Consider the following 40,494-nt stretch of genomic DNA (forward strand, 5'->3'; position numbering starts at 1 on the left):
ATGAGGCGAGCCGCGCAAGTGACGTGTCGCCGATGCCGCGTCGAGGGCGGTTCGCGATGCGGTTCAGCGACACGACGTCGAACGGGTTGTCGAGCACCTGCAGGTAGGAGATCGCGTCCTTGATCTCGGCGCGCTCGTAGAACTTCGTGCCGCCGATGACCTGGTAGCCGATCTCGCGGCGCACCAGGTTGTCCTCGAGCACCCGCGACTGGGCGTTGGTCCGGTAGAAGACCGCGATCTCCGCGCGCGACACCCCCTCGTCGACGAGCCGCTCGATCTCCCCCACCACGAACCGGGCCTCGGCGTGCTCGTCCTGGAGCTCGCGCACCTTGACCGGATCGCCCTCACCGAGGTCGGTCCACAGGCTCTTGCCCATCCGCCCGCGGTTGTGCGAGATGACGGCGTTGGCGACGCTGAGGATGGTCTGGGTGGAGCGGTAGTTCTGCTCGAGGCGGACGACGAACGCATCGGAGAAGTCGTCGCGAAAATCGAGGATGTTTCGAATATCCGCCTGTCTGAAGCCAAAAATTGCCTGATCGTCGTCGCCGACGACCGCCAGGTTCCGATGCTCGCCCGCGATGAGCGCCAGCAGGCGGTACTGCGCGTGGTTGGTGTCCTGGTACTCGTCGACGAGGACGTGGCGGAAGCGGCGCCGGTAGTGCTCGGCGACGTCGGGGAAGCGGGTCAGCAGGTCGACCGTGCGGCCGATGAGGTCGTCGAAGTCCAGCGAGTTCGACGACTGGAGCCGCTGCTGGTAGCCCGCGAACACCTCGGCGCAGCGTCGCTCGTAGTCGGTGCCTGCGGCCTCGGCCGCCGTGATCGGGTCGGTCAGCTCGTTCTTCCACGACGAGATCTGGCCGAGCACGCCGCGCGGCGGGTAGCGCTTCGGGTCGAGGTCGAGCTGCTTGGTGATCGTGGTGACCAGGCGCCGGGAATCGTCCGCGTCGTAGATCGAGAAGGTGCTCGACAGGTCCAGGTGCTTGTACTCGCGGCGCAGGATCCGCACGCACATGGAGTGGAAGGTCGACACCCACATCGCGTTCGCCCGGCGCCCGACGAGCGCCGCGACCCGTTCGCGCATCTCGGCGGCGGCCTTGTTGGTGAACGTGATGGCGAGGATCTGCCCGGGGTGGGCACCCTGCGCGAGCTGCCAGGCGATGCGGTGGGTGAGCACCCGGGTCTTGCCCGACCCCGCGCCCGCCACGATGAGCAGCGGCGAGCCGGAGTGCACCACGGCCTCGCGCTGCTGCGGGTTCATCCCCTCGAGCAGCGCTTCGGCCTGCTCGCGGCGCCGGTCGGGCCGGGGGCGGGCCTCGTCCGGCGGGGCGCTCTCCGGACGGCCGCCCTCGGCGCCGTCCGCACCGGTGCGGCGCAGCGCGGTGGTGCCCGCGGCGCCGGCGAGCCGTGCTGCCAGCCCGGCCGCCGCGCTGGGCCGTCCGGAGCTGGGCCGGGACCCCCGGGCCGGCCCGGTGTCAGTGCTACTCATCGCCTGGTCACGCTACCCGCCACCCCCGACGGTCCGGGGCGTGTCCGGGCGGAGTCGCCGGGGCCGCGCCCCCGGAGGACCGCCGTCCGGGTCGTGGCGTGGGGAGCCGCGCGGGGCTAGGCTCCCGCCCGTGCACGCGCCGCGGCGATTTTCCTCCGGGTACCGGACCTCGGTGCCCGTGGTCGACCGCGACTGACTCGCTGCCCACCACCCGCCCCGGAGTCCGAGGACCCCGGGGCGTTCTCGTGCCGGGGTCCGGACGGCTCCGACCCCCTCGGAGGACCACCGCCGTGACCGACACCCCGACCTCGACCGACCCGCCGGCCGACACCACCGTCCCGGAGACCCCCTCCGGGACCGCCGGCGTCCCGAGCGACCTCACACCCGCCACCGCGGACGAGATCCCGGACCTGCGGGTCGAGATCGACGCCATCGACGCCGAGATCCTGCGGTTGGTCAAGCGCCGCACCGAGATCTCCCAGCGGGTCGGGCTCGCCCGGATGAACGCCGGCGGACCGCGGATCGTCTACAACCGCGAGATGCAGGTCCTCGCCCGGTTCCGCGACCTCGGGGCCGAGGGGCGCGAGCTCGCGATGCTCCTGCTGCGCCTCGGCCGGGGGAAGCTCGGGAGTCGCTGACCGGCGAGCCGAACGGTCAACAGACGCCCACCACGCACCGGAGCTGGCATTCTGGACGCATGGAGACGGTCATCGGGCTCATCGCGGCCATCGTCGCGATCCTGGGCCTGCTGGGTGCGGTCGGTTACGGCGGCTACCTGCTGATGCTGCAGTCGGTGGCGACGAAGCGCCCCGGCGCCTCGCACCTCGCGGTGGACGCGCGCAAGCGCCTGCCCGCGGCGGGCGGGCTCACCCTCGGCGCGCTCGTCGCTCTGCTCCTGACGAGCGGGGGCATCACGCCCGACATCATCGGCCTGCTCCTCGGTGGCGGCATCGGATTGTTCTCCGTCAACCAGCTGCAGGCGGCCCGGCGCCGCCTCGCGAACCCGGGATCCTCGGTCTGATCGTCCCGCGTTCCCCCGTCCGGGCCAGCTCGGGCCGGACAGGTGGCCGATTCCGCGACGGATCGTGAGGACGCACAGTCACCGCACTACTCCTGTCCGTCGCCGGACGGTCGACGACAAGCGGTGAACGACCGTCACCTATCCGTGTCCGGCTCGTTGAGACGTGTGACACCCAGTCGTGTCGCTCTGCGTCCGCACGGCGACGGAAAGCGGTCGATCGGCCCATGCGGCCACTCGGCGGCTGGGCCACCCGCGCGCGTCCCAGTAGACAGTTACCTCACGAAGCGAGTCGTTCGGCGGGGGCTGACAGTTCGGGAGTGACGCCGGTGAGCATCTCCGCGTCGATGGGCGGGCCCGGGGAACGCCGGACCCGGGGCATGAGCGGGTGGGCGGGCCTGTACGGCACCGCCGGGTCCGACGACCCCGTCCTGCCGCCGCTTCCCGAGTGCCCTCACCAGCGCGGCCGCACCGGCCGGCACGCCACGGGGATCGCCGTCTCCGAGCTGGTCCTCCGCGACGACACCGGGTCGTTCTCCGCGGCGGGTGCCATCGTCACCTCCGGCGGCCGCATCCGTAGGCACGCCGCTCCGCTGGCCCTGGGCCGCGGCGCCGCCGCCACCCGCGTGACGACGGCGGCGGTGCTCGTCGGCGGGACCGCGCTGGGTGTGGTCGGCGCCGTCGTCGGCCCGGGGAGCCCCGGGGTCGACGACTCCCCCGGCGTCGGTCCGGGCGAGACCCCCGCGGGCGTCGCCCCGGTACCCGGCGTCCTCGGGGGCCTCGGCGCCGCCCGGGCGGCCAACCCGGTCACCGCCGTCGCCTTCAGCACCGTGGCCGCCGAGCTCGGCCTGCCCACCGGCGGATCGCTCGGCGGCCTGCTCGCAGGCACCACGCCCCGCGTGGGCACCACGTCGCTCCCCGGCACCCCCGCCGCCACCGCGCCCGTCCCCGGTTCCGGGGCCGGAGCGGGAGGCGCCACGACGACGCCCGGAGCCGGCGCCGGGGGCGGCACCCCTGTGGTGTCGGGCCCCGTGCTGCCGGGCACGGGCGGGGCCGGTGGCGGCGGGACGGGGAGCGGGTCCGGCGCGGGCGGCACCGGCGCCGGCTCACCCCTGGTCCCGCTCGCCCCGATCGCGGGCGGGCTCGTCACCGACACCGGGGAGACCGTGGGCCGCGTGCTGCCCGGTCCGGTGGGCGGCGTCGTCACCGGGGCGACCGGAGCGGTCGGCGGCGTCGTCTCGGGCGCGGCGCAGCAGGTCATCGCTCCGGTGGGCGCGACGATCGGCGGCACGGTGGACGGCCTGGGCCACGTCACCGGCGGGCTCCCGCTGGTCGGCGGCACCACCGTCGGCCTCACGGACACGCTCTCGGACGCCGTCACGATCGTCACCGGAGGCGGTGCGGCACCGTCCGGACCCGGCGTGGTCGGGACGACGGGCACGCTGCTGAACGACACCGGCTCGACCGTGGGCACCCTCGCCCCGCCCGTCGCGAAGCCGGTCCAGACCGTCACGAGCACCGCCGCGGAGTTCCTCGCCCGCACCTCGAAGGCGGTCACCACGCCGGTGACCGGTGCGGTGAGCACCGTCGGCACGGCGACGGCGGGCGTCCCCGCCGTCGGCCCGACGCTCGAGAAGACGACCGGAACCGTCAGCGGGCTCGTGGGCACCGTGGTGAACGGCGCGGGGTCGACGGGCTCCTCCTCGGGCTCCTCCCCGTCGACGTCCGGCACCGCGTCATCCGGCAACGCGTCATCCAGCACCCCGTCGACGGCGGCGTCGACGGTCGACACCACGGTGAAGAAGACGACGGGGACCGTCGGCGGCCTCGTCGACACCCTCGTCACGAGCACGGGCGGGAGCGGGTCCTCCTCCTCGAGCTCCTCGAGCTCCTCGAGCTCCTCGAGCTCGTCGTCGAAGTCCGACTCCGAATCCTCCGACAGCGGATCGGGCGACTCGACGAAGGCCTCGTCGGACGACTCGAGCTCGAGCTCCTCGTCGTCGTCGTCGTCGGACGACTCCAGCAGCTCCGGCTCGTCCAGCGACTCCGACTCCGGGTCCTCGAGCAGCTCCGACTCCTCGGGCGGTTCCGGCTCCTCGAGCGACTCCGGCTCGTCGACGGGGTCGAGTGACCTCGTCGGCGCCGTGAGCGACACGGCCTCCGGCTTGCTCGGCGGCGCAAACTGAGACCCGCCGCCGCGCCCACCGGGACACAGTTCACCCGAGCGTGGGATCCCTCCGGTCGTGACCTCTACCCTGATCCCTCGACAGGGCCCTCGGGGTCCGAAGGCTCGGGCGGAGGGAGGCCGGTGACACCTCGTCGCGTCGTCGCCGGGCGGTATCGCCTCGAGGAGCGGATCGGGTCGGGCGCGATGGGGGTCGTCTGGCGCGGGACCGACGAGCGGCTCGGCCGCGTCGTCGCCGTCAAGCAGGTCTTCCTGAACCAGGGTCTCGACGAGAGTGAGGCGGACGAGGTCCGCCAGCGCACCCTGCGCGAGGGGCGCATCGCCGCCCGGTTGCAGCACCCCCACGCGATCTCCGTCTTCGACGCCTCCATCGAGGGCGACGAGCCGTGGCTCGTCATGGAGTACCTCCCCTCGCGCAGCCTCGCGGCGATGCTCGGCGAGCAGGGCCCGCTCGATCCGCGGCTCGTGGCCCGGATCGGCCGCCAGGTCGCCGACGCCCTGGACGCCGCCCACCAGGCAGGCATCGTCCACCGCGACGTGAAGCCCGGGAACGTCCTCATCGGGGCCGACGGCACCGTCAAGATCACCGACTTCGGCATCTCGCGCGCCACCGGGGACCTGACGCTCACCCGCACCGGCATGCTCGCGGGCACTCCGGCCTACCTCGCCCCCGAGGTCGCACGCGGCGACGACTCCACGTTCGCCTCCGACGTGTTCTCCCTGGGCGCGACGCTCTACGCGGCCGTCGAGGGCGTCCCGCCCTTCGGGTCCGAGGACAACGCCCTCGCCCTGCTCCACTCGGTCGCGGCCGGTGCGGTGAACCCGCCGGTGCAGGCGGGCCCGTTGACCGCGCTGCTCATGCGGCTGCTGCGCGCCGACCCGAGCGAGCGCCCGACCCCCTCGGAGGCCCGCCGCGAGCTGGGCCGCATCGCGCACTCCGCGGGCTCCGCCTCCACGGCGGGCTGGGCCCGGGCGGACCTCGACGAGGCCGACGCGCGCATCCCCGATTCCCGGCGCTCGGCCGAGTCGGACCCCGTCACCCCCGGCGGCCGGGGCAGGCCCGGTCCGCCGCCGGCGACGTGGCGCGGCAGCCCCTTCGACGTCGAGCCCGTCCCCGGCCCCGTCGAGGCCCCCGGGCCGGGTACCCCGCCGTCGCGGGGACCGGTCCAGCAGCCCGAGCGCGGCTCGGGGCCCCGTCCGGTGCGCGCCGAACCACCGCCCGCCGCCGCGACGAGGACGCGGCGGCGGCCGACCACGCTCGTCGTCGTCGCCGTCCTCGCCCTGGCGCTGCTGGCCGGCATCCTCGCCGCCGTCGTGCTCGCCGGGCCGCCGAGCACGGAGGAGTCCTCCTCGTCCCCCGGCGCGTCCCTCGGCTCCGCCCCCACCAGCGCGCCGGTGGACGAGCGCGTGGCGATGGTGGCCGCGGTGCGCGACTACTACGGCGTCGTCGCGGGGAACGCCGCCGCAGGCTGGGCCCGGCTCGGACCGAACCAACAGCGCTCGTCGGGCGGCTACACCGCCTACCAGGGGTTCTGGTCGACGATCGACTCGGTCCAGGTCACCCAGGCCACGGCGGTCGACGACACCACGGTGCGCGCGACGCTGCTCTTCAACCCGCGCGGTCGCTCCGCGATCCGCGAGACCCACCAGCTCGGCATGACGCGCGGCGCCAACGGGGCGTGGCTCATCGACTCCGACCGGCCGCTCTCCTCGGGGTCCTGAGCCCTACACCAGCCTGCGGTCGGTGGCCCACCGCGAGAGCTCGTGGCGGTTCGAGGACTGCGTCTTGCGCAGCACGCTCGACACGTGCGTCTCGACCGTCTTGATCGAGATCACGAGCTCGGCGGCGATCTCCTTGTAGGCGTAGCCGCGGGCGAGCAGGCGCAGCACGTCGCGCTCCCGGCGGGTGAGCCGGTCGACCTCGGGGTCCACCGGGGGCGCGGCCCCGGGGCGCTCGGCGAACGCGTCCAGGACGAAGCCCGCGAGCCGCGGGCTGAACACCGGGTCGCCGGCCCGCACCCGGCGGACCGCGTCCGCGAGGTCGCGACCGGAGATCGTCTTGGTGACGTAGCCGCGGGCCCCGGCGCGGATGACGGAGATGACGTCCTCGGCGGCGTCGGACACCGACAGCGCGAGGAACACGACGTCGGGATGGTCGACGCGGGTGCGGGCGAGCACCGCGGCCCCGCCGCCCTCGGGCATGTGGACGTCGAGCAGCACGACGTCCGGGCGGTAGTGCCCGATGCCCGCGACCGCCTCGCCGACCGAGCCGGCCTCGCCGACGACGGTGACCCCGGACGCCGCCGGACCCTCCAGCTCGGCGCGCACCCCACGACGGAACAGGGCGTGGTCGTCGACGATGAAGACGCGGGCGGGCCCGTCGTCGTCCGGCGTGCTCATGCCACCTCACTGGTCGTGCGGTCGGTGTTCTCGGGAGCGGGTGCGGCGCGCGGCAGGGTGAGCGCCACTTCGGTGCCGTCCCCGGGCGCGGTGCGCAGGCGCACGGTGCCACCGTGGCGCTCGACGCGGGCCCGGATCGAGTCGGCCAGGCCGTGCCGGTCGGCGGGGACGGCGTCGGGGGCGAATCCGCAGCCCCGGTCGCGGACGAACACCGCCACCTCACCGCCGTCGTCGGGGCCCTCGACCTCGGCGTACACGCTGATCTCGTCCACCCCGGCGTGCTTGGCGGCGTTGACCATCGCCTCCCGTGCGGCGGCGACGAGGGCCGCGGTCCGGGCGTCGTGCGCGGCGTCCCCCACGACGACGGGTGCCACCGTCACCGCGAACGCGTCCTCGACCTCTCCGGCGGCCGCGCGCAGGGCGGCCCCGAAGCAGGTCGCCGTGGCCGGGTCCTCGCCGGTGTCCTCCGGTCCCGCCGGACGCTCGCGCTCGCCGTAGAGCCACTCGCGCAGCTCGCGCTCCTGCCTGCGGGCCAGGCGGCGGACCTCGCGCACGGCGGGCGCGTCGTCGTCCCCGGTCTCGGTGTGCCGCTGGATGAGCGCGAGGGTCTGCAGGACCGAGTCGTGCAGGTGGGCCGCGATCTCGGCGCGTTCCTCGGAGCGGATGCGCTCACGCCGCTCGGCGGTCAGCTCGCGGGCCAGGCGCATCCACCACGGGACGGTGAGCACGACGACCCCGACGAGCGTCGCCGTCGCCGCGAGCAGCCCGAACTGCACCGCCCCCACGTCGAGGCGGCCCAGCAGGAAGACCGTGATACCCCCGGCGACCAGGACCGCACCGAGGACCGCCCGCAGGACCCCGCCACGGCCGGCGACGATCCGGGGCCGACCGCGGCGCCCGCCCCGGGACCCACCCGCCGCGTCCCCGTCGGCCTCGCGCCACACCACGGCCGCGCCGACCAGCGCGATCCCGAGCGGGCCCAGCACCCAGCCGGAGATCTGGTCACCGACCGCGGAGAGCACCAGGGCCAGCGCGAGCCCGAGCGCGACGAGCCCGTAGCCGCGGATCCGGTCGCGGTCGTCGACCTCGCGCTCGGTGCCCGCCGGCTCCATCGGGCAGCAGGCCCAGAGCCCGCCGTAGGCGAGCACCCCGGCGCCGCCGAGGGCGCAGAGCAGCGTGAACACCACGCGCACCCGCAGCACCGGCACTCCGAGGTGGTCCGCCACCCCGCCGGCCACCCCCGCGACGACGGCGCCCCGGCGGTGGCGCAGCACCCGGTGGGCGGGCTCCGGCGCCTCCGTGTCGGTGGCAGCGCCGGACCCCGCCTCGCGCGGCGACTCGGGCGTGGTCACGGAGCCATCGTCACACGACGACGCCCCACCGGGCCTCGGGATCGACCGGACGGCGACCCCGGGAAAACCCGGGGTCCCCCGAGCCGAAGACCGGGGAGCACCCGGACGCCCGGGCGGCCGCGCTGCGCGACGCTCGACTCCCGACGGCGTCACGCGACGCCGAGGACGGACGGCGCCGTCGCAGACACGGACGCCGGTTGACGGAGAGGATGGAGCCCATGAGCGGGCCGGCCGGAACACAGCGCGGGGACCGCGCCAGGGCGGGGACCGACGTGGCGGGGGTCGCGCGCTCGGCGTGGGACACCCGGCCGGCGCGCCGCGGAGAGGACAGCAAGCTCGCCGGGGTCGCCGGAGCGATCGCCCGGCGCTACGACCTGGACCCGACGCTCGTGCGGGTCGCGTTCGCGGTCTGGACGATCGTGGGCGGCGGGCTGCTGCTCTACCTGCTCGGCTGGCTGGTGCTCCCGCCGGACCCGGCCGACCCGCCCCGGCGGGACCGCGCGGCGGGCCGGCGGGCGGCCCGCCGGGCGCACGACGACCCGCACCACGTCGGACGGCCCGCGGGCCCGCCCGTGCTCGTCATCATCCTGACCGTGGTCGTCGCCGCCGGGACCCTGGCCCCGGCGTTCTCCGGCCGGGTCGTCACGCTGGTCGCCCTCGGCCTGGCCGGCCTCGCGCTCTACCTCGTGCACACCGCGCGGGCCGATCTGGGCGTCCCGGGCACGCCGGGGGCGGCGGGTCCGCTCGCCGCGCCGTGGGCCGGGCCCGAGGGCGAGCCGTGGGCCGACGACGAGGTCCCCCTCACCTGGGACCCGCTCGGCGCCGCCCCCCGCGGCTGGAGCCTGCCCGACGAGCCGCCGCGCCGCGCCCCCGCCGGCGACCCGGTGCGCCGTCCCCGGTCGGTCCTGACGCCGGTCACCCTCGCGCTGGCCCTGGTCGCGGCCGGGCTCGCCGGGGTGGCCCTGCTGACCGGGGTGCCCGGCGCGAACCCGCTGTGGATCCCGGCGGCCGCGCTCGCCGTCGTCGGGCTCGGGCTCGTCGTCTCCTCGATCGCGGCGCGCCGACCGCGCCGCGGCCTGGTCATCGCGGCCGTCCCGCTGATCGTCGTGACCGTGCTGGGGTCGCTCGCGGCCGCCCAGCCGGGCTGGGACGCGGCGTGGACCGACCAGGACGGCGCCGTGTCCCGGGGTGCGGGCGACGTCACCGCGGCCCCGACGTTGCCCGCGACGGTCGCGCCGGAGTACCGCACGGGGCTCGGCGACATCGACCTCGACCTGTCCCGCCTCGTCGTTCCCCCGGTCTCCGTCCCGTCCGTCCCGGCGGCGCCGGTCCGCACCACCGTGGAGAGCGGCGCAGGCGACGTGACGGTGCGGGTCCCCGCGACCGCCGACGTCACCGTGAGCTGCTCGACCGGGCTCGGGGACATGAACTGCCTCGGCGCGACGTCGGACGTCACGAACCGCGTCGACCTCGGCCCCGACGGACCGGGCGGGCCCGCCGTCGACCTCACGGTGCGCAGCGGCGCAGGCGACCTGGCGGTGACCCGTGGCTGAGCCGACCGACCGGACCGGCGCAGGCCCCGCCTCCTGGCACACCCCGGACTCGCCCTACACGGTGCACGCGGACGCCGCCCTGGCCACCGCGCCGCCCCCGTCCCAGCGACGGTTCGACCCGCTCGCGCTGCTCGTCGGTCTGGTGTCGCTCGCGGTGGCGGTGCTCGCCGTCGCCGCCCCCGGGGTCCTGGCCTCGGTGGACCCGCGATGGGTCCTCGCGGGCGCGGCCGTCGTCGTGGGCGCCGGGGCGCTCCTGACGACGGTGCGGCGGCACCGCTGAGCGCCGGGCCCACCCGCGACCCGCGCGAGGGGAACCCTCGGTCGGCTAGAACGGCCGAGGGTTCCCCTCGTGCATGCCCAGACCCCGGAGGCCGCCCGTGCAGATCGATCTCCACGTCCACGACGCGGACGTGCTCACCCTCGACGGTCCCGGCACCGGATCCCGCGCCCGCGGGCTGGCCGTCCACCAGGGCCGGGTGCTCGCGGTCCTCCCCGACGGGTCGCTGCCCGCCGGGGTGACGGCGCGGCGCAGCGCGGGCTGCGGCGGCGCGGTCGTCGTGCCCGGCTTCGGGGACGCCCACAACCACATGGCCTGGTTCGGCCAGACCCTCGCCGAGATCGACCTCTCCGATGCGCGGACCCTCGACGAGGTCTACGGCGCGGTGGCCGCCCGGGCGGCCACGCTCCCGGGGGACGCGTTCGTCCTCGGCGCCGGGTACGACGACGTCGTCCTCGGCGGCTCCCCGCACCACGCCTCGCTCGACCGCGCCGCGGGTGGTCGCCCGGTCCGGCTGCAGCACCGGTCGGGGCACGTCTGCGCCGGGTCGAGCGAGGCGTTACGCCGGGCCGGGATCCTCGGCGCGTCCGGCCGGCGCGGGCCGGTGGGGGTCCCGGAGGGCGGGAAGGTGGTGCTCGACGACGACGGCGTCCCGACCGGCGTCGTCGAGGAGGCCGCGCAACCGCTGCTCGCGGACCTGCTCCGCCCGTTCGCCGTGGACGACGTCGCCGAGGCGCTCTCCCGCGCCTCGCAGGTCTACGCCGCGCAGGGCCTCACGCACGTCACCGAGTGCGGCATCGCGGGCGGCTTCATCGGCCGCACGCCCCGTGAACTGGCGGCCTACCAGCTGGCCCGGGAGCGGGGTGGCCTGCTCCAGCGGGTCGTGGTGATGCCGGTCGACGGCGCGCTGCACGACGTCGCGGGCGGGGACGGGGTGGGCCTCGATCTCGGGGTGCGCACCGGGTTCGGCGACGACGACCTCCGGGTCGGCCCCATGAAGATCTTCTTTGACGGTGCGCTGAGCTCCCGGACCGCGGCGATGAACGACCCGTTCCACGACCGCGACCACGCCGGCTACTTCCAGGACGACCCGGCGCACATGCACGGGATGGTCGTCGGCGCCCACCTCGCGGGCTGGACCGTCGCCGCCCACGCGATCGGCGACCGCGCCGTCGCCGCCGCGCTCGACGCGTTCGCCGACGCCCAGGCCCGGCTCCCGCGCCCGGAGGTCCGGCACCGGATCGAGCACGCCGCGGTGGTCTCGGACTCCGAGGTGCTCCGGTTCGCCGCGCTCGGGGTCACCCCCGTGCCGCAGGCCCGCTTCCTGTACGAGATCGGCGACTCGATGATCGCCGCGGTCGGGGACGAGCGCGCGGAGCTGCTCTACCGGCACGCGTCGTTCGTGAACGCCGGGCTGCGGGTGCCTGCCTCGTCGGACCGGCCGTGCGTCGCCGACGGGGCGCCGCTGCGGACGATGCAGTCGATGGTGGAGCGGCTGACGGCGTCGGGACGGGCGCTCGGCCCCGGGGAGCGGGTCGACGCCGTGACCGCGCTGCGCGCCCTGACCGCGGACACCGCGTGGATCGCCGGGGACGAGGACCGCCGGGGCGCGCTGGCTCCGGGGATGCTGGCCGACCTGGTGGTGCTCGGTGACGACGTGACGCGGGTCGACGCGCACCGCATCGGCGACACCGAGGTCGTGGCGACGCTGCGCGGCGGCGAGTGGACGCACGGGTCCGAGCGGATGTCCTAGGACCCTGTGTCAGCGATCGCCGGCACCGGGGCGGGCACCCGCACCCCCGAACGCCGCGCCGCGAGCCGGGAGAACCCGGGGATCGCGGAGAGCACCCGCAGCACCGCGGGCGGGCCGACCACCCCGGAGGCGTTGCGCTGCGCGGCCGCCTGCTCGGTCCGCACCTGGCGCCGCTGCTCGGCCTCGACCCCCGGCCGCCGGACCTCCTCCAGCCGCGCGGCGGCCGCGTCCACCTCGTCGGGCGCGGCGTCGCCCAGCAGCGGGTCCACCACCTGGTTCGCCAGCTCCGCCGCGTCGGCGAGCGCCAGGTTGATCCCGTTCCCCCCGACCGGCGACACCACGTGCGCGGCGTCCCCGATCAGCACCAGCCCCGGTCGCGACCAGGACTCCACCGTCGTGATCCGCACCGGCAGCAGCGTCAGGTCGTTCACCGACCCGAGCGCCGCCCGCAGCCGCGGCGCGAGCCACGGCAGCACCGCCTCCACGGCGTCGACGAGCGCCCCGACGCCCGCCTCGCGCACCGACGGGTACGACCCGGCGGGGATCGACCACCCCACCTGCCACTCGCTCGCCCCCTGGTCGAGCAGCGCGATCGTCCCGCCGGGGCGGGCGAAGAGGTCGAGCCCGGAGTACGCGGGGTCGTCGTCGTGCCGCTCGACCGCGAACCACAGCAGGTCCAGGCTCGCCCCGAGCTCGGTCGCCTCGATCCCCGCCGCCGAGCGGACCTTCGAGGACCGCCCGTCGGCGCCGACGACGAGGTCCGCGTCGAGCCGGTGGGTGGTCGCCTCGACGGTGTACTCGACACCGGTCACGCGCCCCGTCCCGGACTCCACCAGCGACGAGAACCGGGCCCCCTGCATGACCGTCGCCCCGTAGGCCTCGGCACGCGCGGCCAGCCACGGCAGGAACCGGGCCTGCGGGATGAGCGCGTAGAAGGGGAAGCGGCGGCTCGCGCCGCGGTAGTCGACGAGCTCGTAGGTCCGGTCCGGGGTGTGCCAGCGGAACATGTCCGAGCGCCGGTGCGGGACCTCGGCGAGCAGGTCCCGCGCGAGCCCCAGGTCGTCGAGGTACTCCAGCACCCCGGGCGCGAGCGTGTCGCCGCGGAACCGGCGCGCGAAGTCGTGCCGCGCCTCGAGCAGGGTCACCGCCACGCCGCCACGCGCCAGCAGGTAGGTGAGCAGCACCCCGCCCGGTCCGCCACCGACTACGACCGCACGCCCACCCACCCGTGCACGCTAACCCCGCCGCGGGAGGCGCCGCCCGGGAAGCGCTCAGGGCCTCGCCGCGTGCCTGCCGCGCGCGACGGTCCAGGCCGCCACCTCGGGGGGCAGCCCGCGCGGGACGGGCAGGACGTCCGGTGTCGGGGACCCGGAGGCGTCGTCGTCCTCGGGGCGCCCGGAGCGGTGGTCACGCGGCACGAAGGTGATCAGCTCACGGCACCCGACGTCGAGCAGCTCCTCGACGAGGGCCTCGGTCCGGTCCCGCCCGACCAGCAGCCGCACGGTGCTCCACCCGGGCGAGAGCGTGCTGATCTCCGGCGGGCGGGTCGATCCCGCGAGCTCGGTGGTGCGCTCGACCAGGGACGTCGGGCAGTCGTACTGGAGCAGGTCCGTCCCGCTGGCCGTGCCCGCGGCCCGCAGCCGGGCGAGCAGCTGCTGCTTGACCCGCAGCGTCGCCTGGTCGCCGGGGGTGCGTCCGTCGATGACGAGGAGGTGCCCGGTGCGGATCCCGGCGAGGCGCCGCATCGCCGGCAGTGGTCGCGCCATCTCGGCCCGGGGGTCGATGAGGGCGGCCACGGCGTCGGCGATGCCGAGGGCGACCGCGTGCTCGGCCGGATCGAGGGGGATGACGCGCTCGGCGGCGATCGCGGAGGTCGCGAGGTGGCGGCGCACCACGTTCGGGAGCGGGGTGGCGACCCGCGCGCCGTTGAGGTCGCCCTCGGTGTCGATCCTCGGGTCGGAGGTGAACAGCGCCAGCTCGTGGCGTCCGACGTCCAGGTCGAGCGCCACCGGGACCGCCATCGACGCCTCGTCCACGGTGAGCGATCCGGCGAGCGCGAGGTGCAGCTCGCCCTCCGCCGCGTAGATCGGGATGTCCCGCTCGGGCAGGGCGAAGATCTTCACGGGCGGTGCGGCGAGGCCCGGGGCGACGAGCTCACCGGCCGGCGAGGTGCCGTAGCCGGTGGCGTCCAACAGCGCCCGGGCCGCGGCCGCGACCACTCCGCGTTCGGGGACAGCGATCCGCAGCGTCACGGGCCACCTTCGGAGGTCATCAGCGTAGAAGCCGAGTGAGGAAGACTAGTCCGGGGTCCCCCGATCGGGACCTCGGGGTGGCGACGCTGCCTCCCTACAGTTTGCGCAACCGCAGCAGCGCGTCCGCAAGCACCTCGTCCCGCTTGCAGCAGGCGAACCTGACCTGCGTCTCGACCCCCGCCGCGGACGCATGGAAGACCTGGTTCGGCACCGCCGCCACGCCGACCCGCGCCGGCAGCGCGCGGCAGAACGCCAGCGAGTCGGTCTCCCCGAGCGGCGCGATGTCGGCGGTGACGAAGTAGGTCGCCCTGGAGTGGTAGACCTCCATGCCCAGCTCGCGCAGACCGTCGGTGAGCAGGTCCCGCTTGACCTGGAGGTCGCGGCCCAGGGCCACGAACCGGTCGTCGGGCAGCTCCAGGCCCACCGCCACCGCATGCTGCAGCGGCGTCCCGGAGGCGAACGAGAACCACTGCTTGACGTTCAGCACCCGCTCGATCAGCTCCGCGGGCCCGGTCGCCCAGCCGATCTTCCAGCCCGTCACCGAGAACGTCTTGCCCGCCGAGGAGACGGTGACCGTCCGCTCGGCCATGCCGGGCAGCGTCGAGATCGGGATGTGGATCTCGTCGTCGAACAGCAGGTGCTCGTAGACCTCGTCGGTGATCACCTGGAGGTCGTGCTCGCGGGCCACGTCGGCCACGGCCTCCAGCTCGGCCCGCGAGAGCACCGCCCCGGTCGGGTTGTGCGGGGAGTTCAGCAGGATGACCTTCGTCCGGTCGGTCACCGCCGCGCGGAGCAGCTCCGGGTCGAGCCGGTAGTCCGGCGCCGAGATGCGCACCGGCACCAGCGAGGCCCCGACGAGCGCGCAGGTCGCGGCGTAGAGGTCGTAGAACGGCTCGAGCGCGATCACCTCGTCGCCCCGCCCCACGAGCGCCATCAGCGCCGACGAGAGCGCCTCCGAAGCGCCCGCGCAGACCACGACCTGCGACGCCGGGTCGAGCTCGATCCCGTAGAAGCGGCGCTGGTGGGCGCAGATCACCTCGCGCAGCGCGGGGACACCGATCGCCGGCGGGTACTGGTTGAGCCCGCGGTGCATCGCGGCGACGGCGGCGTCGACCACCTCCCGCGGCCCGGGGGTGTCCGGGAAGCCCTGGCCGAGGTTGATGGCGTCGTACTCGACGGCCAGGGCGGACATCTCGCTGAAGATCGTCGTCGCCATGGTGGTCCATCCTCGCCGGTAGGTCGGCAGACCACCACCACGCGTCCCGGGTCCGGCTCGACGGCGAGCACCCGCTCGGTTCAGACGACAGCGGTCTCCCCCCAGATGTCCTCGAGGTAGCGCCCGTTGGCCCGCAGCCCGGCGAACCAGGCCTCGGCGTCGGCCTCGCTCGCGAGCGTCTTGGCCCGGAACACCGAGGTCAGCGCGGCGCGCACCCCGGGCGCCATGGTCGCGGCGTTGCCGCAGACGTAGACGACGGCGTCGTTCCCCAGCAGGTCCCAGACGGCGTCGGCGTCGGCCTCCAGGGCGTGCTGCACGTAGCGGTGCGGATAGCCCGGCACTCGGGAGCACGCGGTGAGCAGCCGGGCCACGCCCTCCTTCTCGTAGCCGGCCAGCTCGTCGGCGTAGAGCAGGTCGTCCTCCGGGTCGCGGCAGCCGAGCACCAGCAGCGACTCCGCGATCGGCACCCCCCGCGCCGCGAGGGCCCCGCGTTCCTGGCAGAACCCGCGGAACGGGGCCATCCCGGTGCCCGCCCCGACCATGATCATGGGCCGGTGCGGGTTCTCCGGGGGCCGGAACGCGATCGAGGGCTCGCGGACGAGCGCGTAGACGGTCCCGCCCTCCGGCACCGCGGCCAGGTGGGTGGAACAGGTGCCCCGGTAGCGGCCCTCGCCGCGGCGGGCGGGCTCGTCGAGCACCCCGACGGTCAACGACGCGTCCGCCGACGCCGCGGGCGCCGAGGAGATCGAGTAGTACCGCGGGCGCAGGGCGGGCAGCAGGTCGAGGAACCCGGCGAAGTCCAGCGTGGCCTCGGGGTGGGACTCGCAGAGCTCCAGGAAGGTGCGTCGCGGCGCGGCGATCCGCTCCCGGTAGCGGGCACGGGCGGCGTCGTCGGTCGTCGCCAGCCCGGCCAGCTCGTCGCGGGCGGCGCCCGGCGGCATCGACGCGGCCAGCGCGGACAGCTGCGGGCGGGTCGCCGCGTCCTGCAGCTCGACGCAACCGGCGAGGATCCCCAGCAGCGGGTAGGGCTCGCCGGTGGGCAGGTGCGTCGGCGCGCCGCCGGTCGCGCGCAGCGTCACGTACTGGCCCGCGTCGAGCCGGAACCGCGCGATCACCCGGTTCAGCAGCGACACCTCGTTGCGCGGGAGCACGCCCAGGTGATCCCCCGCCTGGTAGGTCGTCCCCGCGGGGAGCGCGACCTCCACGTGGCGGACCGACCGCCCGCCGGGCGTCCCGGCCTTCGCGGTGAGCTCCCGGTTCACGACGACGGTGGCGGGCACCGCGCGGAACGACCGCACGACGGGGCTGGCGGAGCGACGGTTCTCCACCGCCTCGACGGTCAGCCGCGGCCCGCCGACGCCGGCGGCGGCGTCCGAGGCCGAGACCCCGCACGCGGTCCCCAGCGCGTCCCACAGGCCGTCGTACCAGGACTGGAACTGGCCGTCGAAGTCGCCGCGGGCGTCCCCCTCACCACGCGGGTGCACGCGGGTCGCCCCCGCCGCCTCGAGCCGCGCGTCGAGCATCGTCGGGATCGCCTGGTAGGTCGACGCCCAGTCCCGGTTGCCGCACCCGAACACGGTGTAGCGGACCCCGGAGGCGTCCGCCTTCGGGCCGCGGGCCCAGCCACAGAAGGCCTCGGCGTTGTCCGGCGGCATCCCGTTGTAGGAGGCGGTCACGACGACGACGGCGCCCTCGGTCGGCAGGTCCGCGCGCGACGGGGACGCCTCGCCCATCCGGACCGCACCGACGCGGTCGTCGAGCGCCGCGACCGTCGTCGCCCAGCCGCGGTCGGTGCCGTCGCGGGCGATCCGGGTGGCGATGTCCTCGGCGGTCCCGAGGTTGGAGCCGAACAGCACGAGCAGCGGGGTGCCGTGGCGGTCCCCGACGTCAGGGGTCGGGACAGCACTCGCCGGAGTGGATGTGCCCGCTCGCTCGTCAGATGACAGCAATGGACCGTTGCTGACGCGGGTGCCGGTCGTCCGCCCGGCGCGCGGGCGCACCTGGATCGTCAGGCCATCCGGTTTGAGGGTGAGGCTCTCCTTGATCTTGAGCTGATAGGCCGCGGAATCGACCAACTCGAAGCGCTGCAGCACCATCGCCAGCACGAGGATCGCCTCCTGCAGGGCGAACTGGCGCCCGATGCAGGCCCGCACCCCGGAGCCGAACGGCTTGTAGGCGTTGGCGGGCCTGCCGTCGCGGGCCTCGGGGGCGAAGTGCTCCGGGTTGAACTCCCAGGCGTCGTCGCCCCAGATCCCCTTGTCGCGATGGAGCATCAGCGACAGCGCGATGATCGGGGTGCCCGCCCGGAACTCGTAGCCGCCGACCGTCGTGTCCTCGAGCGGCTGGCGGGTGAACGCCGGTGCCGTCGGCCAGAGGCGCAGCGTCTCCTCGAGGATCTGCGTGACGTAGCCGAGCTTCCCGATCTGCTGCGCCGTCGGGGCCACCGACAGGTCCGTGCCGAGGACCTCGTCCACCTCGGCCTGCGCCCGCGCGACCACCTCCGGTTCCTTGAGCAGGTACGAGATCGCGAAGGAGAGCAGTCCGCTCGTCGTCTCGTGGCCCGCGATGAGGAACGTGATGCACTGCGAGATGATGTTGTGGTCGGGCAGCGGCTTCCCGGCCTTGTCCTTGCCGACCAGCATGTGCCCCAGCAGGTCCTCGCCGGGGTCGCCGGATGCGCGGCGATCGGTGAGGATCGACTGCACCGTGTCCTGCATGTAGCGCATGTCGGCGAGGAGCTTGCGGTCCGCGCCGCGCCGGAACCGCTGCACCGCCGGGGGGATGCGCATCCGCGCCTGGCTCTCGGTGAGCGCGCCGACCATCGCCTCGACGAACGGGTGCTGGGTGTCGCGGTAGAACGAGTTGAACCGGTAGCCGAACCCGCAGAGCGCGATCGTGTCGAGGGTCAGCCGGGTCATGTCCGCGGTGACGTCGATGGACTCGCCCGGGTTCAGCCGGTCCCACTTGAGCAGCAGCTGATCGGCGATGTCGACCATCATCGGCACGTACGCGCGGATCGCCCGCTGCGAGAACGCCGGCAGCAGGATCTCGTGGGCGCTCTTCCAGAGCGGGTCGTCCGAGTCCGCGGTGAACAGTCCCGCCGACTCCTGGCTCTTGCGCAGCTCGCGCTGGCCCTCGCCGACGTACTTGATGAAGCGCGAGTCGTCGCAGAGGTCGTCGACCATCTCGAGCCCGGAGGCCACGTACCGCGCGCCGTCCGCGGCCTGCAGCTTGAGCATCGTCCCGTACTCGGTCGACAGCTCCATGAGCCGCTGCATCATGCGGCCGCTCGGCATGTCCAGCATGTTGCCGATCACCGGGTACGGCTTCGGGCCGGGGATCGGGCGGGCGCCCTCGGGACGGTCGGGGATCGATGAGGCCACGAGAGGCTCCTTCAGTGCTCGACGGCGGGGGCCGGGACGGCGGGGGTGGTGGGTGCCGGGTCGGGGTCCGGGTCCGGGTCCGGGTGCGGCTCCGGGGCGCGGTGGAGCAGCAGCGCCACCCCGATCAGCAGCACCCAGACCGGGAAGACGAGCAGGGCCCCGGGGTTGTTCGAGACGCTGACCAGCAGGAACGCGGCGAGCAGCCAGCCGACGACGGCCCACGGCGTGCTCAGGACGCCGCCCGCGCGCAGCAATGTCGTCGTCGTGATCGCGAACATCCCGGCACCGCGGACGGCGAAGACGAACACCAACCCGTAACCGACGGCGGTCAGGGCCCGGGCCGTGTCCGGGTCGATCGAGGCCGGGCCGCCGCGGGTGACGGCGAACGCGACAGCCCCGATCGCGGCGGTCCCCGCGAACAGCATCGTCACGAAGATCGTCCCCGCGAGCAGGTTCAGCCCGTGGGCCATGCCCGAGGGCCGCGGGGTGAGCGTGTCGAGCATCGTGCGGATCGCGGTCATGTGCCAGAGGAACGCGATCCCGGCCAGCGGTACGAGGTAGAGCCCGAGGGCGACGAACAGCGTGTCGCCGCCGTGGGCGTAGAACGCGGTGTAGGTCGCGTCGGGGTCGTCGAGGTGCGGGGCCCGGCGCAGCAGGACCAGCGCGACGACGAAGAGGACGACGAACACGAACCCCGACAGGGCCGCGATCCGCGCCGCGGCCTTCACCGCGGGCTCCGCGGGAGCCTGTCCGACGACGGGCGCGGCGGCGCCGGCTGCAGGTCCTCCAGGACCCGCAGCAGTTCGAGCGTCCCCGAGAACGGATGTTCCGGCCCGGCCTCGGTGGCGGCCGTGCCCTCGAGGCGGCCGTCCCCCAACCGGACCAGATCGAGCGTGACCCGCATGGACGAGCCCACCTCCCGCGATCGTCACCGTGTGGTGACAAGAGTGCGACGAAGTACGGGCGCGACGACCCGGTCGGCCCTTCCAGTCGTGTTTCCAGTCGACCAACGGTGACCGGGGTGCTGCGCAGCGTCGACGCCGCGCTTGCGCCGTTGATCAACGGCACGTCACGCAGGAATCAGCGGCTCCGAAGGTGCGCCCAGTGCCCCTCGTCGATCGGGCCCACGCCGCGGACTCATCGAGTGGGCACGACCATCCGGTCCCGCAACTGCGCCCGGGAGGTGACGCCGAGCTTCGCGTAGACGTTGCTGAGGTGGTACGCGACCGTGCGGGGCGAGACGAAGAGCTCCCGCGCGACCTCCCGGTTCGTCAGACCCCGCACGACCAGCGCGACCACGGCGTCCTCGTGCGGTGTCAGCCCCAGCGCGTCTTCCTCCGGCGACGGCGTGAGCCCGGCGGCGTGCAACAGCTCCTCGCACGGCGCGAGGAACGGAGTCGCGCCGAGCGCCCGCAGCCGATCGCGGGCCATCCGCAGCAGGTCCACCCCGGTACGGCGCTCACCCGCGGCCACGAGGTGGCGACCGTGCTCGGTCTCCAGCCGGGACAGCGCGAGGGGGGCGCTCATCCCCCGTGCCGCCGCCTGCCCCGCCTCGAAGGCCGCCCGCGCGCCTGCGGGGTCGTCGTCGGCCTCGGCGAGCAGGCCGCGCAGGCGGTCGGCGTCGACGGAAGCGTGCCCCGGCGGGCGGGCGGCCAGCCGCTCGGTGAGCGCGTCCAGGGACTCCCGTGCCGCCTCGACCCGGCCCAGCCGCAGGAGCGCCTCCACGTGCAGCACCCGGGGAGAGAGCGCGCCCACGGCGTCGGACAGCGCGAGCACGTCGGGGTGGAGCACCGGCGCGAGGGCACGCAACATGCCGGCCGGGTCGTCCTCGACGAGGGCGGTCAGTGCGCCCGCCGACGCGGTCACGATCGTCGAGCCCCACCACGCCGAGCCGCTGTCCGTGATCACCGCGAGGTGGGCCCGCGCCCGCTCGAGATCCCCGCGCAGGGCGTGCATCTGCGCGGCGTACCCACGCACCATCTGTTCGGCGAACCCCCGCCCGGCGTCCCGCGCGGAGGCGACGGCGAGCTCCACGGCCTCGAGCCCGTCGGCCTGCCCCGTCCGGTCCCGGACCATCGCGAGGTAGCCCGCGGCGACCGTCGCCGTCCGCACCGGTTCCCCGGCGCGCGCGAGCCGCAGCGCCTCCCCGAGCGACCGCTGTGCCTCGGCGTCGTCGTCGGCCGCCGCGGCGAGCACCCCGCGGACGACGAGGGTGTCGGCGTAGAGCGGGGTCCGGGCCTCCGGCGGCCCGGCGGCGACGTCGAGGACCGCACGCGCGTCCTCACCACGGCCCTGCGCGACCAGCCCGAGGATCAGCGCGAACCCCGCGGGCTGGCGCACGATGGGGCCGCTGTCCGGGTCGGCGAAACAGGCGCCCGCGAGCTCGACGGCCTGCGCAGGACGGCCCTCGAGCACGGTGAGCAGCGCGAGGTCGGCGGTCGCGATGGCGCGGGGTCCGGGGTCGGGGCTCGTCGCGGCGGCGTCGAGCAGGGGCCGGGCGAGCGCCGGCCGACCGCGCAGCAGCGCCAGCCGGCCGAGGAGGCCGTCCCGGACCGGGCCCGGGCGCGCGACGGTGAGTTCCTCCTCCAGCGCCCCCGCCCGGACCGTCTCGCCCACGGCGAGCAGGACCTCGACGGCCCGGAAGACCAGGCGCTCGCGGTCGTCGGGATCGACGGAGATGCCTGCGGCGGCGCGCAGCAGGTCGGCGACGTCGAGGGGGGAGGTGCCGGCCGGGACGTCCGCGGCGAGGCGTTCGAGGTCCTGCGCCAGCTCGGCGTCGGGCCCGACGGCCGCAGCGATCCGGTGGGTCAGGGCGGCGCGGCCCCGCACGAGCCCGGCGGCCGCCTGGTGCAGGGCGCGCCGCCGGGCCGGGGACTGGTCCCCGTAGACCGCGGCGCGCAGCAGCGGGTGGACGAACCCGATGGTCGTGACCGGGCGGTCCCCGCGCTCGGCGAGCAGGCCCACCCGGACGCCCTCGTCGAGCGCCGCCGCCGGGTCGACCGCGCCCGGTCCCGCGACCTGCGCGAGGGCGGCCGCGTCGGCAGGCGAGCACGCCTCGCCGAGCACCGACGCCGCCACGACGAGGGCCTGACCCTCGGCGCTCGCGCGGGAGAGCCGCACGAGGACGACGGCCGCGAGGGACCGGGGAGCGGGGAGCACGTCGGTCGTCGTGGCGGCGAGGACCCCGGGGTCGAGCTCCTCGAGGAGGGTGCGGGCGTGCAAGGGGTGGCCGCGGGTGTGGGACCAGAGCCGGTCCGCCGCACCCGTCGAACCCAGCGGGCGGCCGATCGCCGCCGCGAGCTCGGAGAGCTCGGCCGGGGCGAGGCCCGCCAGCAGCAGCCGGCGCGCTCCCGGCGACGAGTCGAGCAGCCGCACCCAGCGCGGGTCGACCGCCGGCTCGCCGTCGAGCAGGCCGGGGTCGGGGGTGCGTGCCCCGAGCAGGACGACGACGCGGTCGTGGCGCAGCCGCCGCAGGACGAAGACCAGCGTGCGCACCGAGAGGTCATCGGCCCATTGCACGTCGTCGACGACCACGAGCAGCGGCTGCTCGCCGACCGCGCCCAGGGCGGCGAGCAGATCCGCCCCCACGACCATCGGGTCCGCCCCCGGAGCCCGGCCGGGCCCGGCGAGGGGGTGCTCCGCGAGCAGGTCGGCGGGCAGCGCGGCGGCGAGCTGGTCGACGATCCCGTAGGGCAGGGCGGCCTCGGCCTCGTCGCCGGTCGCGGTGATCAGCGTCGTCCCGATCGCACGACCGATCGCGCTCGCGAGCAGCGCCGACTTGCCCATGCCCGCGGCGCCGGCGATCCAGACGATGCCCGGCTCACCCCGCCGGGCGGCGGCGACGGCCTCGTCGACGGCCTCCAGTTCGGCGCGCCGGCCGACGAACGGTCGCCGCGGCGGTGCTGCCTCGTGTCCGTCCACGGATGAAGCGGACACCGGCGCACGGGGGTGTGTCCAGCACCACCCCGGGCAGTACCCGGACGGCTACACAGACGAGTCAGGCCCCCGCCGTCACTCCCACTCGATCGTGCCCGGCGGCTTGCTGGTCACGTCGAGCACGACGCGGTTGATCTCGGCGCACTCGTTGGTGATGCGGGTGGAGATGCGCTCGAGGGTCTCGTAGGGGACGCGGGTCCAGTCGGCGGTCATCGCGTCCTCGCTCGACACCGGCCGCAGGACCACGGGGTGGCCGTACGTGCGCCCGTCGCCCTGCACCCCGACCGAGCGCACGTCGGCGAGCAGCACCACCGGGCACTGCCAGATCGTGCGGTCGAGGCCTGCGACCGAGAGCTCCTCGCGGGCGATGGCGTCGGCGCGGCGCAGGGTCGCGAGCCGGTCCGCGTCGACCGCACCGATGATGCGGATCGCGAGGCCCGGGCCGGGGAAGGGCTGCCGGGCGACGATCGTCTCCGGCAGGCCGAGCTCGGTCCCGACGGCGCGGACCTCGTCCTTGAACAGCGAGCGCAGCGGCTCGACGAGCGAGAACTGCAGGTCGTCGGGCAGCCCGCCCACGTTGTGGTGGGACTTGATGTTCGCCGCGCCCGAGCCCCCGCCGGACTCGACGACGTCGGGATAGAGCGTGCCCTGGACGAGGAAGTCGACACCCTCGCCCTCGGCCAGATCCCGCGCGGCCCCCTCGAAGGACCGGATGAACTCCCGGCCGATGATCTTGCGCTTCTCCTCGGGGTCGACGACGTCGGCGAGCTCGCGCAGGAACACCTCGGCGGCGTCGACGGTCACCAGATCGACCCCGGTCGCGGCGACGAAGTCCCGCTCCACCTGGCCGCGCTCTCCCTCGCGCAGCAGCCCGTGGTCGACGAAGACGCAGGTCAGTCGGTCACCGATCGCCTGCTGGACGAGCGCCGCGGCCACCGCCGAGTCGACACCGCCGGAGAGCCCGCAGATCGCGCGACCCGCGGGGCCGACCTGCGCGCGGATCGCCTCGACCGTCTCGGCGACGATGTTCGCGGGCGTCCAGTCGGCGGTGATGCCCGCGACGTCGCGCAGGAACCGCTCGAGCACCAACTGGCCGTGCGGCGAGTGCCCGACCTCGGGGTGGTACTGCACCCCCGCGAGCCGCCGGTCGACGCACTCGAAGGCCGCCACCGGCGCCCCCCGCGACGACGCCGTCGTCGTGAACCCCTCGGGCGCGACCGTGACCCCGTCGCCGTGGCTCATCCACACCGGGTGCTCCTCGGGCAGGTCGCCGTGCAGCCGGCCCGGGTCGGTGACGTGCAGGTCGGTCCGGCCGTACTCCCGGTCCCCGGTGTGCGCGACGGTACCGCCGAGCGCCGAGGCCATGAGCTGGAACCCGTAGCAGATGCCGAACACCGGCACGCCGGTCTCGAACAGCGCCGGATCGATGCTCGGGGCCCCGTCGGCGTACACCGACGCGGGGCCGCCGGAGAGCACGATCGCGGCCGGGTCCTTGGCGAGCATGTCCTCGACCGCCATCGTGTGCGGCACGACCTCGGAGTAGACGGCCGCCTCGCGGACGCGACGGGCGATGAGCTGGGCGTACTGGGCGCCGTAGTCGACGACGAGGACGGGGTGCTCACCACTGCTGGTCACGCACTCCATTGTGGCCGATGACTTCCGCGCCCGACGCCGGTCCCACCAGCATGAGCACCGTGACCGCAGGTACCTGGCCGCTGATCCACGCGGAACGCGCCGCCCTCGTCGCCGACCTGTCCGACCTCCCCGACGCCGACTGGGCCCGACCCTCGCTGTGCACCGACTGGACGATCGAGGAGACCGTCGCCCACCTGGTGGCCGGCGCGAGCATCGGCCCGCTGCGGTGGTTGCGCAGCGTCCTCGGTGCTCGCGGGAACTTCGATCGCCACAACGCCCGCCGCCTCGCCGAGCACCGGGGCAGGACGCCCGGGGAGACCCTGGCTCGCTTCCGGTCGGTCGTCGGGAGCACGACCTGCCCGCCCGGGCCGGTCGAGATGTGGCTCGGCGAGATCGTCGTGCACGGCGCGGACGTCCGTCGCCCGCTGGGCCTCGCCCATGCGTCCCCGACGTCGACCCTGACCCCGCTCGCGGCATTCTTCGCGAGGCAGAACTCGACCGTGCGCAGTCGGACGAACGCGGCCGCGCTGCGGCTGGTGGCCGACGACGGGCCGTTCGCCGCCGGATCCGAGGACGACCCGCTCGTCACCGGCCCGACCCTCGCGCTGGTCATGGCGATGGCCGGCCGCGCGGTGTTCTGCGACGACCTCTCCGGGCCGGGGGTGGCGACGCTGCGGTCCCGGTGCGCCGCGGCCGCAGCATGATCACCGGGTACTCATCCGGGTCGGACCAGCTCCGGAGCCCTCTGAGTGCCCGGTGATCACCCGAGCGCGTCCCGCACCGCCGCCCGCGCCGATGCGACGTCCCGTGAGGCGAGCGCGGCCCCCGCCGCACGCTGCGCCGTCGCCAGGTCGACCGAGGCCACCCGTGCCGCCACCGGGGGCAGGGCCGACGCGGCCGCCGACAGCGACGTCACCCCGAGCCCCACCAGGACGACCGCCAGGGCCGGATCCGCGGCCGCCTCCCCGCAGACCCCCACCGGGGTCCCGGTGACCGAGGCCGCCCGGCACAGCTGGTCGAGCAGACGGAGGACGGCGGGCTGCCACGGGTCGTTGAACCCCGCGAGCGGCCCGGACTGACGGTCGGCGGCGAAGACGTACTGGGTGAGGTCGTTGGTGCCCACCGAGACGAAGTCGACCTCGGCGAGCAGTTCCGGCGCGTTGAGCACGGCGGCGGGCACCTCGATCATGACGCCGACCTGCCGGGCGCCCGCGGACCGCGCCCGGGCCACGAACCGGGCGGCCTCGTCGGCCGTCGAGATCATCGGGGCCATCACCCTGAGCTCGACACCGGCGTCGGCGGCGCCCCCGACCACGGCCGCGAGCTGGCGGTCCAGGACGCCCACCCGGTCGGCCGGGGCCCCGACCTCGTCGAACAGCCGCTGCCCGCGCACCCCGAGCGCGGGGTTCACCTCGGGCGCGGTGGCGAGGAAGGGCACCGGCTTGTCGGCGCCCGCGTCGAGGGTCCGCACCGTGATCGGCTTCCCGCGCAGCGGCGCCATCGTGGCGGCGTAGCCCGCGCGCTGGTCGGCCTCGGTCGGCTCGGTCGCCGCGGACAGGAAGGTGAGCTCGGTGCGCAGCAGGCCGACGCCCTCCGCGCCCAGCCCCGCGGCCTTCTCGGCGTCCTTCGCGTCCGCGATGTTGGCGACGATCGCGATCCGGCGTCCGTCGCGCGTCGTCACCGGGCCGTCGACCGCGGACGGGCCTGCGGCGGAGGTGTCGGCGCCGATCGCGGTCCCGGCCGGCACCTCGACGACCTCGCCCGCGACGCCGTCGACCCGCACCAGAGCGCCCTCGGCGAGGGTCGCGGCGCCGGGGCACCCGACGACGGCCGGGATCCCCAGTGAGCGGGCGAGGATCGCGGTGTGGCTGGTCGGGCCGCCCTCGACGGTGACGAGGGCGAGCGCCGTCGCCGGGTCGAGGGTGGCGGTGTCGGCCGGGGCGAGGTCGCGGGCGACGAGGACCGACGGCCGGTCGAGCGCCGGGACGCCCGGGGCGGGTACGCCGAGCAGTTCGGCGACGATGCGGTCACGGATGTCGGCGACGTCGCCCGCGCGCTCGGCGAGGTACCCCCCGGCCGCCTGCAGGGCGGTGACGAAGCGGGCCGCCGACTCGTGGACCGCGCGCGGGGCCGGTGTTCCGTGCTCGCGCACCAGTGCCGCGGCCGACCCGAGCAGCGCGGGGTCCTCGGCCATCATCGCGGTGGCGTAGAGGACATCGGAGACCTCCTCGGCCAGGCCCGGCGTGCCCGCCGTGTCCATCATCCGCGTCGACACGGCCGCGCCGGCCGGAGCGATGCGCGCCGCCTCCGGCTCGCGGCGGTCCTCCGGGACGGCCGGGCCCGCGGGCGGCTCGCCCCACGGCTCGGGCACACGCACGACCGGGCCGACGGCCGCGCCTGCGCTCGCCGGCGTCCCGGCAAGGGGCACGGCCGCCGTTCGCGTCTCGGTGCTCGTCATTCGGGAGCGCTCCCTCACGTCCGTGTGTCTGGTGCCGTGCCGAACGTACGACGACGACCCGTTGACAGTCCACAGGTAATCCCACAAACTTCCAACTAGAACCACACAGGCCGAGCGAAGAACGGAGGTGATCGGGCATGTACGCCGCGGAGCGCCACCAGGTCCTGGTCCGCCGGGCGCGGGAGCTCGGACGCCTGGAGGTCACGCAGGTCGCCGCCGAGCTCGGCGTCACGACCGAGACCATCCGGCGCGACCTCACCGCCCTGGAGCGCCAGGGCCTGCTGCACCGGGTGCACGGCGGCGCCATCGCGACCGACCGCCTCGAGATCGAGCCCGCCGTCGGGGTCCGCGAGATCACGCACCCCGACGAGAAGGACCGCATCGCCAAGGCCGCGGTCTCCGAGCTGGGCTCGGCCGCGACGATCCTGCTCGACGCGGGCACGACGACCGCGCGGGTCGCGACGCTCCTGCCCGACGACGTCGAGCTCACCGTCGTCACCAACTCCCTGCCGATCGCGACGGCGCTGGCCTCCCGCTCGCGGGTGACCGTGCACCTCATCGGCGGCCGGGTCCGCGGCACGACGATGTCGGCGGTCGACCGCTGGGCGCTGAAGACCCTCGAGAGCCTCAACTGCGACGTGGCGGTGCTCGGCACCAACGGCTTCTCCGTGGCGCGCGGGCTGACCACGCCGGACGTCGCCGAGTCCGCGGTCAAGGGCGCGATGGTGGCCGCCGCCGCACGGCGCATCGTCGTCGCCGACTCCAGCAAGTACGGCACCGACTCGTTCTCCCGCTTCGCCACCCTCGCCGACATCGAGACCCTCGTGACCGACGGCGACCTGCTCGAGACCCACCCCGAGGCGGCCGACGAGCTCCGCGCCGCCGGACCGGAACTGGTGATCGCGTGACCGGGGCGAGCGGAGCGACGGGGAAGATGACCGGCTCACCGACCAGGATCATCGTCACGGTCACGCCCAACCCGAGCCTCGACCGCACCGTCGAGATCCCCGAACTGATCCCCGGCGCCGTGCTGCGGGCGACCGCACACCGGGTGGACCCGGGCGGCAAGGGCGTCAACGTCTCCCGGGTCCTCGCCCGGTTCGGCCGCCCGACGCTGGCGATCATGCCCGGCGGCGCGGGCGAACTGGCCACCCTGCTGCGGCGCGCGGGTGTCCAGCCGGTGTCCACCCCCGCCGACGGCACGACCCGGGTGAACACCGCGCTCGTCGAGCCCGGCGGCGTCACGACGAAGGTCAACGAGCCCGGCGTGGCACTCACCGCGGCCCAGGTCGACGCCCTCGTCGACACCGTCCGCGTCCACGCCGCTCCGGCCGACTGGGTGGTGACGGCGGGCAGCGTCCCCGTCGGCGCCCCGGTCGACCTGCACGGTCGCATCGTCGAGGCCGCGCGTGCCGCGGGTGCCCGGGTCGCCGTCGACACCTCGGGCGACGCCCTGCGTGCCGCCGTCGCGGCGGGCCCGGATCTGATCAAGCCGAACGTCGCCGAGCTCGCCGAGCTGGTCGGCCACCCGCTCCCCCGCCTCGCCGACGTCCTCGCCGCGGCCCGGGATCTCGTCGCCGGCGGGATCGGCACCGTGCTGGTCAGCATGGGCGCGTCCGGCGCCCTCGTCGTGGACGGTGCCGACGACGGGGCCGCGTGGCACACCGCCGGCCTGCCCACACCGGTCCGCAGCACCGTCGGCGCGGGCGACTCCACCCTCGCCGGCTACCTGATCGCGATCACGGAGGGGCGGGCGGGCGACGTCAAACCGCCCGACGCCCTGGTCCACGCGGTGGCCTGTGGCGCAGCCGCGGTCGGCCTGCCGGGCACCGCGGTGCCCGGCCCCGCCGACGTCGACCTCTCGCACGTCCGTCCGGCCTCCGCCCCGGACGCCACCCTCGACCTCACCGGAGAGGCAGCATGAGCGCACTGATCACGGAGGACCTCGTCGACCTGCAGCTGCCGGCCGGCGGGAGGCGGGAGGTCGTCCGATCGCTCGCCGAGCGCCTCGTGAAAGCCGGGCGCGTCACCGACCTGGAGCAGTTCCTCGCCGACGTCGAGGCCCGGGAGGCCCAGATGCCGACGGGCCTCGACGGGGGCATCGGCATCCCGCACTGCCGCTCCGCCGCGGTCACCGAGCCCACCCTGGGCTTCGGCCGCAGCAGCGGCGGCGTCGACTTCGGGGCCGACGACGGCAACCCGGCCGACCTGGTGTTCCTCATCGCCGCGCCCTCCGGCGGCGGGTCCGACCACATGACCGTGCTGGCCGCGCTCGCCCGGCGCCTGGTCCGGAAGTCCTTCACCGGCGAGCTCCGTTCCACGACCGACCCGGCCGCCGCGGCCGACTTCATCGCGAAGGAGGTCTCGGGATGAAGATCGTCGCCGTGACCGCGTGCCCCACGGGCATCGCCCACACCTACATGGCCGCCGAGGCCCTCGAGGCCGCGGCCGAGGAGTCCGGGCACACCATCGCCGTCGAAACCCAGGGGTCGGCCGGCTCGACCCCGCTGACCGCCGAGCAGCTCGCGGAGGCCGACGTCGCGATCTTCGCGGCCGACGTCGAGGTCCGGGACAAGGGGCGCTTCGCGCACCTGCCGCTGGTCTCGGTCGGCGTCAAGAAGGCCATCAGCGGCGGGGACCTGCTCGTCGCCCAGGCCGAAGAACTGGCTGCGGCGGCGTCCGCGAGGCCCCCGGCCGGTTCGGCCCCCGCCGCGGTCCCGACCGGCGCGAAGGCCCCGGCCGGCCCCGGTGCCGCGTCGAAGGTCCGCGCCTGGTTGATGACCGGCGTCAGCCACGTCATCCCGTTCGTCGCCGCGGGCGGGCTGCTGATCGCCCTCGGCTTCGCCCTCGCCGGCTACCAGATCAACCTGCCCGACGACTCGCCGCTCTACGAGCAGATGCTCTCGGGCGGCTTCGACGCCGGCTCGGTCACCGCCTGGGGCGCCCTGGCCTTCGGCATCGGCACGGCGGCGTTCAACTTCCTCGTCCCGGTGCTCGCCGGCTACATCGCGTACGCCATGGCCGACCGGCCCGCGCTGGTGCCCGGCTTCGTCGGCGGCGCGATCGCGGTGACCACCCACGCCGGGTTCCTCGGCGGTCTGGTCGCGGGCTTCGTCGCCGGTGGCCTGGTCATGTGGATGAGGACCTGGAGGGTGCCCCGCGCGCTCGCCGGGATCATGCCGGTGCTCGTCATCCCGCTGCTCTCGACGGCCGCCGTCGGCCTGCTGATGTACGTCGTCGTCGGCCGCCCGATCGCCGCGATCACCGAGGGCCTGACGAACTGGCTCAACGGCCTCTCGGGCACCAACGCCGTGCTCCTGGGCCTGCTGCTCGGCCTGATGATGTGCTTCGACATGGGCGGCCCGGTGAACAAGGCGGCCTACACCTTCGCCGTCGCGGGCCTCTCGACCGGATCGGGCGGCGCGCTGACGATCATGGCCGCCGTGATGGCCGCAGGCATGGTCCCGCCGTTGGCGATGGCGCTGGCCACCGTCGTCCGGAAGTCCCTGTTCTCCGACGTCGAACGGGAGAACGGCCGGGCCGCGTGGCTGCTCGGCGCGTCCTTCATCTCCGAGGGCGCCATCCCGTTCGCCGCCGCCGACCCGTTCCGGGTCATCCCCTCGATCATGGTCGGGGGCGCGGTGACCGGGGCCCTCTCGATGACCCTCGGCGCGACCCTGCGCGCCCCGCACGGCGGCGTCTTCGTGGTGCCGCTGATGGGCAACCCACTGGGCTTCCTGGTCGCGGTCGTCGCCGGGACGCTCGTGGCGACGGCGCTGGTCGTCGCGCTGAAGACCTTCGCCCGCCGTCGCCCGGCCACCCCGGCCGCGCCCGCCGACATCTCTGCCACCGCATCCGCCACCGAGCGCGAGACCGCAGGAGCCACCGCATGAGCACCACGTTGGACACCAGCACCCAGGAAGGCGCCATGATCGAGCGCACCGTCGTCGTCGCGACCCAGATCGGCCTGCACGCCCGGCCGGCCGCGGTGTTCTGCAAGGCGGCCGCCGCGCAGCCGGCCGGGGTCACGCTGGCCACCGCGGAGGGCGACAGCGCCGACGCCCGCAGCATGCTCTCCGTGCTCGGGCTCGGTGTGCGGGGCGGGCAGCAGGTCACGCTCTCCGCGGACCCGGACACCGCGGGGGCCCAGGCCTCGGTGGACGCCCTGGCCGAGCTGCTGGCCACCGACCTGGATGCCTAGCCACCCACCCGATAATTGCGCCGCGGCCACCTTACGGTGAGCAGCGGGCGTATCGAGCCGATAGTGGCTCGATCGCGACCCTGCCGGCTACAGGGCGGACGGCAGCACGCTGGTGGTACTGGTGAGGTCGACGCTGCCCTCGACGACGCTGCGGGCGAGCTCGGTCAACCGCAGCCCGTGGCTGCGGGCGTGGGCGCGCAGGACGCTGAACGCCTCATCAGGGCTGGTGTCGGCCTGATTGGCGATCATGCCTTTGGCCTGTTCGATGATGACGCGGCTGGTCAAGGCGCCCTGGAGTTGTTCGGCGACGGTCTCGGCCTGACGCACCGCGCGCTCGTGCAGCAGCCCGATCGTCGCGGCGTCGGCGAGCGCCTGACCCAAGCGGACGTCGGGCTCGTCGAGGGTATGCGGCTCGGTGGCCAACAGGGTGAGTACGCCGATTACCTGGTTGCGGTGGCGCATCGGCAGGGCGTGCGCAGCCTGAAACTCGGCCTCCTCCGCGCCGGCGGCGAATCGGGGCCACCGCAGGCGGGCGGTCTCGCTCCGGAGGTCTTCGCTGACGACAGCCTCGCCACTGTGCAGGCAGTCCACGCACGGGCCGGCGTCTATAGCCACCGCGAAGAGCTCGAGCAGCCGAGCGCGCTCGGACGAGGCGGCGGCCACCGAGAGCCCATCACCGTTGCCGTCGGTCAGGATCACGCCGGCCGCAGTGACGCCGAGCAGCTCGACGCTGCGCTCCGCGAGCATGGTCAACATGTCCAGCGCGTCGAACTCACGCACCAAGGTGTCGGTGACCGACAGGAAGGTGTCGATGATCTGAAGTTCGCGGCCGTTGCTCATCGGTATCTCTCCGCTTCGAGGCAGGCACACGGGCAGCGCGAGCTGCTCGTCGTCTTTCACCTTGCCCGAAACCCTGGGTCCAGGGGCCGCGGGGCCGAAGTGGAATACCCGCCCAGCACCAGGTTGAAAACCTGCTCCCGGTACCGGGCCGGCGTGTACGACCGGCCCGGGCAGCTCACCGAGACGACCCGTTTCACTCCCAGCTTTCGCCGCGTAGTCGTCGCCGGGTGCGACGTCATCGGTGGCCTGGGCGATCCAGCTGAGGTCGCTCGCCGCGGAGAGCGCCGCGCCGCGGGTGCGCCTGCACGACCTGCGCCACCTCGCGGCGACGCTGATGCTTGCCAATGGCGTCCCGCGCAGTTCGGCGCGGTGTAGCTACCGACGCACGGACAGCCCAACCCGCTGGAACTCCTTGAGGTCGGAGTAGCCGGTCTTCGCCATGGCCCGGCGCAGCGCCCCGAACAGGTTGACGGTCCCGTCCGCCCGGGGTGCCGGGCCGCGCAGCACGGCCGCGAGATCGGTCCCGTGCTGGGGCACCGGCACGACGGCGGAGCGGGGCAGGTTCGGGTGCGCGGCCGCGGACGTCCAGTACCAGCCGCCACCGGGGGCCTCGTCGGCGCCGGCGAGCTGCTCGCCGAGCATCACCGCGTCCGCGCCGCAGGCGATCGCCTTGGCCATGTCGCCCGAGGTCGCCATCCCGCCGTCGGCGATGACGTGGACGTAGCGCCCGCCGGTCTCGTCGAGGTAGTCCCGGCGCGCGGCCGCCGCGTCGACCAGCGCCGTCGCCATCGGCACCCCGATACCCAGGACCGCGTCGGTCGACGTCGAGGCCGCCTGCCCGTAGCCCACGATCACCCCGGCCGCGCCGGTCCGCATGAGGTGCATCGCCGTCCGGTAGTCACCGACCCCGCCCGCGACGACGGGGACGTCCAGCGACTCGATGAAGTCCTCGAGGTCGAGCGGGGCCTCACCCTCGTCGGCTGCCCCGATGGTCGAGCTCCGCTCCGCTTCGTCTCCGCCGACGTGCTCGGCCGAGATGATCGTCCCCTGCACCACGAGGATCTCGACGCCCGCCGACAGGAGCGTCGGGGTGAGCTCCCGTGCGTGCTGCGGGCTGACACGCGCGGCGAGCGTGACGCCGGCACCGCGCACCCGCTCGAGCGCCTCGGTGAGCAGGTCGGTGCGCAGCGGGGCGGCGTGGAGGCGCTGGAGGTCGCCGAGCGCGCCCATCGGGTCCTCCGCCGCCCGCTGGGCGACCTCGACCAGCGCCTTGTCCGGCTCGGCGTGCCGCGCCCACAGCCCCTCGGCGTTGAGCACCCCGAGCCCACCGAGCTCGCCCACCGCCACCGCCGTGGCGGGGGAGACCACCGCGTCGGTCGGGTGGGTCAGCAGCGGCAGGTCGAAGCGGTAGGCGTCGAGCTGCCACGCGGTCGACACCGCCGACGACGACCGCGTCCGCCGCGACGGGACGATGTCGAGATCGTCGAAGGTGTAGCTGCGTTGGGCGCTGCGGCCCCGGCCGATCTCGACCTGCTCGCGCATGGTGCCCTTTCTGCCCCCGGTCAGCGCCCGCCGTAGTTCGGGGCGACCGCCGTCATCGTCACGTGGTGGGGGTGGCTCTCGGCGAGGCCCGCCGCGGTGATCCGCACCATGTGCGCGGACTGCAGCTCGGCCGTCGACCGGGAACCGGTGTACCCCATGGCCGCCCGCAGGCCGCCGACCAGCTGGTGGGTGACCTGCGCGAGCGGGCCCCGGAAGGGTACGCGCCCCTCGACACCCTCGGGGACCAGCTTGTCGTCGGAGAGCACGTCGTCCTGGAAGTAGCGGTCCTTCGAGTAGGACCCCTGCGCTCCGCGGGTCTGCATCGCGCCCAGCGAGCCCATCCCGCGGTAGGTCTTGAACTGCTTGCCGTCGACGAGCACCAGCTCGCCCGGCGTCTCGGCCGTTCCCGCGAGCAGCGACCCGAGCATGACCGTCGACGCCCCCGCCGCGATCGCCTTCGCGATGTCCCCGGAGGACTGCAGGCCGCCGTCCCCGATCACCGGGACCCCCGCGGGGGTCGCGACCGAGACGGCCTCGGCGATCGCCGTGATCTGGGGGACGCCGACCCCGGCGATGATGCGGGTGGTGCAGATCGAGCCGGGCCCGACGCCGACCTTGATCCCGTCGGCACCCGCGTCGACGAGGGCCTGCGCCCCCGCCCGCGTGGCGACGTTGCCGCCGACGACGTCCACCCGCTCGCCCAGCTCCTGCTTGAGCTTGGCGACCATCGCGGTCACCGCGCGGGAGTGGCCGTGGGCGGTGTCGACGACGAGCACGTCCACCCCGGCGTCGACGAGCGACATCGCGCGGGTCCACGCGTCGTCCCCGACGCCGACCGCGGCGCCGCAGAGCAGCCGGCCGTCGGGGTCCTTGGTGGCCATCGGGTACTGCTCGGTCTTGACGAAGTCCTTGACCGTGATGAGCCCGCGCAGCACGCCCGCGCCGTCGACGAGGGGGAGCTTCTCCACCTTGCGGCGTCGCAGCAGGCCCAGCGCGGCCTCGGCGGTGACACCGACCTGGGCGGTGACCAGGTCCGAGGACGTCATCACCTCGCGCACCTGGCGGGTGTGGTCGACCTCGAAGCGCATGTCGCGATTCGTGATGATGCCCACCAACCGGCCCTCGGGATCGGTGACCGGGAGCCCCGAGATCCGGAAGCGGGCGCAGAGGGCGTCGACGTCGGCGAGGGTGTCCTCGGGCGAGCACGTCACCGGGTCGGTGACCATGCCGGCCTCGGACCGTTTGACGACCTCCGCCTGCGCGGCCTGCTGTTCCGCGGGCAGGTTGCGGTGGAGCACGCCCATGCCCCCGTGGCGGGCCATCGCGATCGCCATCCGGGCCTCGGTGACGGTGTCCATCGCCGAGCTGACCAGGGGAATCCGCAACGAGACGTTCTTCGAGAGGCGGGCCGACGTGTCCGCCTCGGACGGCACGACATCCGATTCGGCGGGCAACAGCAGGACGTCGTCGAACGTCAGGCCGAGCAGCCCGTACTTCTCCGGTACGCCGGGGTCCGTCAGCACCATGCCCCCGATGCTAGCCGTGCCCGCATGGTGATCCCCGTCGCAGCCGGGCAGCCGTGTCGATCTCCGCACGTCCATCGCCCGCCCACCCGCTCGGGCACCCGCCGGGTCGGGGGCCCGCAACCGGTAGGTTCGGGGACGTGCCGTACGAAGCCCTGCCGCCGGACCCGTTCGCGGGTGACCCGTCGGACCCCTCTCGGATGCTCGACGCGCTCCACGACGTCGCGGCACCGGAGGACCTGCCGCTGGACGACGAGGAGCGCGACGAGGTCGTCGCCGACCTCGGGGACCTCGCGGTGTTCCAGGCCCTGCTCGCCCCGCGCGGTATCCGGGGCGTCGTCGTGGAGTGCGAGGACTGCGAGGAGCAGCACTTCCACGACTGGGACCTGCTGCGCGCGAGCCTCCAGCAGCTGCTCGAGGAGGGCCACATGCGCCCCCACGAGCCCCCGTTCGACCCGGACCCGGCCGCCTACGTGACGTGGGAGTACTGCCGCGGCTTCGCGGACGCGACGCTCGCCGAGCAGTGACCGGCGACAGCGCGCCGAAGACGCCGCGCTGACGACACCGCTCTGACGACGACGGGCCCGGCTCCCCCGAGGGGGAACCGGGCCCGTCGTCGTGCGTGCCTAGTTGGAGGGCGGCACCGGCGTCGTCGTCGTCGTGTCCGGAGCGCTCTTCGGGCTCGGCCCGTCGGGCGGGGTGCCCTTCGTCGTCGTGTCGTCCGGAGCCGGGCTCGGCTTCTCCGGGCTGGGGCTCGACTCGACCGGAGCCTGGGGCTTCGGCTTCGACGGCTTGTCCGAATCGCCGCCGTTGCTGCTCGACTGCGACGTCCCCCGGCTCCCGCTGCTCGGGTCCTCCGTGGCGGACGACGGCTCGGTCGGGGCCTTGGGCTCGAGCGACTTGAGCGCGTCCTCCCGCTGCTGCTGCAGCGCAGGCTGGTCGTCCGGCTGGGCGGCCTGTATCTGGCCCGCCGCGCTCTGGAGCAGCGACTTCGCCGTCGCCGGGTCGCCGTTGCGGATCGCGGTGTTGGCCTGGTCGATCGTCGCGCGGGCCTCCTGGGCCTTCTGCGCGTTGTCGGCGTGCTCGGAGAAGAGCACCTTGGTCAGCCCGAACATCGCGTCGCCCGGCTCCGCCGAGTGCACCGCCACCGTGAGGCCCGAGAGCGCCACGGCGATGGCCGCGGCGGCCACGGCGAACGGCATCCGCCTGCGGGCGCGGCCGGCCCGGCGGTCCCGCGCGGCGTGTCCGGCCTCCACGGCCTCGGACGCCTCGTCGAGGTTCACCAGCTCCGGCATCGGGTCGGCCTCGATATCGGCCTTCCACGCGGCGAGGATGGTGGCGAGATCATCGTCGTCCTGCCCCGGACGCCCGAAGACGTCTCCGCTCCCACCGAGGCCACCGGAGACCGCCCCGCCGGCGATGGCATCGAGCAGGGCGTCGTCGGCGCGGACCGCGGCGAGGTCCACCGGCCCGTCGACGAGATCGTCACCAGCACCGAAAGCGCGGTGACCACCCACCTAACTCACCTCTTCCGAGATCGCGGACACGGCGGTCCGCAGCTTGGACAATGCGCGGTGCTGTGCCACCCGTACCGCTCCGGGTGTGGACTCGACCGCTTCCGCGGTCTCCTCCGCCGAGAGCCCGACGACGACACGCAACACGAGGATTTCCCGCTGTTTGGGTGGCAGTGTGTCGAGCAGTTGACCCATCTGGACGGACAGCGCACCGTTCATCGCGCGCTGCTCCGGCCCGTCGTGCGGGTCGAGTTCCTCGGGCAGCTCGGAGACGGGTTCGGATCGGTTCCGCGCCACCGAGCGATGGGCGTCGACCACCTTGTGCGCCGCGATCCCGTAGACGAAGGCGAGGAACGGACGGCCCTGGTCGCGGTAGCCGGGCAGCGCGGTCAGCACGGCGAGGCACACCTCCTGGGCCACGTCATCGGCCGAGACCGACGACCGTTCCTGCCGGCCGATCCTCGCGCGGCAGTAGCGCACGACGAGCGGACGGATGATCGCGAGAACACGGTTGAGAGCCGAGCGGTCGCCGTTGTTGGCGGCGGCCACCAGCCTCTCGAGGTCGTTCCCTGACTCGGTCATCGCTCCCCGTGGCCCCGGCGTTACGCGCGGAGGTGTGACTCGCAGGTCCACCTCGGTCCGTGGTGCCACCGCAGTGGGTGGTACGGAGGGGTCACCGTACCGCTCAGGCGGATGGCTCGCGCCATGTCCGCCAGACGGGTTTGCCCGATCCGGCACACGCCAGCGGTCCGCGGCCCGATGGACGGCACGCGGTGTTCCGATCGCCGGGGTGGGCAGATCGTCCGGGGGAGGGGTGCCCCCCGGCTCGGGACGGGCGGGGTCGGAGGCCCCGTACGGCGGGGTCGACCCGGGGGCGGACGGCCGCGCCACCCGGAGCGGCTGTACACGCACCGGGCGGGGCCGGGCGGTCAGGAGACCAGGCCGCGGCGGAAGCCGTGAGCCACGGCCTGCGCCCGATCGCGCACGCCCAGCTTGCGGAACAGCCGCCGGGCGTGGGTCTTGACGGTGTCCTCGGACAGGTAGAGCTCCCGGCCGATCTGGCCGTTGCTCTTGCCCTGGGCCATGCCCCGCAGCACCTGGAGCTCGCGCTCGGTGAGCTGGACGCCCGAGTCGGAGGGCGTCCGCGGCGCGGGCACCGAGGTGCTGGCGAGGGTGTGCGCGAGAGCGGCGACCAGTTCCGGCCGCGACGCGTCCCAGCGCAGGTAGCCCCGGGCTCCGCCGGCGATCGCGGCCGCGATGCTGCCGGAGTCGTCGGGCGCGCCGAAGACGATGACGTTGGCCTGGGGGTGCGCGGCGACGAGCCGACGGGTCGCCTCGACCCCGGTCGGCACGGCGCGCTGCGTCCCCACGAGGACGACGTCGACGCTCTGACGGGAGAAGCGGGTGAGCAGTTCGTCGCCATGGGCGACGCAGTCGATGCGGTGGACTCCGGGGACGGCCGACATCACGCGGGTCAGTCCTTCACGCACACTGCGGCGGTCGTCGCAGATCAGGACCGTCGTCACGGAAGCTCCTCCCTGCAGCGCTCCTGCAGACGGTTGGCGGGCACTACTGGTCATCGGCGCGACTCCCGGAGACCTTGAGTCCGATCCGTGGTTTTCCCGTGCCGGATCCGCGACCCGCGCCATGACTGCTCCCTCGTCCCGTCTCCCGGGGTGACCGTCAGAACGTCTCGCTGCGACGGTCACGCCCGGTCCCCTCCTCGACAACGGCTCCGGGGCCGACCGGTCACGGTCGACCCTTCACCGCGGACCGGATTTCCGCCACCCACACGGACCACCGGCCACGCAGTGCTTCGGGGCATGATCACGGATGGTGGTCGTTTCGGCAAGTCCCGTCACCGTCCGGAATCGGTGTTCCCGCACGAGGATGCTGGCCATCCCGCGTCCGGACGAACGACCGGTCGGCGGCCTACCCAGGGGGACGGGTCACATCCGATCCATCTTGTACCGCCTGCCGCGCCGGTCATAGGGTCGGCCCACGGTCGCCCTCCGCGCGGCCGCGGGCACGGACGGTGACTGGCCGGCCGGGCCCGAGCTCGTGGTGGGAACGACGTCGAGGATCCACGCCCGCGGTCCCCGCGGCCCACCACCGTCAGGACGAGGAGGTGGTCGAGATGGCCGACGTCCGTCGACTCCCCGGCCCCAACGCCGATGTCTGGGACTGGCAACTCCACGCGGCGTGCCGCGGCATGGACAGCACGTTCTTCTTCCACCCCGACGGCGAGCGGGGCCCGGCCCGGGCCAGCCGCGAGCGCCGAGCGAAGGCCGTGTGCGAGAGCTGCCCCGTCATGGAGCCGTGCCGCACGCACGCCCTCGCGGCCGGCGAGCCCTACGGCATCTGGGGCGGTCTCTCGGAGTCGGAGCGGACCGGCTCCCGGTCCCGGCACCGCGGCATCGCCGTGGGCTGACGCACTCACGGCGCCGACGACCGACGCGGAAGGGCCCGGCCGAACCGGCCGGGCCCTTCGCGTCGGTCGACCAGGAATCAGTGCCCGTGGCCGTGCCCGTGGCCGTGGCCACCGGCAGCCGCGGCGGGCTCCTCCTCGGGCTTGTCCACGATCGCGCTCTCGGTGGTGAGCACCATGCGCGCGATCGAGACCGCGTTCTCCAGCGCCGACCGCGTGACCTTCACCGGGTCGATGATCCCGGCGGCCATGAGGTCCCCGTACTTCTCGCTCGCGGCGTCGTAGCCGACGCCCCAGCCCCCGTCGGCGACCTTCGCGGCCACGACGGAGCCCTCGAGCCCGGCGTTCGAGGCGATCGCCTTGAGCGGCGCCGAGAGCGCGCGGCGGACCAGCGCGACACCGGTGGCCTCGTCGCCGGTGCGGCCGAGGCCGTCGGCGAGCGCGGCCGAGGCGTGCAGCAGCGCCGCACCCCCGCCCGGCACGATGCCCTCCTCGACCGCGGCCCGGGTGGCGGCGACCGCGTCCTCGATGCGGTGCTTGCGCTCCTTGAGCTCGGTCTCGGTGGCCGCGCCGACCTGGATCACCGCGACACCGCCCGCGAGCTTCGCGAGGCGCTCCGAGAGCTTCTCCTTGTCCCAGTCGGAGTCGGAGTCGGCGATCTCGTGGCGGATCTGGGTGACGCGGGCCTCGACGGCCACCTTGTCCCCACCGCCCTCGACCAGCGTCGTCGCGTCCTTGGTGACCACCGCGCGCCGGACGGTGCCCAGCACGTCGAGGCCCGCCTCGGACAGCTTCAGCCCGACCTCGGGGTTGATCACCGTGGCGCCGGTGGCCGCGGCGAGGTCGTCCAGGAACGCCTTGCGCCGGTCCCCGAAGAACGGCGCCTTGACCGCGCAGATCTTCAGGGTCTTGCGGATGGCGTTGACGACGACGGTCGAGAGCGCCTCGCCCTCGAGGTCCTCGGCGACGACCAGCAGCGGCTTGCCGGACTCCACGACCTTCTCCAGCAGCGGGAGGAGGTCCTGGATCGAGCTGATCTTGTCGCGGTGCAGCAGGACGTGCGCGTCCTCGAGCACCGCCTCCATCGACTCGTTGTCGGTGGCGAAGTACGGCGAGAGGTAGCCCTTGTCGAACTGCAGGCCCTCGGTGATCTCGAGCTCGGTGGCGAGGGTCGAGGACTCCTCGATGGTGATGACACCGTCCTCGCCGACGCGCTCCATGGCCTCGCCGATGAGGTCACCGATCGTCTGGTCGCGCGAGGCGACCGCGCCGACCGAGGAGATGCCCTTCTTGCCGTCGACCGGGGTGGCGTGCTCGCGCAGCACCGCGGTGATCTTCTCGGCCGCGGCCGCCATGCCCGCGCCGAGGGCGGTCGGGTTCGCGCCGGCGGCGAGGTTGCGCAGCCCCTCGGCCACGAGGGCCTGGGCCAGCACGGTCGCCGTCGTGGTGCCGTCACCGGCGACGTCGTTGGTCTTGGTCGCGGCGGTCTTGGCCAGCTGCACGCCGAGGTTCTCGAAGGGGTCCTCGAGGTCGATCTCGCGC

General features: G+C 74.6%; 34 protein-coding genes. 15 read left to right on the top strand and 19 right to left on the bottom strand.

The features are described from left to right. Positions 1-1,486, bottom strand: a 1,486-nt coding sequence (locus tag VGI02_RS19735) for an ATP-dependent helicase (RefSeq protein WP_414638321.1), incomplete at its 3' end; no start/stop codon positions are given. A gap of 290 nt (positions 1,487-1,776) precedes the next feature. Between VGI02_RS19735 and VGI02_RS19740 the strand changes: the two genes are divergently transcribed. The 4 genes from VGI02_RS19740 (at position 1,777) to VGI02_RS19755 (ending at position 6,411) form a co-directional block, all read left to right on the top strand. Then, entirely contained in the window at positions 1,777-2,124 is a 348-nt protein-coding gene (locus VGI02_RS19740) for a chorismate mutase (RefSeq protein ID WP_331629992.1), read from the top strand. A gap of 59 nt (positions 2,125-2,183) precedes the next feature. After that, positions 2,184-2,507 (top strand): hypothetical protein, encoded by a 324-nt coding sequence (locus VGI02_RS19745; protein ID WP_331629994.1) that lies wholly within the window; start codon positions 2,184-2,186, stop codon positions 2,505-2,507. Between the two features lie 326 nt (positions 2,508-2,833). Then, positions 2,834-4,690, top strand: coding sequence for a hypothetical protein (locus VGI02_RS19750; protein WP_331629996.1), 1,857 nt, complete (start codon positions 2,834-2,836; stop codon positions 4,688-4,690). Positions 4,691-4,812: 122 nt separating this feature from the next. Continuing rightward, entirely contained in the window at positions 4,813-6,411 is a 1,599-nt protein-coding gene (locus VGI02_RS19755; RefSeq protein WP_331629998.1) for a serine/threonine-protein kinase, read from the top strand. 3 nt (positions 6,412-6,414) lie between these two features. On the opposite strand, the gene VGI02_RS19760 is transcribed toward VGI02_RS19755, so the two are convergent. Next, positions 6,415-7,089 carry a response regulator gene (locus tag VGI02_RS19760; protein WP_331630000.1) on the bottom strand — a complete coding sequence of 225 codons (675 nt, stop codon included), beginning with the start codon at positions 7,087-7,089 and terminating at the stop codon, positions 6,415-6,417. Continuing rightward, positions 7,086-8,441: an ATP-binding protein gene (locus tag VGI02_RS19765; protein ID WP_414638322.1), complete on the bottom strand. Its 1,356-nt coding sequence runs from the start codon at positions 8,439-8,441 to the stop codon at positions 7,086-7,088. The genes VGI02_RS19760 and VGI02_RS19765 overlap by 4 nt, the downstream gene beginning before the upstream one ends. A 218-nt stretch (positions 8,442-8,659) precedes the next feature. On the opposite strand from VGI02_RS19765, the gene VGI02_RS19770 reads away from it, so the two are divergent. The 3 genes from VGI02_RS19770 (at position 8,660) to VGI02_RS19780 (ending at position 12,024) form a co-directional block, all read left to right on the top strand. Then, complete coding sequence (locus VGI02_RS19770) at positions 8,660-9,994, top strand: PspC domain-containing protein (RefSeq protein ID WP_331630002.1); 1,335 nt, start codon at positions 8,660-8,662, stop codon at positions 9,992-9,994. After that, positions 9,987-10,274 carry a hypothetical protein gene (locus tag VGI02_RS19775; RefSeq protein ID WP_331630004.1) on the top strand — a complete coding sequence of 96 codons (288 nt, stop codon included), beginning with the start codon at positions 9,987-9,989 and terminating at the stop codon, positions 10,272-10,274. Before VGI02_RS19770 ends, VGI02_RS19775 begins: the two co-directional genes overlap by 8 nt. Before the next feature lie 97 nt (positions 10,275-10,371). Continuing rightward, positions 10,372-12,024, top strand: a complete 1,653-nt coding sequence (locus VGI02_RS19780) for an amidohydrolase (RefSeq protein WP_331630006.1) — start codon at positions 10,372-10,374, stop codon at positions 12,022-12,024. Here the strand turns inward: VGI02_RS19780 and VGI02_RS19785 are convergent. The 8 genes from VGI02_RS19785 to guaA form a co-directional block, all read right to left on the bottom strand. After that, positions 12,021-13,250, bottom strand: a complete 1,230-nt coding sequence (locus VGI02_RS19785; RefSeq protein ID WP_331630008.1) for an FAD-dependent monooxygenase — start codon at positions 13,248-13,250, stop codon at positions 12,021-12,023. The genes VGI02_RS19780 and VGI02_RS19785 overlap by 4 nt on opposite strands. Before the next feature lie 45 nt (positions 13,251-13,295). Then, entirely contained in the window at positions 13,296-14,276 is a 981-nt protein-coding gene (locus tag VGI02_RS19790) for a hypothetical protein (protein ID WP_331630010.1), read from the bottom strand. A gap of 94 nt (positions 14,277-14,370) precedes the next feature. Next, the gene (locus VGI02_RS19795; RefSeq protein ID WP_331630012.1) at positions 14,371-15,492 is read right to left on the bottom strand and encodes an aminotransferase class I/II-fold pyridoxal phosphate-dependent enzyme; all 1,122 of its coding nucleotides are present in this window, start codon (positions 15,490-15,492) and stop codon (positions 14,371-14,373) included. An 80-nt stretch (positions 15,493-15,572) separates the two neighbouring features. Next, positions 15,573-18,875: a bifunctional cytochrome P450/NADPH--P450 reductase gene (locus tag VGI02_RS19800; protein ID WP_331630014.1), complete on the bottom strand. Its 3,303-nt coding sequence runs from the start codon at positions 18,873-18,875 to the stop codon at positions 15,573-15,575. An 11-nt stretch (positions 18,876-18,886) separates the two neighbouring features. Beyond that, complete coding sequence (locus tag VGI02_RS19805; protein WP_331630016.1) at positions 18,887-19,603, bottom strand: hypothetical protein; 717 nt, start codon at positions 19,601-19,603, stop codon at positions 18,887-18,889. After that, positions 19,600-19,779 carry a hypothetical protein gene (locus tag VGI02_RS19810; RefSeq protein ID WP_331630018.1) on the bottom strand — a complete coding sequence of 60 codons (180 nt, stop codon included), beginning with the start codon at positions 19,777-19,779 and terminating at the stop codon, positions 19,600-19,602. Before VGI02_RS19810 ends, VGI02_RS19805 begins: the two co-directional genes overlap by 4 nt. Before the next feature lie 233 nt (positions 19,780-20,012). After that, positions 20,013-22,796 (bottom strand): ATP-binding protein, encoded by a 2,784-nt coding sequence (locus tag VGI02_RS19815; RefSeq protein ID WP_331630020.1) that lies wholly within the window; start codon positions 22,794-22,796, stop codon positions 20,013-20,015. Between the two features lie 90 nt (positions 22,797-22,886). Beyond that, positions 22,887-24,446: a glutamine-hydrolyzing GMP synthase gene (gene guaA, locus VGI02_RS19820; RefSeq protein ID WP_331630022.1), complete on the bottom strand. Its 1,560-nt coding sequence runs from the start codon at positions 24,444-24,446 to the stop codon at positions 22,887-22,889. Positions 24,447-24,496: 50 nt separating this feature from the next. Between guaA and VGI02_RS19825 the strand changes: the two genes are divergently transcribed. Continuing rightward, complete coding sequence (locus tag VGI02_RS19825) at positions 24,497-25,150, top strand: maleylpyruvate isomerase family mycothiol-dependent enzyme (protein WP_331630023.1); 654 nt, start codon at positions 24,497-24,499, stop codon at positions 25,148-25,150. A 56-nt stretch (positions 25,151-25,206) separates the two neighbouring features. Here the strand turns inward: VGI02_RS19825 and VGI02_RS19830 are convergent, their stop codons facing one another. Next, positions 25,207-26,904, bottom strand: coding sequence for a putative PEP-binding protein (locus tag VGI02_RS19830; RefSeq protein WP_331630025.1), 1,698 nt, complete (start codon positions 26,902-26,904; stop codon positions 25,207-25,209). A 137-nt stretch (positions 26,905-27,041) separates the two neighbouring features. Here VGI02_RS19830 and VGI02_RS19835 point away from each other — a divergent pair, with 137 nt between their 5' ends. Genes VGI02_RS19835 through VGI02_RS19855 form a run of 5 tightly spaced genes read left to right on the top strand, consistent with a single transcriptional unit; the run spans position 27,042 to position 31,105 of the window. Continuing rightward, complete coding sequence (locus VGI02_RS19835) at positions 27,042-27,812, top strand: DeoR/GlpR family DNA-binding transcription regulator (protein WP_331630026.1); 771 nt, start codon at positions 27,042-27,044, stop codon at positions 27,810-27,812. Between the two features lie 47 nt (positions 27,813-27,859). Then, complete coding sequence (locus tag VGI02_RS19840) at positions 27,860-28,828, top strand: 1-phosphofructokinase family hexose kinase (RefSeq protein ID WP_414638324.1); 969 nt, start codon at positions 27,860-27,862, stop codon at positions 28,826-28,828. Continuing rightward, positions 28,825-29,277 carry a PTS sugar transporter subunit IIA gene (locus tag VGI02_RS19845; RefSeq protein WP_331630030.1) on the top strand — a complete coding sequence of 151 codons (453 nt, stop codon included), beginning with the start codon at positions 28,825-28,827 and terminating at the stop codon, positions 29,275-29,277. Before VGI02_RS19840 ends, VGI02_RS19845 begins: the two co-directional genes overlap by 4 nt. Beyond that, on the top strand, positions 29,274-30,797 hold the full coding sequence (locus VGI02_RS19850; protein ID WP_331630032.1) for a PTS fructose transporter subunit IIC: 1,524 nt from the start codon (positions 29,274-29,276) through the stop codon (positions 30,795-30,797). The genes VGI02_RS19845 and VGI02_RS19850 overlap by 4 nt, the downstream gene beginning before the upstream one ends. Further along, positions 30,794-31,105 (top strand): HPr family phosphocarrier protein, encoded by a 312-nt coding sequence (locus VGI02_RS19855; RefSeq protein ID WP_414638323.1) that lies wholly within the window; start codon positions 30,794-30,796, stop codon positions 31,103-31,105. The genes VGI02_RS19850 and VGI02_RS19855 overlap by 4 nt, the downstream gene beginning before the upstream one ends. An 87-nt stretch (positions 31,106-31,192) precedes the next feature. On the opposite strand, the gene VGI02_RS19860 is transcribed toward VGI02_RS19855, so the two are convergent. From VGI02_RS19860 to guaB, 3 genes are all read right to left on the bottom strand, one after another. Continuing rightward, positions 31,193-32,005, bottom strand: a complete 813-nt coding sequence (locus tag VGI02_RS19860; RefSeq protein WP_331630034.1) for a GAF and ANTAR domain-containing protein — start codon at positions 32,003-32,005, stop codon at positions 31,193-31,195. A gap of 315 nt (positions 32,006-32,320) precedes the next feature. Further along, positions 32,321-33,487: a GuaB3 family IMP dehydrogenase-related protein gene (locus tag VGI02_RS19865; RefSeq protein ID WP_331630036.1), complete on the bottom strand. Its 1,167-nt coding sequence runs from the start codon at positions 33,485-33,487 to the stop codon at positions 32,321-32,323. Between the two features lie 20 nt (positions 33,488-33,507). Beyond that, a complete protein-coding gene (gene guaB / locus VGI02_RS19870) occupies positions 33,508-35,013 on the bottom strand; it encodes an IMP dehydrogenase (RefSeq protein WP_331630038.1) in 1,506 nt (501 codons plus the stop codon). Between the two features lie 137 nt (positions 35,014-35,150). On the opposite strand from guaB, the gene VGI02_RS19875 reads away from it, so the two are divergent. Continuing rightward, positions 35,151-35,537 carry a DUF5319 domain-containing protein gene (locus tag VGI02_RS19875; RefSeq protein ID WP_331630040.1) on the top strand — a complete coding sequence of 129 codons (387 nt, stop codon included), beginning with the start codon at positions 35,151-35,153 and terminating at the stop codon, positions 35,535-35,537. Positions 35,538-35,636: 99 nt separating this feature from the next. On the opposite strand, the gene VGI02_RS19880 is transcribed toward VGI02_RS19875, so the two are convergent. From VGI02_RS19880 to VGI02_RS19890, 3 genes are all read right to left on the bottom strand, one after another. Further along, on the bottom strand, positions 35,637-36,527 hold the full coding sequence (locus VGI02_RS19880; RefSeq protein ID WP_331630042.1) for an anti-sigma-D factor RsdA: 891 nt from the start codon (positions 36,525-36,527) through the stop codon (positions 35,637-35,639). Then, on the bottom strand, positions 36,528-37,106 hold the full coding sequence (locus VGI02_RS19885) for a sigma-70 family RNA polymerase sigma factor (protein WP_331630053.1): 579 nt from the start codon (positions 37,104-37,106) through the stop codon (positions 36,528-36,530). A 347-nt stretch (positions 37,107-37,453) separates the two neighbouring features. After that, positions 37,454-38,050, bottom strand: coding sequence for a response regulator transcription factor (locus tag VGI02_RS19890; protein ID WP_169186839.1), 597 nt, complete (start codon positions 38,048-38,050; stop codon positions 37,454-37,456). Between the two features lie 611 nt (positions 38,051-38,661). Between VGI02_RS19890 and VGI02_RS19895 the strand changes: the two genes are divergently transcribed. Next, entirely contained in the window at positions 38,662-38,955 is a 294-nt protein-coding gene (locus VGI02_RS19895; RefSeq protein ID WP_331630044.1) for a WhiB family transcriptional regulator, read from the top strand. A gap of 77 nt (positions 38,956-39,032) precedes the next feature. On the opposite strand, the gene groL is transcribed toward VGI02_RS19895, so the two are convergent. Beyond that, positions 39,033-40,494 (bottom strand): chaperonin GroEL (gene groL, locus VGI02_RS19900; protein WP_331630045.1); only part of this gene is annotated, 1,462 nt, incomplete at its 5' end.

The organism is Actinomycetospora sp. (assembly GCF_036497245.1).
In the GTDB taxonomy this organism is placed as follows: domain Bacteria; phylum Actinomycetota; class Actinomycetes; order Mycobacteriales; family Pseudonocardiaceae; genus Actinomycetospora.

Excerpts from the sequence above, each read along its gene's own strand:
- VGI02_RS19745 (WP_331629994.1), top strand. The coding sequence starts at position 2,184 with ATGGAGACGGTCATCGGGCTCATCGCGGCCATCGTCGCGATCCTGGGC.
- VGI02_RS19760 (WP_331630000.1), bottom strand. The coding sequence starts at position 7,089 with ATGAGCACGCCGGACGACGACGGGCCCGCCCGCGTCTTCATCGTCGAC.
- VGI02_RS19770 (WP_331630002.1), top strand. The coding sequence starts at position 8,660 with ATGAGCGGGCCGGCCGGAACACAGCGCGGGGACCGCGCCAGGGCGGGG.
- VGI02_RS19795 (WP_331630012.1), bottom strand. The coding sequence starts at position 15,492 with ATGGCGACGACGATCTTCAGCGAGATGTCCGCCCTGGCCGTCGAGTAC.
- VGI02_RS19810 (WP_331630018.1), bottom strand. The coding sequence starts at position 19,779 with ATGCGGGTCACGCTCGATCTGGTCCGGTTGGGGGACGGCCGCCTCGAG.
- VGI02_RS19825 (WP_331630023.1), top strand. The coding sequence starts at position 24,497 with ATGAGCACCGTGACCGCAGGTACCTGGCCGCTGATCCACGCGGAACGC.
- VGI02_RS19830 (WP_331630025.1), bottom strand. The coding sequence starts at position 26,904 with ATGACGAGCACCGAGACGCGAACGGCGGCCGTGCCCCTTGCCGGGACG.
- VGI02_RS19835 (WP_331630026.1), top strand. The coding sequence starts at position 27,042 with ATGTACGCCGCGGAGCGCCACCAGGTCCTGGTCCGCCGGGCGCGGGAG.
- VGI02_RS19845 (WP_331630030.1), top strand. The coding sequence starts at position 28,825 with ATGAGCGCACTGATCACGGAGGACCTCGTCGACCTGCAGCTGCCGGCC.
- VGI02_RS19850 (WP_331630032.1), top strand. The coding sequence starts at position 29,274 with ATGAAGATCGTCGCCGTGACCGCGTGCCCCACGGGCATCGCCCACACC.
- VGI02_RS19855 (WP_414638323.1), top strand. The coding sequence starts at position 30,794 with ATGAGCACCACGTTGGACACCAGCACCCAGGAAGGCGCCATGATCGAG.
- VGI02_RS19865 (WP_331630036.1), bottom strand. The coding sequence starts at position 33,487 with ATGCGCGAGCAGGTCGAGATCGGCCGGGGCCGCAGCGCCCAACGCAGC.
- guaB (WP_331630038.1), bottom strand. The coding sequence starts at position 35,013 with ATGGTGCTGACGGACCCCGGCGTACCGGAGAAGTACGGGCTGCTCGGC.
- VGI02_RS19885 (WP_331630053.1), bottom strand. The coding sequence starts at position 37,106 with ATGACCGAGTCAGGGAACGACCTCGAGAGGCTGGTGGCCGCCGCCAAC.
- VGI02_RS19895 (WP_331630044.1), top strand. The coding sequence starts at position 38,662 with ATGGCCGACGTCCGTCGACTCCCCGGCCCCAACGCCGATGTCTGGGAC.